This window comes from Kaistia hirudinis, from assembly GCF_014196455.1.
GTDB classification, from domain to species: Bacteria; Pseudomonadota; Alphaproteobacteria; order Rhizobiales; family Kaistiaceae; genus Kaistia; species Kaistia hirudinis.
In genome coordinates this window covers 561,739-617,100 of sequence record NZ_JACIDS010000005.1, presented here as the reverse complement: position 1 = coordinate 617,100, position 55,362 = coordinate 561,739, and the positions used below count along the sequence as shown (strand labels likewise).

The 55,362-nt window shown below is 67.2% G+C and carries 53 protein-coding genes and 1 tRNA gene (2 of these 54 cut by a window edge); 21 read left to right on the top strand and 33 right to left on the bottom strand.

From position 1 onward, the window contains the following. On the top strand, positions 1-617 hold the 3' portion of the coding sequence (locus GGR25_RS21490) for a metal-dependent hydrolase (RefSeq protein ID WP_183400911.1). The gene continues 85 nt to the left of window position 1, outside the view; the window shows 617 of its 702 coding nt (coding positions 86-702); the start codon falls outside the window, past its left edge; its stop codon occupies positions 615-617. A 52-nt stretch (positions 618-669) separates the two neighbouring features. Here the strand turns inward: GGR25_RS21490 and sciP are convergent, their stop codons facing one another. Further along, the gene (gene sciP, locus GGR25_RS21485; protein ID WP_183400910.1) at positions 670-945 is read right to left on the bottom strand and encodes a CtrA inhibitor SciP; all 276 of its coding nucleotides are present in this window, start codon (positions 943-945) and stop codon (positions 670-672) included. Between the two features lie 313 nt (positions 946-1,258). Between sciP and mnmA the strand changes: the two genes are divergently transcribed. The 3 genes from mnmA (at position 1,259) to GGR25_RS21470 (ending at position 3,318) form a co-directional block, all read left to right on the top strand. Continuing rightward, complete coding sequence (mnmA, locus tag GGR25_RS21480; RefSeq protein ID WP_183400909.1) at positions 1,259-2,452, top strand: tRNA 2-thiouridine(34) synthase MnmA; 1,194 nt, start codon at positions 1,259-1,261, stop codon at positions 2,450-2,452. A 9-nt stretch (positions 2,453-2,461) separates the two neighbouring features. Beyond that, entirely contained in the window at positions 2,462-3,148 is a 687-nt protein-coding gene (locus tag GGR25_RS21475) for a class I SAM-dependent methyltransferase (protein WP_183400908.1), read from the top strand. A 93-nt stretch (positions 3,149-3,241) separates the two neighbouring features. After that, positions 3,242-3,318, top strand: a tRNA-Met gene (locus GGR25_RS21470). A 116-nt stretch (positions 3,319-3,434) separates the two neighbouring features. On the opposite strand, the gene GGR25_RS21465 is transcribed toward GGR25_RS21470, so the two are convergent. Both GGR25_RS21465 and GGR25_RS21460 read right to left on the bottom strand, forming a co-directional pair. Beyond that, entirely contained in the window at positions 3,435-4,238 is an 804-nt protein-coding gene (locus GGR25_RS21465) for an oxidoreductase (protein WP_183400907.1), read from the bottom strand. Beyond that, a complete protein-coding gene (locus GGR25_RS21460) occupies positions 4,235-4,564 on the bottom strand; it encodes a nuclear transport factor 2 family protein (protein ID WP_183400906.1) in 330 nt (109 codons plus the stop codon). Before GGR25_RS21460 ends, GGR25_RS21465 begins: the two co-directional genes overlap by 4 nt. An 84-nt stretch (positions 4,565-4,648) precedes the next feature. On the opposite strand from GGR25_RS21460, the gene GGR25_RS21455 reads away from it, so the two are divergent. Beyond that, positions 4,649-5,035, top strand: a complete 387-nt coding sequence (locus GGR25_RS21455) for a winged helix-turn-helix transcriptional regulator (RefSeq protein ID WP_183400905.1) — start codon at positions 4,649-4,651, stop codon at positions 5,033-5,035. 22 nt (positions 5,036-5,057) lie between these two features. Here GGR25_RS21455 and GGR25_RS21450 read toward each other — a convergent pair whose 3' ends face one another. The 10 genes from GGR25_RS21450 to GGR25_RS21405 form a co-directional block, all read right to left on the bottom strand. Then, positions 5,058-6,428, bottom strand: coding sequence for a GGDEF domain-containing protein (locus GGR25_RS21450; RefSeq protein ID WP_183400904.1), 1,371 nt, complete (start codon positions 6,426-6,428; stop codon positions 5,058-5,060). Between the two features lie 119 nt (positions 6,429-6,547). After that, positions 6,548-8,128 (bottom strand): OpgD/OpgG family glucan biosynthesis protein, encoded by a 1,581-nt coding sequence (locus tag GGR25_RS21445; protein ID WP_183400903.1) that lies wholly within the window; start codon positions 8,126-8,128, stop codon positions 6,548-6,550. Between the two features lie 289 nt (positions 8,129-8,417). Next, positions 8,418-8,579 (bottom strand): hypothetical protein, encoded by a 162-nt coding sequence (locus GGR25_RS21440; RefSeq protein WP_183400902.1) that lies wholly within the window; start codon positions 8,577-8,579, stop codon positions 8,418-8,420. A gap of 39 nt (positions 8,580-8,618) precedes the next feature. Then, positions 8,619-10,415 carry a V-type ATP synthase subunit A gene (locus GGR25_RS21435; RefSeq protein WP_183400901.1) on the bottom strand — a complete coding sequence of 599 codons (1,797 nt, stop codon included), beginning with the start codon at positions 10,413-10,415 and terminating at the stop codon, positions 8,619-8,621. Beyond that, positions 10,412-11,101 (bottom strand): DUF2764 family protein, encoded by a 690-nt coding sequence (locus GGR25_RS21430; protein ID WP_183400900.1) that lies wholly within the window; start codon positions 11,099-11,101, stop codon positions 10,412-10,414. The genes GGR25_RS21435 and GGR25_RS21430 overlap by 4 nt, the downstream gene beginning before the upstream one ends. Then, positions 11,098-11,790, bottom strand: coding sequence for a hypothetical protein (locus GGR25_RS21425; RefSeq protein ID WP_183400899.1), 693 nt, complete (start codon positions 11,788-11,790; stop codon positions 11,098-11,100). Before GGR25_RS21425 ends, GGR25_RS21430 begins: the two co-directional genes overlap by 4 nt. Positions 11,791-11,800: 10 nt before the next feature. Further along, positions 11,801-12,247, bottom strand: a complete 447-nt coding sequence (locus GGR25_RS21420; protein ID WP_104217196.1) for an ATP synthase subunit C — start codon at positions 12,245-12,247, stop codon at positions 11,801-11,803. Further along, on the bottom strand, positions 12,244-14,037 hold the full coding sequence (locus tag GGR25_RS21415; protein ID WP_183400898.1) for a V-type ATP synthase subunit I: 1,794 nt from the start codon (positions 14,035-14,037) through the stop codon (positions 12,244-12,246). Before GGR25_RS21415 ends, GGR25_RS21420 begins: the two co-directional genes overlap by 4 nt. Next, positions 14,034-14,642, bottom strand: coding sequence for a V-type ATP synthase subunit D (locus tag GGR25_RS21410; RefSeq protein ID WP_183400897.1), 609 nt, complete (start codon positions 14,640-14,642; stop codon positions 14,034-14,036). The genes GGR25_RS21415 and GGR25_RS21410 overlap by 4 nt, the downstream gene beginning before the upstream one ends. Before the next feature lie 3 nt (positions 14,643-14,645). Further along, the gene (locus GGR25_RS21405; protein ID WP_183400896.1) at positions 14,646-16,013 is read right to left on the bottom strand and encodes a V-type ATP synthase subunit B; all 1,368 of its coding nucleotides are present in this window, start codon (positions 16,011-16,013) and stop codon (positions 14,646-14,648) included. A 293-nt stretch (positions 16,014-16,306) separates the two neighbouring features. Here GGR25_RS21405 and GGR25_RS21400 point away from each other — a divergent pair, with 293 nt between their 5' ends. From GGR25_RS21400 to ppk2, 5 genes are read left to right on the top strand one after another with little or no spacing between them, the layout of a single operon-like run. After that, on the top strand, positions 16,307-17,416 hold the full coding sequence (locus GGR25_RS21400; RefSeq protein WP_183400895.1) for an efflux RND transporter periplasmic adaptor subunit: 1,110 nt from the start codon (positions 16,307-16,309) through the stop codon (positions 17,414-17,416). Beyond that, positions 17,413-20,568: an efflux RND transporter permease subunit gene (locus tag GGR25_RS21395; RefSeq protein WP_183400894.1), complete on the top strand. Its 3,156-nt coding sequence runs from the start codon at positions 17,413-17,415 to the stop codon at positions 20,566-20,568. Before GGR25_RS21400 ends, GGR25_RS21395 begins: the two co-directional genes overlap by 4 nt. Next, entirely contained in the window at positions 20,565-22,391 is a 1,827-nt protein-coding gene (locus tag GGR25_RS21390; protein ID WP_183400893.1) for a SulP family inorganic anion transporter, read from the top strand. The genes GGR25_RS21395 and GGR25_RS21390 overlap by 4 nt, the downstream gene beginning before the upstream one ends. Further along, entirely contained in the window at positions 22,388-22,699 is a 312-nt protein-coding gene (locus tag GGR25_RS21385) for a hypothetical protein (RefSeq protein ID WP_183400892.1), read from the top strand. Before GGR25_RS21390 ends, GGR25_RS21385 begins: the two co-directional genes overlap by 4 nt. Continuing rightward, positions 22,696-23,502, top strand: a complete 807-nt coding sequence (ppk2, locus tag GGR25_RS21380) for a polyphosphate kinase 2 (protein ID WP_183400891.1) — start codon at positions 22,696-22,698, stop codon at positions 23,500-23,502. The genes GGR25_RS21385 and ppk2 overlap by 4 nt, the downstream gene beginning before the upstream one ends. A 23-nt stretch (positions 23,503-23,525) precedes the next feature. Here the strand turns inward: ppk2 and GGR25_RS21375 are convergent, their stop codons facing one another. Genes GGR25_RS21375 through GGR25_RS21350 form a run of 6 tightly spaced genes read right to left on the bottom strand, consistent with a single transcriptional unit; the run spans position 23,526 to position 29,780 of the window. Next, positions 23,526-23,978 carry a GtrA family protein gene (locus tag GGR25_RS21375; protein ID WP_183400890.1) on the bottom strand — a complete coding sequence of 151 codons (453 nt, stop codon included), beginning with the start codon at positions 23,976-23,978 and terminating at the stop codon, positions 23,526-23,528. Beyond that, positions 23,975-25,291 carry an NAD(P)/FAD-dependent oxidoreductase gene (locus GGR25_RS21370; RefSeq protein ID WP_183400889.1) on the bottom strand — a complete coding sequence of 439 codons (1,317 nt, stop codon included), beginning with the start codon at positions 25,289-25,291 and terminating at the stop codon, positions 23,975-23,977. Before GGR25_RS21370 ends, GGR25_RS21375 begins: the two co-directional genes overlap by 4 nt. Before the next feature lie 11 nt (positions 25,292-25,302). Beyond that, positions 25,303-26,229 carry an NAD-dependent epimerase/dehydratase family protein gene (locus tag GGR25_RS21365; protein ID WP_183400888.1) on the bottom strand — a complete coding sequence of 309 codons (927 nt, stop codon included), beginning with the start codon at positions 26,227-26,229 and terminating at the stop codon, positions 25,303-25,305. Further along, complete coding sequence (locus tag GGR25_RS21360) at positions 26,226-26,990, bottom strand: SDR family NAD(P)-dependent oxidoreductase (RefSeq protein ID WP_183400887.1); 765 nt, start codon at positions 26,988-26,990, stop codon at positions 26,226-26,228. Before GGR25_RS21360 ends, GGR25_RS21365 begins: the two co-directional genes overlap by 4 nt. Further along, positions 26,987-28,267 (bottom strand): FAD-binding oxidoreductase, encoded by a 1,281-nt coding sequence (locus GGR25_RS21355; RefSeq protein ID WP_343068132.1) that lies wholly within the window; start codon positions 28,265-28,267, stop codon positions 26,987-26,989. The genes GGR25_RS21360 and GGR25_RS21355 overlap by 4 nt, the downstream gene beginning before the upstream one ends. 46 nt (positions 28,268-28,313) lie before the next feature. Beyond that, complete coding sequence (locus GGR25_RS21350; RefSeq protein WP_183400885.1) at positions 28,314-29,780, bottom strand: UbiA family prenyltransferase; 1,467 nt, start codon at positions 29,778-29,780, stop codon at positions 28,314-28,316. Positions 29,781-29,977: 197 nt separating this feature from the next. Between GGR25_RS21350 and GGR25_RS21345 the strand changes: the two genes are divergently transcribed. Together GGR25_RS21345 and GGR25_RS21340 are read left to right on the top strand one after the other, a co-directional pair. After that, complete coding sequence (locus GGR25_RS21345) at positions 29,978-31,516, top strand: hypothetical protein (RefSeq protein WP_183400884.1); 1,539 nt, start codon at positions 29,978-29,980, stop codon at positions 31,514-31,516. A gap of 227 nt (positions 31,517-31,743) precedes the next feature. Beyond that, the gene (locus tag GGR25_RS21340) at positions 31,744-33,831 is read left to right on the top strand and encodes a hypothetical protein (RefSeq protein WP_183400883.1); all 2,088 of its coding nucleotides are present in this window, start codon (positions 31,744-31,746) and stop codon (positions 33,829-33,831) included. A gap of 95 nt (positions 33,832-33,926) precedes the next feature. On the opposite strand, the gene GGR25_RS21335 is transcribed toward GGR25_RS21340, so the two are convergent. From GGR25_RS21335 to GGR25_RS21310, 6 genes are all read right to left on the bottom strand, one after another. Next, complete coding sequence (locus GGR25_RS21335; RefSeq protein WP_183400882.1) at positions 33,927-34,418, bottom strand: DUF2934 domain-containing protein; 492 nt, start codon at positions 34,416-34,418, stop codon at positions 33,927-33,929. Between the two features lie 145 nt (positions 34,419-34,563). Continuing rightward, entirely contained in the window at positions 34,564-35,340 is a 777-nt protein-coding gene (locus GGR25_RS21330; protein WP_246410087.1) for an ABC transporter permease, read from the bottom strand. Positions 35,341-35,348: 8 nt separating this feature from the next. Then, positions 35,349-36,281 carry an ATP-binding cassette domain-containing protein gene (locus GGR25_RS21325; RefSeq protein ID WP_183400881.1) on the bottom strand — a complete coding sequence of 311 codons (933 nt, stop codon included), beginning with the start codon at positions 36,279-36,281 and terminating at the stop codon, positions 35,349-35,351. After that, positions 36,278-37,480: an ABC transporter permease gene (locus GGR25_RS21320; RefSeq protein ID WP_183400880.1), complete on the bottom strand. Its 1,203-nt coding sequence runs from the start codon at positions 37,478-37,480 to the stop codon at positions 36,278-36,280. The genes GGR25_RS21325 and GGR25_RS21320 overlap by 4 nt, the downstream gene beginning before the upstream one ends. A 10-nt stretch (positions 37,481-37,490) precedes the next feature. Next, positions 37,491-38,432, bottom strand: coding sequence for a glycine betaine ABC transporter substrate-binding protein OsmF (gene osmF, locus GGR25_RS21315; protein ID WP_183400879.1), 942 nt, complete (start codon positions 38,430-38,432; stop codon positions 37,491-37,493). Positions 38,433-38,637: 205 nt separating this feature from the next. Next, positions 38,638-39,417, bottom strand: a complete 780-nt coding sequence (locus GGR25_RS21310) for a cysteine hydrolase family protein (protein WP_183400878.1) — start codon at positions 39,415-39,417, stop codon at positions 38,638-38,640. A 235-nt stretch (positions 39,418-39,652) separates the two neighbouring features. Here GGR25_RS21310 and GGR25_RS21305 point away from each other — a divergent pair, with 235 nt between their 5' ends. Further along, on the top strand, positions 39,653-40,156 hold the full coding sequence (locus tag GGR25_RS21305) for a nucleoside deaminase (RefSeq protein ID WP_183400877.1): 504 nt from the start codon (positions 39,653-39,655) through the stop codon (positions 40,154-40,156). Between the two features lie 85 nt (positions 40,157-40,241). Here GGR25_RS21305 and GGR25_RS21300 read toward each other — a convergent pair whose 3' ends face one another. Next, positions 40,242-41,072 carry a helix-turn-helix transcriptional regulator gene (locus tag GGR25_RS21300; RefSeq protein ID WP_183400876.1) on the bottom strand — a complete coding sequence of 277 codons (831 nt, stop codon included), beginning with the start codon at positions 41,070-41,072 and terminating at the stop codon, positions 40,242-40,244. Between the two features lie 128 nt (positions 41,073-41,200). Here GGR25_RS21300 and GGR25_RS21295 point away from each other — a divergent pair, with 128 nt between their 5' ends. Next, complete coding sequence (locus tag GGR25_RS21295; protein ID WP_183400875.1) at positions 41,201-42,097, top strand: SDR family oxidoreductase; 897 nt, start codon at positions 41,201-41,203, stop codon at positions 42,095-42,097. Between the two features lie 179 nt (positions 42,098-42,276). Here the strand turns inward: GGR25_RS21295 and GGR25_RS21290 are convergent, their stop codons facing one another. Continuing rightward, the gene (locus tag GGR25_RS21290; RefSeq protein ID WP_183400874.1) at positions 42,277-43,089 is read right to left on the bottom strand and encodes an SDR family NAD(P)-dependent oxidoreductase; all 813 of its coding nucleotides are present in this window, start codon (positions 43,087-43,089) and stop codon (positions 42,277-42,279) included. A 103-nt stretch (positions 43,090-43,192) separates the two neighbouring features. Here GGR25_RS21290 and GGR25_RS21285 point away from each other — a divergent pair, with 103 nt between their 5' ends. From GGR25_RS21285 to GGR25_RS21275, 3 genes are all read left to right on the top strand, one after another. Beyond that, complete coding sequence (locus GGR25_RS21285) at positions 43,193-43,618, top strand: winged helix-turn-helix transcriptional regulator (protein ID WP_183400873.1); 426 nt, start codon at positions 43,193-43,195, stop codon at positions 43,616-43,618. A gap of 373 nt (positions 43,619-43,991) precedes the next feature. Beyond that, positions 43,992-46,097 (top strand): ATP-binding protein, encoded by a 2,106-nt coding sequence (locus GGR25_RS21280; RefSeq protein WP_183400872.1) that lies wholly within the window; start codon positions 43,992-43,994, stop codon positions 46,095-46,097. Positions 46,098-46,126: 29 nt separating this feature from the next. Beyond that, entirely contained in the window at positions 46,127-47,764 is a 1,638-nt protein-coding gene (locus GGR25_RS21275) for an FMN-binding glutamate synthase family protein (RefSeq protein WP_343068131.1), read from the top strand. A gap of 68 nt (positions 47,765-47,832) precedes the next feature. Here GGR25_RS21275 and GGR25_RS21270 read toward each other — a convergent pair whose 3' ends face one another. The 3 genes from GGR25_RS21270 to GGR25_RS21260 all read right to left on the bottom strand — a co-directional run bounded on the left by GGR25_RS21270 (position 47,833) and on the right by GGR25_RS21260 (position 50,771). Next, positions 47,833-49,002, bottom strand: a complete 1,170-nt coding sequence (locus GGR25_RS21270) for a cystathionine gamma-synthase (RefSeq protein WP_183400871.1) — start codon at positions 49,000-49,002, stop codon at positions 47,833-47,835. Further along, complete coding sequence (locus tag GGR25_RS21265; RefSeq protein WP_183400870.1) at positions 48,999-50,402, bottom strand: pyridoxal-phosphate dependent enzyme; 1,404 nt, start codon at positions 50,400-50,402, stop codon at positions 48,999-49,001. Before GGR25_RS21265 ends, GGR25_RS21270 begins: the two co-directional genes overlap by 4 nt. A gap of 144 nt (positions 50,403-50,546) precedes the next feature. Continuing rightward, complete coding sequence (locus tag GGR25_RS21260) at positions 50,547-50,771, bottom strand: hypothetical protein (RefSeq protein ID WP_183400869.1); 225 nt, start codon at positions 50,769-50,771, stop codon at positions 50,547-50,549. 204 nt (positions 50,772-50,975) lie between these two features. On the opposite strand from GGR25_RS21260, the gene GGR25_RS21255 reads away from it, so the two are divergent. Further along, entirely contained in the window at positions 50,976-51,170 is a 195-nt protein-coding gene (locus GGR25_RS21255; protein ID WP_183400868.1) for a hypothetical protein, read from the top strand. 78 nt (positions 51,171-51,248) lie between these two features. Next, the gene (locus tag GGR25_RS21250) at positions 51,249-51,608 is read left to right on the top strand and encodes a hypothetical protein (protein ID WP_183400867.1); all 360 of its coding nucleotides are present in this window, start codon (positions 51,249-51,251) and stop codon (positions 51,606-51,608) included. 25 nt (positions 51,609-51,633) lie between these two features. Here the strand turns inward: GGR25_RS21250 and GGR25_RS21245 are convergent, their stop codons facing one another. The 3 genes from GGR25_RS21245 to GGR25_RS21235 are packed head-to-tail and all read right to left on the bottom strand — an operon-like array spanning position 51,634 to position 54,369. After that, on the bottom strand, positions 51,634-52,698 hold the full coding sequence (locus GGR25_RS21245; protein ID WP_183400866.1) for a D-TA family PLP-dependent enzyme: 1,065 nt from the start codon (positions 52,696-52,698) through the stop codon (positions 51,634-51,636). 22 nt (positions 52,699-52,720) lie between these two features. Beyond that, positions 52,721-53,599, bottom strand: coding sequence for a MurR/RpiR family transcriptional regulator (locus tag GGR25_RS21240; RefSeq protein WP_183400865.1), 879 nt, complete (start codon positions 53,597-53,599; stop codon positions 52,721-52,723). 8 nt (positions 53,600-53,607) lie between these two features. Beyond that, positions 53,608-54,369 (bottom strand): SDR family oxidoreductase, encoded by a 762-nt coding sequence (locus tag GGR25_RS21235; protein ID WP_183400864.1) that lies wholly within the window; start codon positions 54,367-54,369, stop codon positions 53,608-53,610. A 135-nt stretch (positions 54,370-54,504) separates the two neighbouring features. Here GGR25_RS21235 and GGR25_RS21230 point away from each other — a divergent pair, with 135 nt between their 5' ends. After that, complete coding sequence (locus tag GGR25_RS21230; protein WP_210300053.1) at positions 54,505-54,873, top strand: RidA family protein; 369 nt, start codon at positions 54,505-54,507, stop codon at positions 54,871-54,873. A gap of 9 nt (positions 54,874-54,882) precedes the next feature. Further along, a protein-coding gene (locus tag GGR25_RS21225; RefSeq protein WP_183400862.1) for a M81 family metallopeptidase crosses the window boundary here: on the top strand, positions 54,883-55,362 show its 5' end (the start). It continues 996 nt past the right edge of the window; the window shows 480 of its 1,476 coding nt (coding positions 1-480); it begins with the start codon at positions 54,883-54,885; the stop codon falls past the right edge of the window.

The window sequence follows — 55,362 nt, the reverse complement described above, 5'->3', positions numbered from 1 at the left end:
ACCCGACCTTCCCCGGTGATACCGAGGCGGCGACGCAGGGCCTCACCCATATCGTGCTGTCCCATGGACATGGCGACCATCTCGGCGACACGCTCGCCATCGCCAAGTCGACCGGCGCGCGCGTCATCGCCGATGCCGATCTCGTCTCCTTTCTCGGCGCGCATGGCGCGGAGAACCTCGATCCGATGAATACGGGCGGCACCACCGACCAGGACGCATTTCGCGTCTCGCTCACAGTGGCGCACCATTCGTCCGGCTATCTCACGCCCGACGGTATCTCTCACGCGGTCGGCCATCCGCATGGCATCGTGATTCGGGCCGAGGGCGAGAAAACGCTCTATCACGCCGGCGACACCGACATTTTTTCCGACATGGCGCTGATCGACGAGATCTACGAGCCGAAGATCGGCATCCTGCCGATCGGCGATCGCTTCACCATGGGCGGCAAGATTGCGGCGCTGGCGGCGAAGCGCTTCTTCCATTTCGAGACGGTGCTGCCGTGCCACTACGGCACGTTCCCGCTGCTCGACCCGACGGCCGATCGCTTCGTCGAGGCGATGGCGGGGTCGCAGACGCGTGTGCTGGTTCCGGCCGCCGGCGAGACGCTGTCACTTTGACAAAGAAAAGGGCCGGTCGAGGCCGGCCCTTTTCTTTGAACCCGAAGTGCAGTTACTGCCGATACTGCTGGATCCGCGTCGTCCTGAGGCCGGCAAGGCCGTGCTGGTCGATGGATTGCTGCCAGGAGATGAACTCCTCGACCGTCAGCGTATAGCGCTGGCAGGCCTCCTCGAGGCTCAGCAGGCCCCCGCGCACGGCGGCCACGACCTCGGCTTTGCGCCGAATGACCCAGCGCTTCGTATCCCGCGGCGGCAGGTCCGCGATCGTCAGCGGACTTCCGTCCGGTCCGATCACGTATTTGACCCGCGGACGAATTTGATCGGTCATTCTACACTCACACTCAACCTGACCTTGTCGTAAGTGAGAGTACGAAGCGGCTCTTAAATTTTGCCTAAGCGCAAACCGACAATTCGCGAGGATATTGAGCGATTTGCTTGGCGGACCCGCTTTGCCGGCATTGGCCGGCCCGCAGACGCGCCGCGCGAGGAATCTCGACGGCTCAACGATTCCGCAGCGCTTTGCCTTGAAGATGGCTCGATCGAGGCTATATTCGCCGCGGTTCCGGCGCTGCGCGTCGGCGTTCCGTCCTGGCCGGCCCCTGTGTGCCGTGACCAAGGCCGAGCAGGCAGGGACAGCAGCCATGTTCAACAGCCTCGACCTTCCGGGTCGCCCCGAAGACAATCGGGTTGTCGTCGCCATGTCGGGCGGGGTCGATTCGTCCGTCGTCGCCGGAATGCTGAAGCGCGAGGGCTATGACGTCGTCGGCATGACGATGCAGCTCTACGATCATGGCGAGGCCACGCACCGGCCGGGCGCCTGCTGCGCGGGCCAGGACATCCATGATGCCCGCCGCGTCGCGGAGCGGCTCGGTATTCCGCACTATGTGCTCGACTACGAGGATCGCTTCCGTACCTCGGTCATCGATCGCTTCGCCGAGAGCTATATGGCGGGCGAGACGCCGATCCCCTGCGTCGCCTGCAATCAGACGGTCAAGTTCTCCGACCTGCTCGCGACGGCGCGTGAACTCGGCGCCGCGGCGCTCGCGACTGGACACTATGTTTCGACCCGCCGCCTGGCCAATGGCCGGCGCGGGCTGTTCCGTCCGGCGGATCTTGCGCGCGACCAGAGCTATTTCCTCTTCGCCACCACCGCTGAGCAGCTCGACTTCATCCGCTTCCCGCTCGGCGGCCTGACCAAGCCGCAGACGCGCGACATCGCCCGTGAGCTCGCGCTCGAGATCGCGGAGAAGCCGGACAGCCAGGACATCTGCTTCGTGCCGGGCGGGCGCTATGCCGACGTTATCGCCAAGCTGAAGCCCGGCGCGGCCGAGGCCGGCGATATCGTGCATGTCGATGGCCGCGTGCTCGGCCGTCACGACGGCATCATCCATTTCACCGTCGGCCAGCGCCGCGGCATCGGCGTTGCCCAGGGCGAGCCGCTCTATGTGGTGCAGCTCGATGCGGATCACCGGCGCGTCGTCGTCGGCCCGCGCGAGGCGCTTCTCGTCCGCCGCCTCGTGCTGCGCGACGTGAACTGGCTCGGCGACACCGCGCTCGACGAGCTTCCCGAGGACGGACTGCCGATCCTCGCGCGCGTGCGCTCGACGCGCCAGCCGCAGCCGGCGCGGCTGCATTGGGTGGCGGGCGAGGTCGCGGTCGATCTGCTCGGCGAAGAGACGGGCGTCGCGCCGGGCCAGGCCTGCGTGTTCTACGCCGATGCGGGGGAGGGTGCCCGCGTCCTCGGCGGCGGCTGGATCCGCCGCAGCGAGCGGGCTGCCGGGACGGAACAGCATCCCGCCACGATCATTGAGCATAAGGCCAGGCTGGCGGTCTGAGGGAGAGAGATGCCGGATTTCTTCGAGGATGTTGCGCGCAAGTGGAAGTCGTTTTCCGGTGCGCAGCGGTCGCCGCGGATCGACGAGGAGGCGGTTCGCTCGACCTATGCGCGCTGGGCCCCGATCTATGACGTCGTCTTCGGCGCCGCGTTCCGCGCCGGACGCCGCGCCGCGGTGGAGACGGTCAACCAGCTTCCGCCGGGCCGTATCCTCGAATGCGGCGTCGGCACGGGCATCTCGCTGCCCTATTACGACAGCGCCCACCGGATCGTCGGTATCGATCTGAGCCCGGAGATGCTCGATATCGCGCGTCGCCGCGTCGAAGAGGCCGGGCTTTCGAATGTCGAGGATCTCGCGGTCGCCGATGCAGGCGACCTGCCCGACCCGTCCGACGCCTATGACGCCGCGGTGGCGATGTTCGTGATGACCGTGGTGCCGGATCCGAAGGCGGTCATGTCCGAACTCATCCGCGTGACGCGGCCGGGTGGCGCGGTGGTGCTGGTCAGCCATTTCCCGGACCAGAAGGGCTGGCGCAAGTGGATCGGCCAGAAGCTCGCGCCGATCTCGGCTTCGATCGGCTGGCATACGGATTTTGCCGTGGAGCGGATCCTCGGCCGCGACGAGCTCCGCCTCGTCGAGCGCCGCCGCGTCGGTCCGCTCGGCTTCTTCACGCTGCTGGTGTTCGAGCGGCTGTGAACGGACCCCTCCGCGCGCATGTCCGCGCTTGACAGGCTTCGCGCGCGATCCCTATAAGCTGGCCAATCTCGCAGAAGCGGGATGGCCTTTCGGGGCGGGGTAGCTCAGCTGGTTAGAGCAGCGGAATCATAATCCGCGTGTCGGGGGTTCAAGTCCCTCTCCCGCTACCAACTTTCTCCTTCCATGTTCTTTTATTTGCAGCGCCCGCCGCTTTCGGCAGTGGGTGAGCTTTGCCGACCGGGGCTGAGCTCCGGCCGGGACGCACAGACGAGGAGCCGGCGGGGGCTTAGACCGTCGGAATGGTGCCGCCGTCGATGACGTATTCGGCGCCATGGATCGATGCGGCGCGGTCAGAGGCGAGGAAGGCGACCAGTTCCGCGACTTCTTCCGGCCATGCCGGCCGGCCGATGGGGATGCCGCCGAGCGCGGCCATGATGCCCTGCCGGGCCGTCGCCTCGTCAGTGCCGCCGCTTTCGGCGAGCCTCTGCACCATATGCTCCGCCGCCGTCGTCATGATCCAGCCCGGCGAGACGGTGTTTACCCGCACGCCCTTCGGCCCGAGTTCCTTCGAGAGTGACTTGCTGTAGCTGGCCAGCGCCGCCTTGGCTGCGGCATAGGCGATGGTCGATTCGTGGAGCGGCAGCCGGCGCTGGATCGAGGCCACGTGGAGGATGACGCCGGTGCCGCGCTCGATCATGGGCGGCGCCAGGAGGCGGTCGAGGCGGACGGCGGCCAGCAGGTTGAGATTCAGCTCCTGCTGCCAGAATGCCTCGGTTGCGGCCGTGAAGCCGCCACCGGGGGTGCTCGATCCGCCGAGGCAGTGGATCAGGATGTCCAAGGTCCCGAAGCGTGCCGTCACGGCATCCGCGGCCGCCGCGACCCCGTCGGGCGTGGCCAGGTCGGCCCGGATGACAAGGTCGGCGTCCTCCGCGGATTCGGGGGCATTGCGGGCGCTTGTCGCCGTCTGCGCGCCGGCGGCCTTCAGGCGGCGCATGATCGCCGCGCCGGCGCCCTTCGTCCCGCCGGTTACGAAGACGCGCTTGCCGGAGAATTCGGTCGGATCGATCCTGAATGACGGGGCGATGGTCACGGCGCGATCTCCAGGCGCGTGATCAGATCGTCGGCGAGCGTGAAGCTGAACCGCAGCCGGATCGGGCTCCCCGGGAAGGTGCCGGAGACAGCGGCGACCACATCCACCCTGTCGTCGGCGGACGAAAAGCTTTCGACCTCGGCGATATCGGCGTATCGCGCAAAGGTCTCCTCCATCCAGGCACGGATCGCGGCGGGACCGCGATAGTCCTGCGCCTCGTCCCGCGCCACCGCCGTGTGGGAAAAGCCGGAGACTGCGCGGGCGAAATCCCGTTCATTCTTGCCGGAGAAGTAGAGTTCGACGGATTTTGGTAGTTCTTGTGTCATCGACGACGTCCTTGTTCGATGGGAACACCTGAGACCCTCTTTGCGGGCCTTGCTCTCGGACGAAGATGGACGTAGGCTGAGTTTATGACAAGAACTGACGAAAAAGTAAGGTACTTACCAAAAAGTAAGGACCTGTACCCCACGCCGAGCGCGGGCGCCGCGGGCGTCGAGAACGTGCTGCGCATCCTCGAAGGGCGCTGGAAGCTGGTCATCCTGTTTCATCTGTTCGGCGGACAGGTGAAGCGCTTCTCCGAGCTGGAGCGGGATATTCCGGCGATCTCGCAGAAGATGCTGATCCAGCAATTGCGCCAGATGGAGACGGACGGAATCGTCCGCCGCATCGTTCATCATCAGGTTCCGCCCAAGGTGGAGTATTGCCTGACCGATTGGGGACAGGCGCTGTGCCCGGCGCTCGACGCGCTCCTTACCTGGGCGGCCGCCCGCCCCGGCGAGGCCGACACGATCGCGTGACGCGGGAGCAGCGCGACGTGCCTCAGGCCGCGCTGTGCACGCGGTTCCGGCCCGCATCCTTGGCGTGATAGAGCGCGTCGTCGGCACGCTCGATCAGGAACTCGGGGTCGGGATGCCCCGCATGCTGCGCGACGCCCGCCGACACCGTTATGTGCGGCTTGCTCTCGCCCGCCTTGAACTCTCTTGCATCGATCGTGGCACGGATCCGCTCGGCGATTGCCGCCGCGCCGGCGCAGTCGACCTCGACCAGGACGATCAGGAATTCCTCGCCGCCATAGCGGAATAGGAAATCACTCGGGCGAACGCTGTCCATCAGCACTTCGGCGACCTGCCGCAGAATCTGGTCGCCGGCCTGATGGCCATAGGTGTCGTTCAGCCGCTTGAAATGGTCGATGTCGAGGATGAGCAGCGACAGCGTCGTATCGTGCGTGTTCGCGTAGCCGATCTCTCGCGACAGGATCGACGACAGGAACCGCCTGTTCAGGACGCGCGTGAGCGGATCGCGGCCATTCTCCATCGCGACGAGGCGTTGGAACATCTCGCCGAGCAAGAAGGCGATCTCGTCGACGGCCGTCTTCAGTTCCTTGAAGAGGCCCGTCCGGACCGCCGGGTCACCGCCGGCGATGCGCGGCAGGATGCGGCCGTCGATCCGCTCCATCGCCTCGGTGATCGACTGGAGTTCGGGCGCATGCTCGAACATGATGCCGGCCCGATGGCGGATCCAGAACCCGAAGGGGGAGCCTGCGAGCGGCTGCAGCGCCGGGACGTCGACGTCATCGAGGAGCTGGAACAGCGTCGCCTGCGCCCATTGCATCAGGCTGGCGCGCTGGCTCTCGCGTTCGAGATTGACGTCCTGGTCGAGCGAAAACAGGCGATAGGCCTCGTCCTGCCGTGCCCGCGTCTCGGTGGCGGCGGCCTGCGAATCGCTCATCAGCGCGAGCGACTGCTCGATCTGCTCGACGGCCGTGGCGAGACGGGTGAACCGCTCCTCGAACGTTCCCGGAGAGGTGCGGATGAGATCGACCAGGCGCGTGCGCAGCACGGCGGCGCCCATGAGGACGAGGCGGAAGGGGATCTTGCTGCGCGCATGGATCGCACCGATCTTGCGCTGCTTCTGCCCATAGGCCTCGCGATCGGCCGGCGCGGCGTCGGAAAAGAGGTCGCGCAGCCAGGCCGCCAGCGACGTCTTCAGCCTGGTCTGGACGATCTCGTGGCTGAGAAACGAACGCGCCTCCTGGTCGTCGAGCAGGGCGGCGTAGAAGGCATCGGCGAGGTGCTCGGCGTTCCGCTCGACCAGTTCCGACAGGGCGTCGCGCGTCGCGCGCTGCTGCGCACGGTCGCCTTCGCGCCAAGCCATGCCCTCGGCCGGGTTCATCATGCCATGCGCGCGCATCTGCGATTCCCATCAGCGGTGTCGACTGCCGGGACGACTCCCGGAAGTCGTTTCAGCTTCTACCGCAACCGGGGGCGCGTGGCATTATCGTCAGAGCGCCTTCCGAGATGCCTTCGGCCTCAAACCGGGCTCTGCGCCGGGAAATACTGGTAGAGCCAGGTCTCGGTGAGCGCCCTGCCATCCTTGCCGCGCACGAAGAGGCGCATATCCAGCGGCTCGTTGCCCTCGACGACCGTGTCGAAGAAGGCGCGGTAGAGGCCGGGCTCGCCGGCGACGACCGGATAGGCGTCGGCGAGCGAGACCTTGCCGCGGGAAAGCGTGATCTCCGGCGTTCCGTCGCCGCGCTTGAGGCTGGCGACCGCCTCGCCGCGGAAATCGATCACGAAGCGCACCGCGCCCGGCGGCCGGGGCTGGCCGGGAATGCCGCCGACACCGACATAGGTTCCAACCACGCGGCCGAGATCCGCCGGGAACGGCTCGTCGGCGCCCCAATAGAGCCGATAGGCGAAATCGAGCTTCGCGCCGGGCGCCACGACCTCGTCCGGCACCCAGTAGACGACGATGTTGTCGTCGATCTCGCGATCGGTCGGGATCTCGACGAGTTGCACCTGGCCCTTGCCCCAGTCGCCCTTCGGCTCGATCCAGACGCTGGCGCGCCGGTCATAGAAGACGCCGTCGTCCTGATAATGCGCGAAGTCGCGGTCGCGCTGCAGCAGGCCGAAGCCGCGAATGCCGGAATCGAGGAACGCATTCGTCGAGACGGACGGCGGATTGTTGAGCGGGCGCCAGATGCGCTCGCCCGTGCCGGTCCACATGGCGAGGCCGTCGGAATCATGCACCTCCGGCCGCCAGTCGATCGCCCGCTTCCGGATCGTCTCGGAGTACCAGTACATCGAGGTGAGCGGTGCGACGCCGAGCCGCTTGATGGGCTTGCGCGGATAGAGCGAGCAGTCGACGTCGATCAGGACCGTCTTGTCCTTCGAGGCGACCATCTTGTACGCGCCGGTGATGCTGGGGCCGTCGAGCAGGCAGTAGATAATGACCTTGTCCTCGACCCCCGCAATGCGCTCCAGCCAGAAATGCGAGAAGCGCGGGAATTCTTCCGTCGCGTCGGGCAGGGCCGTATCGATGGCGATGCCGCGTGCGGAAAGGCCGTATTGGTCCAGCGCGCCGGAGGAGCGGAAATAGGAGGCGCCGAGGAAGGCGAGCCAGTCGGTCTTCTGCGAGGGCGCCTCAACGCGGAAGCCGGAGAAGCCGATATCGTCGGGAAGCTGGTGCGCCGGGTGTTTGGCCGGAAAGTCGAAATAACGCTGCCGGTAGAGGATCTCGCGCGCCTTGCCGTCCTCGACGGCGTAGATCAGGCACGGCTCCTGGAAATACTTGCCGAGATGGAACAGCTGGATCGGCGCGCCGCCCTTGCCGTCGCCCCAGAGCGCGTAGTCCTTATTGAAGACGATCGCCTGGAAATTGTCGTAGTCGATCTTGTCGAGGATCGCGCCATAGGGCGAGCGCGCATTCACCCAGGGCTTGCGGGCATTCTCGGCCGCCATCGCCTTCAGCGTATCGAAGGAGAACGGCTCCGCCGGACCGAAGGCGAGCCCCTTGTCCTCCTCGGCTGCATGGCCGGCGGAGGGAAGGGCGGCCGCGGCCATGGCGGCGAGGATCGTGACCAGAGTGTCGCGGCGCGTGGGGTGGCTCATGGCGTCTCTCGTAAAGGTTGCAATCGGTTGGCCCCGACTGCCGTTGCGCAAGGCAATAGCACGGCCTTACGCGGTTGCGTAGAGCCGGCTAAGGGCGCTTTCGCGGCATGATGATCGCGGGTTGAGGGCGACGATCGCGCCGGCTGGCCGCCATCGTTCCGAGCTAGGTATGGGCGCTACGGCGTCTGCGAACATTCTGCTCCCGAAGCGGGCGCGGACTCGTGGTTTCGCCGCGTATGGGCGTGCGATCAGATCGTGCGACGTGCGGTCAGGTGTGGTGGCCCGACATTCAGCGCCCATGCGAGCATTGCTCGCGGGCCTTGGTGCCGCCGGGGCCGCAGGCGTTGGGTGCCTCCATGGCGCGGAGCGCCGGGGAGTTCGGATCATAGGTGCAACTGGCCAGGCTCGGCAGGGCGATCGACAGGATCAGGATCGCAAAAAGGGCTCTCATCGTTGCCTCCTCTTCATAAGGGCACTCCCGGCCGGCGCGTCAGGGCGCCGACTTGTCGAGTGCCTCCAGATCTGCGATCAGCCGCGCCTCGTCCCCCGAGCCGGGCGCGGCATAGTTGAGGTTCTTGAACAATCCGGCGAGCTTGGTGAAATGCTGGCGCGCCGCTTCCTTGTCGGCGAAGGCGTAGCGCCGTGTCGCGAGGTGATGGACGCGGTCGAACATGGCCTGCTGCCGCTCGATCGGCGCCGCCTGGTCGATATCGTCGAAGGCGTCCTGCTGCAGGAACACCATGTCGAGGAAGCGCGCCGCCTCGGCTGCCACGAAATCCTCGAGGCTGATGCCTTCCTCGCCGGTCACCTGCTCCATCCGCGCGACCTCGTCGCCGCGCTGGAGGAGGGCGGTCATCGCGTCGACCCGCTCGGTCCAGTCGGGCGCCAGGTTCTTCGCGGTCCAAGCGGCGAGCTGGCCGCGATAGCGCGACCAGGACAGCAGCGGATCGATCGCCGGATAGAAGCGCTTGTAGGCGCGGTCATAGGAGAGGCCGAGGAAGCAGGTGACGGCCGCCAGCGTCGACTGCGTCACCGGCTCCTCGAAATTGCCGCCGGCCGGCGAGACGGAGCCGATGATGGTCAGAGCGCCGACCGAGCCGTCATTGGTCTCGACGACGCCGGCGCGCTCGTAGACGCTCTTGATCGAGCTGTCGAGATAGGCGGGGAACGCCTCCTCGCCGGGAATCTCCTCGAGGCGCCCGGAGGTTTCGCGCATCGCCTGCGCCCAGCGCGAGGTTGAATCCGCGATGACGAGCGTGCGGAGCCCCATCTGCCGATAATATTCGCCGATCGCGATGCCGGTGTAGATCGAGGCCTCGCGCGAGGCGACCGGCATGGACGAGGTGTTGCAGATGATGACCGTGCGGTCCATCAGCGAGCCGCCCGTGCGCGGATCCTTGAGGCGCGGAAATTCGGTGATGGTCTCGACGACCTCGCCGGCCCGCTCGCCGCAGGCGACCAGCACCACGACATCGACGTCGGAATGGCGCGCGATCAGGTTGAGCAGCACCGTCTTGCCGGCACCGAACGGGCCGGGAATGCAGGCCGCGCCGCCCTGCGCGATCGGGAAGAAGACGTCGACGATCCGCTGCTTGGTGATCATCGGACTGTCGGGGAAGCGGCGCTGCGAGAAGCCGGCACGGATGATCCGGCGCGGCAGCGGCTCGCGCACCGGCCAGTCCTGCGCGAGACGGATCTCGCGCTCGGCGCCGGAGGCGGCCTTGAGTCGCGCCACCGGCTCGTCGACCGTCACGGCGCCGTCGCGGATCCAGGTGATCTCGAACGTGTCGTCGAGATCGAAGGGCACCATGATCTTGTGGGTGATCGGCCCTTCGGGAACCGTGCCGATCGCGTCGCCGCCGCGCACCTTGTCGCCGGAGCGCCGCGTGGCCGTGAAGGACCATTTGACGGCGGGATCGAGGCCGGGCGCCTCGACGCCGCGCGGCAGGAACACGCCATGACCGACGGCGAGCGCCTCCAGAGGGTTCTGCAGCCCGTCATAGACGCGGCCGAGCAGGCCGGGGCCGAGCTTGACGGAGAGCAGCCGTCCCGATTGCTCGACGCGATCGCCGAGGCCGACGCCGCCCGTGCTCTCGAAGACCTGCGCGTCCGCCTCGTCGCTCTCGACCCGCAGCACCTCCGCCTTCAGCCGCTGGTCCGGCGCCCGCGCCGGAACGATGTAGATGACCTCGTTCTTCACGAGGCGTCCGTTCTGCGCGTCGTCGAGCCGGAGGCGCACGATGTCCTCCTGGACGGCCGTGATCCGTGCGGTGGGGGCTGCGGTCATGCTGCGTCCTCATAGGCTTGCGACTTCGGAAGCGCGGCTTCCAGAAGCTGCGCGAAGCGCGCCGCGGCGGCGTCGGCGTCATAGCGCGCCCAGCGATCGGCCAGCTGCCAGCGCATCAGGTAGAAGACGACGGCCTCGAAATCGAACTCATGGCCGAATTCGTGCCGCCCGGCGGCGCGCCAGGTCGTGTCGAGGATGAGCCGTTCGAGACCGGCGCTGTCGCCGGATTCGAGCTTCTCCCGGGCCGGACCGATCCAGGGCATCTGGTGGCCGAGACCGAAATCGGGCTGGCTCCAGTTACGGCGGATCGTTTCGACCTGGCGGCCGATGCCCCAGAGCGTGCCCTGGGCCGGTGCCGGCTCGCCGGCATGGCGGCGGCGGAGCGCCGCGATCACCGTGCGGATCTCCAGCCTTTCGAGGGCCGCGGCGCGCAGCGTGGCGCTGCGGATCGCGGCAAGCGTGCGCTCCGCACGCGCCATATAGGCCGCATCGTCCTCGCCCGTATCGATGCGGTTCCACGACAGGATCGCGGCGATCGCCTCCAGTTCGGTCCGGTCGTCCGGCTCCAGCAGCTTCAACCGCTCGGCGAGCCGGGCCGGATTGATCGGCAGTTCCTTCTCGCCGAGCAGCCGGATCGAGGGCAGGCTCGCCATCAGCATGACGTAGCGATCGGCGATCGGTCTCATGTGACGACGCCTTCGAGCAGGGCGCGGAAGCGGGGCTGCATGTGCACGAGCAGCGCGTCGGCGACGGCCTTGTCGGTCACGTCGATCGAGATGCCGCGATCGGCCATGACGATGCGGATGCCGCCATCGGGGTCGTCGGCGCGGCCGAAGCGGACGCCGTCGCGCAGCATGTCGGCCGTGAAGGCGGCGACGAAATGGGTGAGCGTGCCGGCGTGCAATTCCTCGGGCTTGCGGCGGAGATCATCGAGGCCGACCACGCTGCGCGGCAGCAGCAGTTCGACATCGGCGGAGGCGTCGACGCCGCTCTCCTCGCGCACGCGGCCAACCAGGGTCAGGATCATGCGCTTCAGCATTTCCTCGTCGCGCATGGCGCCGGCAATGGCCTTGCCGACCTCGTCGGCGAGGCGGCGGGTCAGGCGCTCCTTGAGCTGGAGCGTGACGTCGCGCGCGGCTTGCTTCAGCGCGTCCTCGCCCGCCCGCTGGAAGGCGTCGGCCTGCTTGCGTGCCGCATCGATCTTCGCCTTCGCCTCGGCTTCGGCCTTCTCGATGATCGTTCGCGCTTCGGCTTCCGCGCCCGCGACCAGCCGCTCGGCCTCGGTCTTGCCGGCGGTGACGCCCTGGTCGCGCAGCCGGGCGATCAGCGCCTGGACGCCGGATTCTGTCTTCTGAACGCTGCCGTCGGCGGCCATGTCTGCCTCCTCAGCCCTTGATGTTGCCGGCGAGCACCAGCGCGAAGACGAAGGTGAAGACGGCGAAGCCCTCGACGATCGCCGCCGGGGCGAGCGAGAGGCCGAAGATTTCCGGCTTGCTCTTCGAGGCGGCGATGGCACTGGCGCAGGCCTTGCCCTGCCAGACGGACGCATAGGCGAGGGCGAGCCCGGTCAGGATGCCGATGCCGAACAGGCCGGCGCCGTTTTCCGGCGTGATCGTCCGCTGCAGCGAGAACATGACGACGATGCCGTAGATGACGGTCGAGGAGGGGATCGCCGCCACGCCGACGAAGCGGCCATAGCCGCTGTCGGTCTCCAGCATCGCCCCGATGGCGGCCTGGCCGGCGATGGTGACGCCGATGGCGCTGCCGATCGCGCCGAGGCCGACCGGCGCGAACACGCCCAGCCAGCCGAGAATGACCATGAGCTCGTTCATTCGGGGATCTCCCTCTTGGCGAATGCGCGGAACGGATAGCCCTCTTCCGAGAGGCCCCAGCCGAAGAATTCGATGTAGTTGAGGCGCAGCCCATGGACGACGCCGCCCATGATGCCGATCACGAAGTTGATGGCGTGGCCGAAGGCGAGGATCAGGATCGCCGCGAGCAGGCCGAGGCCCGGCCGCGAGAATTGCAGGCCGCTCGCCATGCCGTTGAAGGTCTCGGCGAGCGAGGCGCTGGCGAGGCCGAGCGCGAACAGGCGCAGATAGCTCAATATGTCGCCGAAGAGCTTGGTGATGCTCGTCAGGCCCATGAAGCCGTCGGCGACGCAGAGCAGCCAGTCGGTGGCCGTTTTGGCCGGCCGCGCGGTGGCTGAGCCGACGAAGACGGAGGCGAGGCCCGCACCGACGAAGGCGCCGCCGCCATGGTTGAGGCTCCCCGCGCCGAGCCACAGCATCAAGCCGCCGAGGATGACGGCGAGCCAGCCGATCGGCACCAGCGCCCTGAGGCTGCTCCGGGCGAGCCAGGCAGTCGCGGCGAGCGCGATGCCGACATGCACGGCGCCGATCACGACGGAGAGCTTCATCATCTCGTCGAAATTGGTGATGTGGACGATGGCGATCTTGGCGAGGAGGCTGCCCGCTCGTGGGGCGACGCCGAAATAGGAGCCCGCCAGCACGCCATAGATGAGCGATGCGCCGGCGATGACCGCCAGCATGACGCGCATGCGCTGTCCGGACGCTGTCTCCCCCATCCTGCGCCAGAACCAGGCGGTGATCAGGCCGATCACGACCGCATAGCCGGCGTCGGCCATGATCATCGCGAAGAAGATCGCGAAGGAGGTGAAGACGACGAAGCTCGGGTCCCAGGCGCCATAGGCGGGCGTCGTGTAGAAATAGGTGAGGTCCGCGCCGCCGCCCAGGCGATCGTCCTTCGGCCGCAGCAGCGTCGGCGGGCGGTCATTCACCGTCGGCGTCTCGACCAGCACCGCGAGCCGCCGCTCCTCCGCCAGCGCTTCGATCGCCGCGGCGCTTTCCGCTGGTGCCCAGCCCTGCACGGCGAACAGCCCGTCCGTGTCGAGCGTGCGGCCGGCGACGTCGCGCCGCTCGTCGGCATCCTCCGCTTCGGCTAGTTCCGCGCCGAGCAGCAGGCGCCAGCGGGTCAGCTCGCCGCGCTCCGCCTTCGCCTTGTCGAGCGCGATCTCCGTCTCTTCGAGTTCGGCCCGGAGCGCGTGCAGCGGCTTGGCGCCGAAATGGGTGCGCGGGACGGGCAGCAGGCTGGCGGGCGGCTCGTCGGGATGGATGACCACGACGAAGAGATGCGTCGTGTCGCGGCCAACGATCGCCCATGGCAGCTCCACCGCGTCGAGCGCCCGGCGCTCCTTGAGCGGCAGCACATAGAACCAGAGCCGTTCGCGGCCGAGCGCATCGATCGGCGGGAAGACGATGTCGCCCCAGATCGCGACATCCGCGATACGGTGGACGAGATCGTCGCGAAGGTCCGAGAGGCGGCGCAGGTGACGGCGGTTCTCGTTGATCTTCGCAACCACGGCGGCGAGGTCGAATGTCCTGCCGGGGCGGTAGTAGCGTCGCTGCTCGGGTGAATCGGCGATATGGCGGAAGGCGGTCCGCGCGCGGTTGCGCTCGGCGGCGTCGGTCGGGGCGAGGGGATCGGCGACCTTGAGCGGGATCAGGTGTAGCACGCCGAGCCGCTGCAGTGCTTCGAGCGTCGCCTCCTTCTCCGGCAGGGGGCCGCAGACGGCGACCCGCTTCATGGGGACGATGCTCATCGCGCGCCTCCCGCAGCCGTGCGGCTGCGCTTGGCGATCTTGCCGGCGACGACGGCGGCACGCTCATTGTCGCCGAGATAGACATTGATGCGGCGGATATTCGCCTCGGCCTCTGGGATCAGCACCTTGTCGAAGAGATTGACGCGCTGCGTGATCGTCGCGACCGCCTTTTCGAGGATCGCGAGGCGCTTCTTGGCGATGTCGACCTCGATCCGGAGGCGGATCGCCTCGGCGAGGCGCGCGACCACCGCATCGACCCAATGCGGGCGCACCATGCGGCCATAGGGCTTCTGGATGATCTCCAGCTGCTCGATGACCGGCAGGCGGATGCCGGCGACGTTCTCGACGCCGAAGCGGACTTCGCCCAGCGTCACCAGCCCGCTGACGTCGATGCGTTCGTCCGCGAGCATGGGCAGCGCGTCGCCTGCGGCCTTCGCCGCGCCGGCGACTTTCGCTTCGGCATCGCCGATCATCCGCGCCGCCCGTACCCGCTCGCTCATCAATTGCTGGCGCTTCAGGTCGAGCGCCGGCAAATAGCGGCGATAGGAGGTGAGGTTGTCCTTCTCCTTGCGCAATTGCGACTTGCTGAGCGGGACGCGGGCCATGGTTCAGGCGGCCTCTGCCTTGCCGGGCTTGGAGACGGCGGGGAAGTATTCGTCGAGGAGCGCCTGGCGCACGAGCAGTTCCTCGGGCGCGAAGCACTCGGCCATAGTCTTCCAGCCGAGATCCAGCGCCTCCTCGAGCGGCATCGAGACGGAAAGATCCATGAAGCGCCGCTCGAACAGGTCGCCGAATTTGAGCGAGCGCTGGTCGAGATCGGAAAGCTCGAAGGCCATGGCCTGCTTGCGCTGCGCGTCGCGGGCGCCGGAATAGAGGCGGATCATGGTGTTCATGACCGCGCTGTGGTCCTCGCGCGTCTCCTTGCCGATGACGTGCTGCTTGAGGCGCGACAGCGAGCCGAAGGGATCGATGCGCCCGCCGCGGAGATAGAACTGCCCCTCCGTGATGTAGCCGGTATTGTCCGGCACCGGGTGGGTGACGTCGCCGCCCGGCATGGTCGTCACCGAGAGGATCGTGACCGAGCCGGCGCCGGGAAAGACCGCGGCCTTCTCGTAGCGGCGGGCGAGCTGCGAATAGAGATCGCCGAGATAGCCGCGGTTGGAGGGCACGCGGTCGAGCGCGATGCCGACCTCCTTCAGCGCGTCGGCAAAGGCGGTCATGTCCGTCAGCAGCACGAGGACGCGCTTCTTCTCCTCGGTCGCAAATTTCTCGGCGACGGCGAGGGCGAGATCCGGCACGAGCAGCCGCTCCAGCACCGGATCGGAGGCCTGGTTCACGAACATGATGGTGCGGCCGAACACGCCGGCATCCTCGAAGGCGGTGCGGAAGCGCCAGTAATCGTCGAACTTCAGCCCGAGGCCGCCGAAGACGACGACATCCGCATCTGCCTGGATGCCGATCCGCGCCAGGAGCGTGTCGTAGGGCTCGCCCGAGGTGGAGAAGATCGGGATCTTCTGGCTTTCGACGAGGCAGTTGAAGACGTCGATCATCGGCACATTGGTGCGGATCATGCGCGAGGCGAGGGCGCGGCGGGCCGGGTTGGCCGAGGGGCCGGCGATCTCGACCTCGGGCTCCTGATCGAGCGAGGGGCCGCCATCGGCGATGGCGCCGGCGCCGGTGAAGACGCGCCCCAGGATATTGGCGGAGAAGGGGACTTGCGGCGGGTGGCCGAGGAACTGCGTCCGCGCCCTCGTCGAGAGGCCGCGGGCGCCGGGGAAGATCTGCAGCGAGGCTTCGCCCTCGGCGATCTTCACGACTTGGGCGAGCCGGGGCGCGGCATCGCCCTCGCGGACCAGCGCCAGATCGCCGAACCGCGGACCCGATGGATCCTCGCGCGTCTCCGGCGGCAATGCGATCCGCAACACGTCGCCGATGATCGATAGAACGCGGTCATAGGTAATCGGCACGACAGCCATCGCCGCTTCATCCCTCATCTTGCGTCGCCGATGGAGATTACTTGCTCAGCCGTGCCACCGGCTTGTTGATGTATATCAATCAGACCGGCTCAATGTCTTCTAGATTCCGAACCGATGAGGTGAGATGGTATCCGGTGACACCGCCGGGCTCTGGTACAGAGAGCCGAGCGACGAATATTTGCGAACCCTGCAGTATTTTTTTGGGATCGGAGCTGATCGTGCGGCAACCTTACCTTAATTTACTCGCTCCGGTGCCGGGTGCGATCATTCGCAACCGCGCCATTGTGCTTGGCTTGACGCTCGCGCTCGGGCTGCTCGCAGCCGGATGCTCCGATAAGGGCGAGAAGGCGGCGGCGCCGCCGCGCCTCGTCTCGGCTTTTCAGGTCGGCATGACCGAGCAGCTCGGCCAGCGCCAGTTTCAAGGTCTCGCCAAGGCCGAGCGGGAGGCGGTGCTCTCCTTCCGCGTGCCCGGACAGATCTTCACGCTACCCGCCCGGGTCGGCCAGAACATCGAAGCCGGCGCGGTGGTCGCGACGCTCGATGCCAGTCCCTATCAGGCCGAGGTCACGCGGCTTTCGGCCGATCTCGACAATGCCCGGGCCGATCTCAAGCTCAAGACGGACCAGTATGACCGGGTGATGCCGCTGGTGAAGAGCGGCACCTATCCGAAGTCGCGCGGGGACGATGCGCTCAGCGCGAAGCAGGGTTCGGAAGCGCGCGTCGCCTCGGTCCAGTCCGCGCTCGACCGGGCGCGGATCGATCTCGACCTCACAGTCCTGAAATCGCCCTTCGCCGGCCGTGTCGTCGCGGTCTATCCCGAGACGTTCGAGGAGGTGCGGACGCAGCAGCAGATCGTCCGCGTCGTCGACATCAATTCGCTCGAAGCCGTGATCGACATACCGGAGACGCTGATCTCGCTCGTGCCCCGTATCGAAACCATGGAGGCGCGCTTCGACGCGTTTCCGGATGTGCCTGTTCAAGGCAAGATCGTCGAGATCGGTTCCGAGGCGTCGGCGGTGACGCGCACCTTCCCGGTGACCGTCGGCATGCAGCAGCCCAAGGATGCCCTGGTGCTGCCGGGCATGGCGGGCAATTTCCGCGTGACGGCCATCAATACGGCCGGTGCGACGGCGGCGATGGTGGTGCCGCCGGCATCGATCCGTCCGCTCGAGCCCGGCAAGGATGCCATGGCGGTCTGGGTCGTCGATCCGGCGTCTGGCAAGGTGGCGCTGCGGCCCGTCATGGTCGGGCGCATCGTGCAGGGCGGCATCGAGATCAAGGACGGGCTGAAGCCCGGCGACTGGGTGGTCTCGGCCGGCGCCAACAGCCTGGCGGATGGCGAGATCGTCCGCCTTCCGAAGGCTCCCGAGGCCGCCAAGGCGCCCGCCGGAGACGCATCATGAAGATCGTCTCCGCCGCGGTCGACAATGCCACCGTCACATGGTTCGGCGCGGCGCTGCTGCTCATTGGCGGCCTCGCGGCCTTCTTCTCGCTCGGCCAGCTCGAGGATCCGGAATTCACGATCAAGACCGCGATCGTGCAGACCAGCTATCCCGGCGCGAGCCCCGAGGAGGTCGAGCAGGAGGTCACGGACAAGATCGAGATCGCGCTGCAGAAGCTGAAGGAGCTCGATTCGCTGGAGAGCTTCTCGCGCGCCGGCTCGTCGCGCATCAAGGTCAACATCAAGGCGTCCTATTCCTCCGAAGAGCTTCCCGGCATCTGGGACAAGGTGCGGGCGCGCGTCGACGAGGCCTCGCGGCAATTGCCTCCCGGTGCCGGCAAGCCCCTGGTGATCGATGATTTCGGCGACGTGTTCGGCCTGCTGCTCGCCGTCACCAGCGACGGCTATTCGCCGAGCGAGCTCAAGAGCTATGCCGACGATCTGAAGCGCGAGCTGAGCCTCGTCGACGGCGTGGCCCGCGTGGACCTCTGGGGCGTGCAGCAGCGGCAGGTCTTCGTCGATGTGCGCCAGAGCCAGCTCGCCCAGCTCGGCATTTCCGAGCAGACCATCGCCCGCAGCCTCGAAACGCAGAATGCCGTCGTCGATGCCGGCCGGCTCTATCTCGACGACAGCCAGCTGCGCATCGCGCCGACCGGCGCATTGTCTGTCGTCGACGAGATCGGCGATGTCGCCTTGCAGCCGACCGCGCTCGATCTGCTGCAATCGGCAAGCCGCCAGTCGCCGGGCGGGGCGAACGAGATCATCCGCATGCGCGATGTCGGCGTGATCCGCGAGGGCTATCAGGATCCGCCGTCGCAGCTGATGTATTTCAACGGCCGGCCCGCCATCGGCCTCGCGATCACCAACCGGCCGGGCGCCAATGTCGTGACGGTCGGCCAGGCGGTCGACAAACGTCTTGCGGAGCTTCAGATCGATCTGCCGATCGGCATCGGCGTCGAGAAGGTGAACTGGCAGTCCGACACGATCGACCAGTCGGTCAGCGGCTTCTTCATCAGCCTGATCGAGGCGATCATCATCGTGCTCGCCGTGCTGACGATCCCGTCCGGCTGGCGCATGGGCATGGTGATCGGCACGGCGCTCGTCCTCACGGTGATGGCGACGTTCCTGATGATGGGGATCTTCGGCATCGACCTGCAGCGCATGTCGCTCGGCGCGCTGGTCATCGCGCTCGGCATGATGGTCGACAACGCGATCGTCATCGCGGACGGCTATCAGGTGCGGATCAATAAAGGCATGGCGCCGCGCGACGCGGCGATCGAATCCGCCAGCCAGCCGGCCATGCCGCTGCTCGGCGCGACGATCATCGCGGTGATGGCCTTCTATCCGATCTTCGCCTCGGAGGAGAGCGCGGGCGAATATTGCGCGACGCTGTTCTCGGTCGTCGCCATCTCGCTGCTGGTGTCGTGGATCCTGTCGGTCACCGTCACGCCGCTCCAATGCATGGGCATGCTGAAGCCGCAGGGCGCGAGCGGCGCCGATCCGTTCGACAACCGTTTCTTCAACGGCTTCCGCGCCCTGCTGCACACTGCGATCCGCTTCCGCTTCGTGTCGATCGGCATCGCCGTCGTCGTGCTGGTCGCCTCTCTCGCCTCGTTCGGGTCCGTCACCAAGCTGTTCTTCCCCGATGCCGCCATGACGAAGTTCATGGTCGACTACTGGATGCCGGAAGGGACGCGGATCGAGCGGACGGCGGCGGATATCGAGAAGATCGATGCGCATCTGCGCGCCGATCCGCGCATCGCGGAGGTCGCCACCTTCGTCGGCGCCGGACCGCCGCGCTTCTATCTTCCCGTCGAGCCGGAGGCCGCCAATCCGGCCTATGGCCAGCTCGTCGTCAATGTCCATGACATGAAGGACATCGACGGCATCATCGCCGACCTCCAGCCCTGGGTGCTGGAGAATTTCCCGACCGCGCTGATCCCGATCCGCAAGTTCACCGTCGGCCCGGGCGATACCTGGAAGTTCGAGCTCCGGATCAGCGGGCCGGGCAATGCCGACCCGACCGTGCTGCGCAATCTCGGCAATGAGGTGCTCGCCATCGTCCGCCAGAGCCCCTATGCGGGGCTGATGCAGACGGACTGGCGCCAGAAGGTTCTGGAGGTTCGTCCCGAATACAATACGGCGCGCGCTAGCTGGGCCGGCATCACCCGCGAGGACATCGCGCGCACCACGCGGCGCACCTATGACGGCTTGCCGATGGGGCTCTTCCGCGATGGCGATGAGCTCGTGCCGATCGTCATGCGCCATGTGAATGACGAGCGCGAACGGCCGGGCGACATCGACGTGCTGCCCGTACGCGGCGCGGCGAGCACGAAGAGCGTGCCGATGGCGCAGGTGGTCGATGGCGTGCCGGTCGCGCCGCAGGAATCGGTGATCGCGCGCTATGATCGGAAGCGCACTCTGACCGTCCAGGCCAATCCGGCGCTCGGCTTCACCTTCCCGACGCTCTATGCCGATGTGAAGGCCAAGATCGAGACGCTCGCGCTCCCGCCGGGCTATTCGGTGGAATGGGGCGGCGAGCAGGAGAACTCGTCCAAGAGCCAGGCGTCGCTGCTGCCGGGCGCGGTGCCGGCGCTGGCGATCACGGTCTTCATCATGATCGCGCTGTTCAACGCGCTGCGCCCGCCGCTGGTGATTGCGATGACGATCCCGTTCGCGCTTTCCGGCGTGATCTTCGGCCTGCTGATCACCGGCGTGCCATTCGGCTTCGTGGCGCTGCTCGCCGCGATGAGCCTTGCCGGCATGATGATCAAGAACGGGCTCGTTCTGCTCGACGAGATCAATGCCGGCCTCGCTAACGGCCTGTCGCGCTATGACGCGACGATCGAGGCGGCCGTCTCGCGCCTCCGACCCGTCCTGCTGGCCGCCGGCACGACCGTGCTCGGCGTCATCCCGCTGCTGCAGGACGTGTTCTGGGTCGGCCTCGCCGTCACGATCATGGCCGGCCTCACCTATGGCACGGTCCTGACCATGGTGCTGGTGCCGGTGCTCTATTCGACCCTCTATCGCCTGAAGCGCGGCCAGCCCGACAGGCCCGCGCGGGGCCTCCTGAGACGCCCCGAGCAGAAGGCAGAGGCGGAGGCTCCCGCATGAGCGCGGCTTCCGGCACGGTGCGGCGCGGCCTGCCGGGACCCGGTGTCCCGGCAACCTCGCTTGATCGCATCGCGCCGGGCCTTGCTGCCCTCATGCGCTATGACCGCGCCAATATCGGCGCGGATGTCCGCGCGGGGCTCGCCGTTGCGGCCGTCGCCATTCCCGTCGGCATCTCCTATGCGGAACTCGCCGGCTTCCGGCCCGAATACGGTCTCTACGCGTCCTTCTTTCCCCTGATCGTCTATGCGCTGCTGGGCAGTTCACCCCAGTTGATCGTCGGGCCGGACGCGGCAACCTGCGCCGTCATCGCGGCCTCGATCGCACCACTCGCCGCCGGCGACACGGTGCTCTACGCCCATCTCGCGGGCATGCTCACGCTGATCGCCGGTCTCATCTGCGTCCTCGCGAGCTTCCTGCGCCTTGGCGCCCTGGCCGATTTCCTGTCGAAGCCGATTCTGGTCGGCCTGCTGAACGGTATCGCGATTACCATTGTGCTCGGTCAGGCCGCCAAGCTGTTGGGCTTTCCGGTCGCGAGCCACGGATTGCTGCCGGTGGTGTTCGAGGTCGCCGGCCGGCTCGGCGAGACCAACCCGGCGACGCTCGCGCTCGGTATCGCGGCCCTGCTGGTGGTCGGGTTCGGCCCGCGCCTCGCCCCGGCCATGCCGGCTGGCATCGTCGCCATGGTGCTCGCGGCGGCAGCGGTGGCTGCGTTCGGGCTGGAGCGGATGGGTGTCGCGACGCTGGGCGCCGTGCCGGGCGGTCTGCCGCTTCCCTCCTTCCCGGCGGTGGATCCGGCCTATCTGCCGAGCCTCATCACGGACGCGGCGAGCGTCGCGCTCGTCAGCTATGCGAGCCTCATCTTCTCTTGCCGTTCCTTCGCCTCGCGCAATAGCTACGAAGTCGATGCCGACCAGGAGTTCGCGGCGCTCGGGGCGGCCAACATCGTCTCCGGGCTGACCCAGGGCTTTGCCGTCAGCGGGGCGGATTCGCGCACCGCCGTCGGCGATGCCAATGGCGGGAGAACGCACGCGACCGGCCTCGTGGCCGCGGCTGTGGTCGGCTTCGTCATCCTGTTCCTGACGGGACCGCTGCGCTTCGTTCCGACCGCTGCGCTCGGCGCCGTGCTGGTGTTCGCAGGACTGTCGCTGTTCGACGCGAAGAGCCTGCGCCTCATTTTCCGGGCCGACCGGGTCGAGGGCGCGATCTCGGTGCTCGCCATGCTCGGCGTCGTCGGCCTGGGCGTCACCCGCGGGGTGCTGCTCGCCGTGATCCTCGCGCTGCTGCGCTTCGTGCAGCTCACCTCGCGGCCGCGCGTCGAGGTGCTCGGCACGGTCGAGGGGCTGCCGGGCTTTCATTCCCTGTCGCGGCACAAATCGGCGCGTCCGCTGCCCGGGCTCGTTGTCGTTCGCTTCAACGGGCCGCTGGTCTTCTTCAATACCGGACATTTCCGCAAGGCGGTCCTTGCCGCGGTGGATGCGCGGGGCGCCGGCGTTGCCCGGGTCGTTCTCGATCTCATCCCGATCACCAAGGTCGATGTGAGCGGCATCCTGGCGCTTCAGGAACTGCGCGATGTCCTCGCCTCTCGGGGCATCCTGCTGGAGGGCGCCGGCAGACGAACCGAGTGGCTGCGGTGGGCCGAGAAGCATGGGTTCGGCGATGAGGCGCCGATGATCTATCCGACGTTGCGTCGTGCGGTGCGGGAAGAACCCGCCTCGACGGACGCCATGGAAGAGCGCAAGGACGGCGAAGATCGCCCTGCGGAGGAGGAGGCGCCGCGTCCGGCAACGGACCGTACCCGGCCCAGAGGAGGAGAAATGCCATGATCGAACCCGGCATCGCGATGATGGCCATCGCGATCGACGCATTGGCGGCAGACGCCCCCAGCGGCGAGAGCCTCGCGGCATCGATCCGTTCCGCCTTTCCCGATGAGCCGGTACGGGCGCTCCGGCGGGCGATCTTCTACGCCGTGACGGATCCGGAGCGACGCGACAGTGTGGTGATCACGCGGCTGCATGATGCGGCGATGGTCCTGGCGCCTGGCGAGGAGGGGCTCCCCTTCGTGCCGGACGCGCCCGCGATGGCCGCCGCGGTGCCGGCCCGGACGACAGCAGCAGCGAGGCAGATGAAATGAGCGAAGCGATCGAGAAGCTCGGACGCAAGGACTATGAGAAGGAGCTGGAGCGGCTGCAGGTCGAACTGGTGCGCTTGCAGCAATGGCTGCAGAAGAGCGGCGGCAAGGTCTGCATCATCTTCGAGGGGCGCGATGCGGCCGGCAAGGGCGGCGTGATCAAGTCGATCATGGAGCGCGTCAGCCCGCGCATCTTCCGCGTGATCGCGCTGCCGCCGCCCACGGAGCGCGAGAGATCGCAGATGTATATCCAGCGTTACATGCCGCATCTGCCAGCGGCCGGCGAGATCGTGATCTTCGACCGCTCCTGGTACAATCGCGCCGGCGTCGAGCGCGTCATGGGCTTCTGCACCGAGGAGCAGTCGGATCGTTTCCTCGCCGTGGTCGGCGCGGTTGAGCGGGCGATCATCGAGTCCGGCGTCATCCTGCTCAAATACTGGCTGGAGGTCAGCCCGGAGGAGCAGACGCGGCGCATCAAGTCGCGCATCGACGATCCCAAGAAGGTCTGGAAGCTCTCGCCGATGGATCTCGAATCCTACAGCCGCTGGTACGACTATTCCCGCGCCCGCGATCTCATGTTCGCGGCCAGCGATACGGAATGGGCGCCCTGGTATGTCGCGCAATCCGACGACAAGAAGCGGGCGCGCCTGTCGATCATCGCGCACATCCTGTCCAAGATCCCGTATGAGAAGATCCCGCGCGAGAAGGTTAAGCTGCCGAAGCGGCAGAAGCCGAACGGCTATGCCGAGCCGCATTATGCCAGCCACCACGTGCCGGCATTCGGCATCCCGCCGGAGACGAGCTGAGGCCGCGCGATCCTATTCGTCGATCAGGCGCCGGCCTCGCGGAACGTCACCATCTTGTGGGCGACGAAATTGACGAAGACCGGCAGGATGATCGCGCAGCCATGCGAGACCGCGCGTGCGAGCCACAGCGGCAGGAAATGCGAGAAGACGTAGTGTTCGAGGCCGAGCGCGGCGAACACCACGACCGGGAAGGCGAGGGCGTTGAACAGGAAGAACCACGCCATCTCCTGATGCAGCGGCTTGCCCGAGGCGGGGAAGACGAAGCGCCGGTTGAGGAAGAAGGCGGTAAGGAAGCCGACGATATAGGCGAGCGCCACGGCCTGCCAGAAGCCGGTGAACGGCTCGAACAGGAAGCGGCTCAGGAAATTGGCGAGGGCCGCGAAACCGCCGGCAATGAGGAACTTGCCGAACTGGCCGGTCAGGTAGAGGCCCGCAAGGCGCTTCAGGCCGCTCTCTCGCGCTGCTGGCTGGCTCATCGGAAGATCGGTTCCCTGCGCGGCTCGTAGTCCGTGCCGATTGCCTTGGCCATCTCGGCCGCAAGGCGCGCGCCTTCGGAAATGCCGCGATCCTCCGGGTAATAATAGCAGGTATCGGCGATCTGCAGCCCGGCGATCTCGGTTCGGATCGGCGGTATGCGCTTCGCAAAGCCCGGCTCGCAGAGCGGCTGGGCATGGCTGAGCCGGCCGACCGTCGAGGCGATGCGGTCGGCGTCCGTCAGCGCTGGATTGACGCGCTTCAGATAGGCGAAGCTCTCGTTCACGAAGCTCTCGTCGCTGGCCGACCATTTCGCCTGCGTGGTCGGCATGTAATAGGGCACATAGACGATCGTCGCATCGACCGGCCGCAGGTTGGAGAATTCGATGAAGCCGGGGATCGCCATCGTCTCGTCGACGACATTGACCCAGAAATGCGGCGTCACCGATTTCCTGAGCTTGTGCAGCACGCAGACGACGCCGATGTTGCGGATCGCGTCATAGGCCGCCTTGGTCGCGTCCGAGAAATCCGGAACGAGACGGGAGACATAGGGCGTCGGCACGGTCGAGATGACCGCATCGGCCGCGATGAAATCGCCGCCGGCCAGGACGCCGGTGACGCGCCCGCCTTCGGTCACCACCTTTTCCGCCGGGCTTGCGAGGCGAATGCGTCCGCCGAGCCGCTCGATCGCGGCCACCAGCGCCTTCACCAGCGTCTCCGAGCCGCCCTCGATATAGCCGAGCTCCTCCTGGAACATCGACCGGCGCGAGGAGCCGATCCGCTTCACGCGGGTCGCGATCCAGGCGGCCGAGACATTGTCGGCATATTCGTAGAATTTGAGCTCCATGAGGCGGCGCCACATGCGCTCATAGACCTTCGGTCCGGCGCCCTTCTCGATCCATTCGCGCGCCGAGACGTTCTCGAGATCGTCGAAGCTCTTGCGCTTGGTCGTCAGGAAGGCCTGCGCGCCGTAGCGGATCTTGCTGACGAGATCGAGATGGGGAAAGCGCAGCAGCGCGATCGGGTCGCCCCAGTCGTGCAGGGCGCCGTCGGTCCAGTAGCCCATCGATGTCGGGCGCCAGCGCATCTTGTCGCCGATGCCGAGCTCGTCGAGCAGGGCGAAGGTCGGCCGGTCCGGCTTGCAGACGAAATGGTAGAAGCGCTCGATCGAAAGGCCGTCGAAATCGAAATGCGCGGCCATGCCGCCCGCGATGCGGTCGGCCTCGACCACGTCCACCTCATGGCCGGCCTTCAGCGCATGATAGGCCGCCGCGAGGCCCATGGCGCCGGCACCGATGACGACTGTCTTGACCATGGGTCCTCGCTTCAGAAGGAGAGCGTGATCTCGGCGTAGCGCTCGTCGAGATAGGTTTCCTCGATCGCCTTGCGCAGCGGCGTCTCCGGAACGGCGAAGATGCCGGGCCAGTCGATCACGGGAAAGGTCTCCGGAATCACCAGCGCCTCGAGCTGGCGCGTCGTGAACGGCGGATTGCTGTTCACCTTCGCATAGGCCCATAGCAGCAGCCAGAACAGCCGGTAGGGGATATGGACGATGCGGGCCCGGGCCTTGGTCACGTCCTTGATCAGGCGGATCAGGTCGCCATAGTCGATCGGCGTCAGCCCGGAAATGTCATAGGTGCCGGTGATGCGCGTCTCGATCGCCGAGGCGATGATCGCGGCAAAATCGCCGGCATAGAGCGGCTGCCGGACGAAGCGGCCATCGCCGGGGATCGGGAAAACGGGCACGCGGTCCATGAAGCGGCGCAGCCAGCCGAGGTGCTTGCGGTCGAACCAGCCGAACATCAGCGTCGGGCGCAGCACGACATGCGGGATATCGACCGCGGCGAACAGCTTCTCCTGCGCCGTCTTGGTGCGGGTGTAGAAATCGTCGGCGCGCGAGTTCACCACCGACGAGGAGATCTGGACGACATAGCCGATGGCATGGCTACGGGCGGCGGCGATCAGGTGCTCCGTCGCCGTCACGTTGTTGCGCACGAATTCGGCCTCGTCGAGGCCGCCGATCTGGGCCTGCAGGATGACGAGCGTGTCGACGCCCGCGAGCCGGTCCGCCCACGCGCCCGGCCGCGCGAGATCCGCTTCCACCACTTCGATGTCGGGATGGAGTTCGCGCAGGATCTGCGTGTTCTCGGGATGCTTGTCGAAGGCGACGATCGAATAGCCGCGCGCTTTCAGGCGCGGGACGAGGTTCTGGCCGACGAGACCCGCCGCGCCGGTGATGGCGATACGCTTCATAGCTTCGTCTTGTGGAAGATCGGGGCGGGCACGAGGCGGATGATCAGCAGGATGAAGCGCCAGAACCAGGGCGCATAGACGATGGGCCCGCTTCCCGCCGCAGCCTTGCGGATGACGGCGGCGACCTGATCGGGGCTCGCCCAGAGCGGGCCGCCCTTCTTGAGCCCGTCGGTCATCGGCGTATCGACGAAGCCCGGCTTGACCACCACGGCGTGGAGCCCCTTGCGGCCCGTCAGCGCGAAGCGATGCGCAATGCCCTGGACCAGGGTGGCGAGACCCGCCTTCGCGGCGCCATAGATATAGTTGGATTGCCGACCGCGGTCGCCGGCGACCGAGCCGACGACGACGAGGGCGCCGCTGCCCTGCGCCTCCAGCCGCTTCGCTGCCGCGAGCGACCAGAGCGCGGCCGAGGTGAAGTCGACGTCGAGGATCGCCCGCGCCGCTGCGAGGTCGCGTTCGGCGTCCTTCTGCTCGCCGAGAACGCCGTAGAAGAGCAGTACGTGGTCGATCCCGCCGAGCTCGGCGACGATGGCGTCGAAGGCGGCCTCGAGGCCGTCCATTGCGGCGAGATCGCGCGCGAGGATCGGCACCGATCCCGCGCCGCGCGCGGTCAGGTCGGCCGCGATCGCCGCCAGCCGTGTGCCGTCACGGGCCGCGAGCGCGATGGAAGCGCCTTCGGCCGCATAGAGCCGCGCCGTCGCTTCCGCGATCGCCGAAGTCGCCCCCAGAATGAGGACGCGCAGAGGTTTCCTGTCCGTCACGGAGCGACGCGCCTCCAGAAGGCCGATGAGAAATGCGGATCGACATGGGCGGTGAACGCCTCCAGCCGAGGATAGCCGCTTTGGAACATGCGTGCACTCATCCGTCCATCCTTGGCGGGATAGAGACGGCCGTCGGCCTCGAACACGACCGCGTCGAGCCGTGCCAGCAGCTCCAGGGTCTGTGGCCCGCGATTGCGGAAGTCGAGCGCCAGCGTCGTGCCCTCGCGTGGGAAGGAGAGCAGCCCCGGTGAGGCGTTGCTGCCGAATGTCTTCAGCACGGCGAGGAAGGAGCCTTCGCCGCTGGCCGCGATGATCTTGAGCAGTTCTGCCGTTGCGTCGAGCGAGGCGCCGGGCGGCACGACGCATTGATACTGGAACATTCCGTCGCGGCCATAGAGCCGGTTCCAGTGCATGATGCCGTCGAGGGGGAAGAAGAATGGCGCGTAGTGCACCTTCGAGCGTCCGGCGCGCAGGCGGCCGAAGCGATAATAGGCCTCGTTGAAGAGGCTGAGCGTCAGCGGGTTCAGCGCGAAACGCGGCAGTTCGAGCGGCATGCCGAGGCGGGGACGCGCGGCGTGGGGCGGCCGATCCGGATCAGCCGAGCAATTGCCGCGCATGAACAGGCCGCGCATCTTCGTCCCGTCAATCCGCGTGCAATCGATCCACGACACCGTGTGTTCATGCGTCGTGATGCTTTCGTCCGCCAGGGCGAAGAACTCTTCCAGCGATTCGAAGGGGATCGTCTCCGCGTCAATCATCGCGCCCGGTATGGCGCGCAGGGCGATCTCGACCCATTCGATCAGGCCGGTGAGGCCGAGACCGCCGATCGTCGCGGCGAACAGGCCGCTTTCGTCATCGGGCCCGAGTTCGATCCGCCGGCCATCCGAGCGCATCAGCGAAAGGCGTCGCACATGATTGCCGAATGTGCCGAAGCGATGGTGGTTCTTGCCGTGGATGTCATTGCCCACCGCGCCGCCGAGCGTGACGAACCGCGTCCCCGGAACGACGGCGGGGAAGAGCCCGTGCGGCAGGACGGTTCGGATCAGGCTGTCGAGCGAAAGGCCCGCATCGGCCCGCAGCACGTGGCTCGCCGGATCAAAATGGTGGATCCGGTCGAGCCCCGTCATGCGGATGACGGACCCATCGGGATTGAGGTTGCTGTCGCCGTAGGACCGCATCAGGCCGACGCCGAGCCTTGTGTCGCCTGCGCCTGCGACGAGCGACGGCAGTTCGTCAGCGAAATGCGGCGAAGCGACGTTCTGGCTGGGGCGCGTCACCCGTCCCCAAGATTGCAGCCGATCCGTCGCGACAAAGCCTGCCATGCTAGATGGCCAAGACGAAGGCGAGCAGCACGATGGCGCCGAGGCCGATGCTGAGCCTGTCCTTGAGCGCGAAGATCACGGGATCGTCGGTCATCAGGCCGCGATGGGACAGCAGCCAGACGCGGCTGATCCACAGGAAGATGACGGCCGGCACCGCCCAGAGGAAGACCGGGCTCGCATAGACGTCGCGTGTAAACACCTCGTCCATCAGATAGTTGACCATGATCAGGATCGAGGCGAGTGCCGAGGCGATGCCGAAGGCGAGCGTCACCTCGCGATCCTCGACATGATAGCCGCGGCCGCCGATCTTACCCGTCGCCTTCTCGGCCGCGCGCAGGATCTCCGTGTGCCGCTTGGCGATCGCGAGCGAGAAGAAGAAGAACATCGAGAAGGTCAGCAGCCAGGGCGACGGTGGCAGGTTGGCTGCCTCGGTGCCGATCAGGAGGCGCAGCGTGAACAGCGCCGCGATCACGAAGGTGTCGAGAATGGGCACCCGCTTGAGGCCGAAGGAATAGGCCAGCGTGATGACGACATAGGCGAGCAGGCCGAGACCGACGCCGCCGGAAATGAGCGTGCCCGCGACGAGCAGCAGCGGGATGCCGAGCGCCGCCGCGACCATGCCGTCCCGGACCGGCAGCCGGCCGGATGCGAAGGGGCGCTTGCGCTTCGACCAGTGCCGGCGGTCGGCGGCAAGATCGGCGATGTCGTTGACGCAATAGGTGAGCGACGCGATGGCGCAGAGCAGGATCGCCGCGAGCAGGGTCGACAGCACGTCGCCGTGCTCGATCTGCGTCCAGCCGAGCGCCAGCGGGATGAAGACGAGGGCATTCTTGGCCCATTGATGCGGTCGGAGCGCCTTCCACCAGGCGGCGACGCGCTGCTGGCGCTCGGGGAAGACGCGCTCGATCGGCGTGCCGAGCTTCTCGACCCGTCCGGGCAGGCCTTCGCCACGATCCACGACGAGCGCGGCCTTGGCGCCCGACCAGACCGGCAGGTCGACGGTGCCGTCCCCGACATAGGCATAGCCGTCCGGGAAGCGTTCCGCGAGCCGCGCCGCCTTGCGTGCACCCTTGAGATTGACCCCGGCGTCGCTGGCGTCGAAGCCGTCGAAAAAGGCGTATTCGGAAGCGACGCGCTCAGCGATACGCTCGTCCGCCGCGGTGGCGAGGTGGACCTGGCGACCGGCCGCGTGTTCCTCGCGGATGAAATCGAGCAGATCCTCGCGCACCGGCAGCGTTTCGGCTTCCGGTATCGCGATCCCCGCGAGCGTCGACTTGAAGTGCGCGATGCCGGCCGGGATCTTGCGCAAGGCGGCGATGGCCTGCAGCGGACGGCTGAAGATCGCTGCCGCGAAGGATTCGTAGAGCGTGTCGACCTTGAGAAAGGTGCCATCCATATCGACCACCAGCGGCCAAGCTGTCTTGGCCGCTGCCTGATCGGACTGCTCGAATTCTGACCGTTCCCGCATGGATGCTGTCTATGCCAGGGCGATGCAACAAGCAATTGTCAGACGCCGGTGCCAACATCGTTCTCGAAGGACGATGTGCTGCCACGCACAGGTGCGGCATTGCTGCTGGCCCGCTCGGAAATCGTGATCGGCATACTTGAAAAGCGTGCCGAAGCACCGCCTTATCCAGGCATCCTTCGATCTGCCGGGATTCTTCGATGCCGTTCGCCACCCCAGCCGCGTTGCAGCGTCCGATTGTCATGCTGCTCGGCGCCCTGGTCCTGGCGCTCGTCGCCTATGATCTCTACTGGCTTCTGGCCGGGCTGACGCACCCCCCGCTCGGCAGCCACTCCTTCCGGCAGTCGCAGACCGCCATTTCCGCCTATTGGCTGCTCAAGGGCGGGCCACTGATCGCCTATGAGACGCCGATACTCGGCGCGCCCTGGTCGATCCCGTTCGAGTTTCCACTCTACCAGTGGTTTGTGGCCGCCCTGGCATGGACAGGCCTGTCGATCGACGTCTCCGGCCGCCTGGTGGCTTCGGCCTTCTTCCTCGGCTGTCTGTGGCCGATGCGAATGCTGTGCCGTCAGTACCGCTTGCCGGAGACGACGTTCCTGATCGCTGCCGCGCTCTTTCTCGCCGCGCCGATCTACGTCTTCTGGTCGCGGACCATCATGATCGAGACGACGGCGCTGTTCTTCGGCCTCGTCTGGCTCGCCTTCTTCGCCCGCCTGCAAGAGCGTCCCTCCCTCGTCGCGGCGCTCGTCACATTCCTGGCCGGCACCGCCTGCGTCCTTGCCAAGTCGACCACGTTTCCGGCCTTCGTCGTGATCGGCTTCCTCATCTTCGCCACGGCGTTCATCGCGGATCTGCGACGCCGCGCTTTCGGGGCCGCCCTTGTCCGATGCATCATCGCCAGCATCGTAACGCTCGGGCCGCTCGCCATCGGCGCGGTCTGGGTTCGCTATAGCGACATCGTGAAACTGCGCAGCGAGGGCGGTTCGCTGCTCACCTCCGCCGTGCTGACGGAGTGGAATTTCGGCGAATGGCCGGCGCGCTTTGCTGCCAAGCTCTGGGTCGACACCATCGCCGATCGCGTGGCCAAGGACACGTTCGGGCGGCTCGCTTGGCTGGCCGCGCTGCTGGCGCTGTTCGCATTGACGCAGCGCCGCTACCGCATGCCCGCGCTGCTCTGCGTCATCGGCTTCATGGTGCCGTTCCTGGTCTTCACCAATCTGCACACGACCCATAATTACTATCAGGTCGCCAATGCCGTCTTCGCGATCGGCGCGGCGGCGATCGGCATCCAGGCTCTTCTCGATCGCGTCTGGCTCGGCGGCCTCGCCGCCCTGGCCGCTCTTCTCGTCGCGCAGATCTCATTCTTCCTGAGCGGCTTCGGTCAGGAGATCCGGCAGGATTTCACGCAGGAGCCGACCTATCGCGCGGCGGAGATCGTCAAGCGCGTGACGCCGGAGAATTCTGTCGTCGTTGTGTTCGGCCAGGACTGGTCGTCGCTCGTGCCCTATCTCGCCGAACGCCGCGGCGCGGTCATGTCGACCTGGTTCCCGCGCTCGATGTTCGAAAGCCTGTTCCAGCACCCCGACGCCTTTCTCGGCGGGCTTCCTGTGGGCGCCATCGTCGATTGCGGCACGACCGGCTATGACAGCGCGAGTGATCTGATCCAGGCCTATCTCTCCGACCGGGCCGTCATCGGAGAGGCCGGAAGCTGCCGCGTTCTGGCTGCGGCGAAATCTTGATGAGCGGGGCGGGGCAGGCCATGAAGGAGCGAGTCGAAGGCAGTCGATCCGATGGCGTCCGTCTAGGGTCGCTTGGCGGCGCCATCGTCCGAGGCGTGATTGTGGTCGCCGCGCTGGTCTGGATCGCTGTCGGCCTATGGTCGCTTCTCCCCGGATCGAGCGCCCCGCGGGTGCTGGTCGCTCCCAACGGATGGACGACCAGCGGGGACTTCAAGCTCGATTCCGGGATGTCGGATCCGCTCGCCATCCCGCATGCGTTCTGGAGCGATCCGTCGTTTCGCTTCTGGCAGGCGATCGGAACGCCGGAACGGCGCCCCCATGGCTCCGTCCAGTCGGCGCCGTTCGATCCGCCGCCCTACATCGCCGTTCCCTATGCGGGGTTTCCCGACGAGGTTCCGGGCAATCGCATCGAGATCCGTTGTGTGGATAGCGGCGCGACCTATCCGGTTTCGCGCTTCCGCATGAATGATCGGCGTGCCACCAGCTTCATCGCCCTGCCGGACGATTTCTGCGCCGGCCAGGTGCGCGTCGAGGCCGCGGTCGACGGCAAGGAGTTCATCTCGCTCGGCACGCCGTTCGCCGTTTCATGGGCCATGTATCAGGCGCAGACCGGCATGTTCGCGCGGGCCCTCGCCATTGTCGCGAGCTGGTCGCTCTTTCTGCCGCTCTGGCTGGTCTCGGCCTTCGCCGTGTCGCGGATCCGTCCCGGGACAGGCCCTGTCGCGGCCGGCATGGTCGGCACCGCCGTCTTCGGCATGGCGGTGCTCACGGCCTTCACCGTCGGCGCCGCTCCCGGCATCGTGTTCACGCAGGTGGCGGGCGCGGCGGTGCTGCTCGGCGCGCTCGGCATCGTCTTCCGCGCCAGGAACTGGACGGCCGACTTCCTGCGCGCCATCGCGTTGCCGGCCGGCCTCTGGCTCGCGGTTGCGCTGTTCTACGCTGGTGTCGTGACGGCCGGCGACAATGGCGGTGGCAGCTGGTGGATCAACGGCCTCTTCACGCCGGTACGCTGGTCCAGCGACAACCAGGTGCCCTTCCTGTTTTCCGAGGCGCTGTTCGGGGGCGCCGAACTCCAGAAGATCACGTGGGGGCCGTGGCTCGCCACCGACCGTGTCCCGCTCATGAGTGCGCTGCTCGCCGCGCTGCGCGTCCTCGTGCTGCCCCCGTTCAAGAATGGCTTTGGCGAGATCTTCCTTCCCACGGCCTATATGATGGCGGCGATCGTGCTGCTGACGACATGGGTCGCCGTCCTCGTCGAGATCGTCCGCCGGCTCGATCCTGCGCGGCTTCCTGTCGTTTTCCTCCTCGCCGGGACGACGCCGTTCCTGTTCTTCAACTCGGTCTTCGCCTGGCCGAAGCTGCTCGGCGCGACCTATGTCCTGATCGCCTTCGATCTGCTCTTCGGTCTTTCCGTCGAGCGACGTCGGGATGGGGTGGTGCTGGCGCTTGCGGGGCTCGCGGCGATGGCCGGCGTGCTGACGCATTCGAGCAATCTCTTCGCCTGCGTCCCCATCGCCGTCATCTTCGCACGGACCTTGCTGCGGCAGGGCGTGGGGGCACTGGCGCGCGCGACGCTCCTGGCGCTGGTCCTTGCCTCGCCGTGGTTCTATTGGCAGGCGGTGATTCAGCCCGGCGGGAACGCCCTGCTGCGCTTCGCGCTGGCATTCGATTTCGACGCGGGCAACCGCACGCGTCCGCTGCTGTCCGCGATCGCCGACGCCTATCGCAATATGACCTTCGACGACTGGCTCCGCGGCAAATGGGCCAGCATTGCGCTGTCTCTGGGGTTTGCCGCGCCGGATTTCGGCATGCCGGAAATGGCGTCGCATTCGCCTGCGGCCGGCTGGCTCGGAACGGCGCGGATCTACGGCTTTCTCTCCGTCGCCCATGCGCTGGCGGTCGCCGGGCTCGGACTTCTCCTTGTGCCCCTGTTGCCGCTCCTGCGCAGGCGCGACGCCACCTATCGCAGCTTCGCGATCTGGGCTGCCGTTGCGGGTCTCTCCGGTGTCGTCCTCGGTCTTCTCACCATGCTGCCGCCCGCCATCACGCACCAGCAGCCCTATGGCTCGCTGCTGCTGATCCTCGTCGCGGGCGCGCTGGCGATCGCGGCGCTGCCCGTCTGGATCGGCGCCGTCGTTGCGATCGTCTCGCTCGGCTGGTTCGGGATGGTCTGGGTCTGGCATCCGATCGCGAACGCCGTCGCCATCCATGGATCGGCGCTCGCGCTCATGGCGTGGGTCGCCGCGGCGATCGCATGGATGCTCCTTGCGCGCGATCAAGGCAGGCTCGCGGATGCCGGGCGCGCCACGCCATAATCGCGGCGCGATCCCTCCATCCGGCTACGACATCTGGCGACGAAGCGTGACAGCCAGCGCCTTCGTCGAGTCCTTCGAAGACTCGACGCCGCGCCTCAGCCGCCTGTCTTGGTGGGAGGGGCCGGTGTTTCGGCCTCGACGGGGAGGGGGGGAGAGGCGGGGGCGGCCGGCGTCTTGGCGGCGGGTTTCGCCTTGGCATCAGCCTTCGCCTTGGTTGCAGGCTTCGCGGCGGTCGTCTTCGGCACCTTCGCGTCGGGCTTCGCCTTCGTAGCCGGCTTGGCCTCGGTCGCGGCAGCCTCTGTCTTCGCGGGCTCTGTCTTTGCGGGCTCTGTCTTGGCGGCCGGCTTGGCCTTCGCCTCCGCCTTCGGGGTGGCCTTGGCCTTGGCTGGCTTCTTCGCCACGCGCTCGGCGTCGGCCACGGCCTCGGTCTTCACGGCCCGTGCCTTCTTCGGCTTCGGCTCCACGGTGAATTCCAACTCCGCGCGCGCGGCCAGCCAATGGTCGTGGTCGCGGCCATGCGGGCGCCCTTCGGCGACCCAGATTTCATAGGCGCGAAGACGGATCTGTTCTTCGGTCGGTCCCGGCATTCTCGATCTCCTTCATCAACCGCAAAGTGAGGCGGATGGCCAACGCCGTGGACGCCGGTGGGGTTGCGTGACGCCCGCCCAAACCATACTGCCATCGCTTGGCCGGCCAAAGAAAGCCCCGATGGCGGATAGGGTTGGCGCAACGTTAGGCAGAATCGCGCTTCCAGCGATCGAGGCGGCGGCCGAGCCGCTCGAAGGCCAGATCGGTGAAGACCGCGAGCGCCCCGACGACCAGCGCGCCCTGCAGCACATAGGCCGTGTTGAAGCCGGAGAGGCCGACGATGATCGGCAGGCCGAGCGTCTTGGCGCCGACGGTCGAGGCGATCGCGGCCGTGCCGATATTGATGATCACCGAGGTGCGCACGCCGGCCAGCGCCACGGGCGCAGCGAGCGGAAGCTCCACATGCAGCAGCCTGCCGCGCGCCGACATGCCGATGCCGCGTGCGGCTTCCCGCACGCCCACCGGCACGGATTCGATGCCGGCGACGACGGCCTCGGTGATCGGCAGCAGGCCGTAGATCGCGAGCGCGATCAGCGCCGGGGCCGCCCCGAAGCCGAGCAGGGGAACGGCGACGGCGAGCACCGCGACCGGCGGGAAGGTCTGCCCCGTCGCGACGATCGTCTCGACCAGCGGGCGGAATTCCCGCCCGGCGCGCCGCGTGACGAAGACACCGGCGAGAACCCCGATCACGAGCGAAATCGCGCTGGATGCTCCGACGAGGACGACATGCGCGATGGTCAGGTTCAGGAAGCTGTCCTGCTCATAAAGCGGCCGGTCCAGCCCGGGAAAGAGCGCCGCGAAGACGGGCTTCAGCAGCGGCATGCCAAAGACGAGGCCGGCCAGCACAAGGCCCGACAGGATGAGGGGATCGGCGAGAAGGCCGATGCCGCGCCGTGCGCCCGCGTTCATGGTCCCGCTCATGGGCGGTCTCATGGGCGGCCGACCGTCAGGTCGGCGAGATGGATGACGCCGGCCGGCGCGCCGTCCGCGCCCGTGACAGGCAGGCGGTCCGCCGCGCGCGAAACGAGCAGCGAGAGTGCATGACGGAGTGTGGCGCTCGCCGCGATCGGCTCGCCCGCCGCCTCCTCGCCGGGCCGCATGCGCTCGCCCACCGTTTCGATCGAGAGCAGGCGGAGACCCATCTCGTCGCGGCCGATGAAATCGGCGACGAAGTCGCTCGCGGGCCGCGTCAGGATCTCGCGCGGGGACCCCGCCTGGGCAATGCGGCCCTGGTCGAGGATGACGATGCGCGAACCGAGCCGGATCGCCTCGTCCATGTCGTGGGTGACCAGCACGATGGTCGTGCCGGACGCCGCGTGGACGCGGAGCATCTCTGCCTGCAGCGCGTCGCGCGTGACCGGATCGAGCGCGCCGAAGGGTTCGTCCATCAGCAGCACCTGCGGCTCGGCCGCGAGCGCGCGGGCGACGCCGACGCGCTGCTGCTGCCCGCCGGAGAGGTGCTGCGGATAGCGTCCGCGATAGGTGGTGGCGTCGAGCCCGACGAGGCCGAGCAGCTCGGTGACGCGGTCGCGGATCTTCGCCTTGGACCAGCCCAGCAGTTTCGGCACCGCCGCGATGTTTTCCTCGACCGTCCAGTGCGGGAACAGGCCGATCGACTGGATGGCATAGCCCATGCGCCGGCGCAGCGCCTCCGGCGCGAAGGAGCGGATCTCGGCGCCGTCGAACAGGATCCGGCCGCTGTCATGCTCGATCAGGCGGTTGATCATGCGCAGCGTCGTGGTCTTGCCGGAGCCGGACGGGCCGATCAGGACGCAGAATTCGCCGGCCTTGATCGAGAGCGACAGGTCGCTGACCACCTCGCTCGTCCCATAGCGCTTGCCGACATGCTCGAACTGGATCACGCCCGGTTCCTCCCCAGCATCGAGACGGCGAGCTTCAGCAGCACGTCGGCGGCGATCGCCAGCGCAACCAGCGGGACGACGCCGAGCAGGACGAGGTCGATCGCGCTCGCGGCGAGGCCCTGGAAGATCAGCGCGCCGAGTCCGCCGGCGCCGATCAGCGCCGCCACGGCCGTCATGCCGATGGTCTGCACGAGCGTGACGCGCAATCCGGCGACGAGGACCGGAAAGGCGAGCGGCGCCTCGACCCGGCGGAAGACCTGGCCGCGCGTCATGCCCATGCCGGTCGCTGCGTCGATCGCCGCCGCCGGCACCTGCTCGAGCCCCGCCGCCGTGCTGCGGGCGATCGGCAGCAGCGCATAGAGCGTCAGCGCGATGATCGCCGGCGTCACGCCGATGCCCGAAAGGCCGATCGATCCGAGCGCAGGCAGGAGCGCGACGAGCCCGGAGAGCGGGGCGATCAGCAGGCCGAACAGCGCGATCGACGGGATGGTCTGGATCACGTTCAGAACGGAGAAGAGCGGGCCGCGGAGCGCCGGGCGGCGAAAGGCGGCGATGCCGAGCGGAATGCCGATCAGCAGCGTCGGCACGAGCGTCCCGCCCACGATCTCGATATGGCGCGTCAGCGCATTGGCGAAGACGTCGCGGCGATTGGCATATTCCTTGAGGATCGAGAGGCTGTCCGCTGCGCCGGAGAAGAGGACGAGGAGCAGGGGAACCGCCAGCAGGGCCCCGAGCGCGAGCCGTGCGGCCGGCGACATGCCAGAGCGCTGCAGCGCGTCGGCCGCCGCCAGCGCGAACACCGCTTCGAGTACCCAGAAGGCGCCGCCGAAGGAGATGCGGGCGGCCGGTGCCGCCGGGTCGGCGAGGCGAAGCGCCGCGTCGCCGGCGAGCCAAAGCAGCGCGGCCGCGAGCAGCGCCGCAGCGGCCGCGACGAGAAACTGGATACCGCGCCGACGCGGAAAGGCGATGCCGCCGACGAGAATGAGCGCCGGCAGCATGACCAGGGCGCGGCCGCCTTCGATGACAGCGCTCCAAGGCACCGGCTGGCCCGCGAGCAGGCGGTTCGGCGCGCGCGTCAACGGATAAAGGCTCGCCGCGCCGGCGATGCCGGCGACGACGAGCAGCAGCAGGACGGGATTGAAGGGGGCGGCGTCGGGGGCCGCGGCCGCCTCGCCTCCCGCCGAAAGCGCCGCCGACATCGGCGGGGTCCTATTTCAGCAGGCCCTTGGACTTCAGATAGTCCGTGGCGACCTGCTTGGGGTCGAGGCCGTCGACGGCAATCTTCGCGTTGAGGGCCTGCAGCGTCGGGCCGTCGAGGCTCTCGAAGGCCGGCTTCAGCAGCTCGGCGATCTGCGGATAGTCCTTGAGCACGGCCTCGCGGATGATCGGCGCCGGCGCATAGACCGGCTGCACGCCCTTGTCGTCGGTGAGCGCGACCAGCCCGAGCGCCGCCAGAGCGCCGTCGGTGCCATAGGCGAGCGAGCCGTTGACGCCCGAGGTCTGCTCGGCCGCGGCCTTGATGAAGGTCGTCGTATCGCCGCCGGCCAGCACCACGATCTGGTCAGGCTTCAGTGCGAAGCCATAGGCCGACTGGAACGCGGGCAGCGCCGCCGGGCTCTCGACGAATTCGGCCGAGGCGGCGATCTTGAACGTGCCGCCGCCATTGATCCACTTCGCGAAATCCTCGAGGCTCGCGAGCTTGTTGGTGTCGGCGACATCCTTGCGCACGGCGATGACCCAGGTGTTGTCGGCCGGGGCCGGGGTCAGCCAGACGATCTTGTTGGCGTCATAGTCGAGCTGCTTGACCTTCTCGTAGCCTTCCTTGGCGTTCTTCCAGACCGGATCGCTGTCGATCGAGAAGAAGAAGGCGCCGTTGCCGGTATATTCGGGATAGAGGTCGATCTCGCCGGCCGTGATCGCGCCGCGCACGATCTTGGTGTTGCCGAGCGACACCTTGTTCACCGTCGGGATGCCGTTGGCGTCCAGGATGGCGATGATGATGTTGCCGAGGAGCGAGCCCTCGGTATCGATCTTGGAGCCGACCTTGACCGGTTCGGCGGCAAAGGCGGCCGGGCCATGGGCGAGCGGCAGGCCGGCGGCCAGCACGATTGCGGCCGCGATGAGCGAGCGGCGGCTGATGATGGGCGACATCGCGTTGTCTCCAGTGGGGCGGCGAAAGCCGGGTCGGACGACGGTTACGGGATTGCAACGCCGGAGGACCGAACATCGATCCGATGACCTACACTAACCTCCCGGGCGCCTAAAATCATCGGTCGATCGACGAATGTTCTTTCTTTGTTCCTTTAAGGCGGAGAATGACGTTCCCCTCTGGTCGCCCCGGCGGAATGGGAATCCGCTAGCGCGCCGCGGCCATGCCTTCGAGCAACTCCGTCGATTGCGTCACGAAGCCGAAGCACTGGCGCACATTGTAGACGGTCGCCTGCATGCAGAAGTCCGGTGATGTGGTCGCCGAGCAGTCTTCGAGCAGGAACGTGTCATAGCCCTGGAAATTGGCGTCCATCAGCGTCGCGAGCACGCATTGGTCGGCGTTGACGCCGGCGAAGAAGAGCGTCGTCAGGTCGAGATTGCGCAGGATGCTGTCAAGCGGCGTGTCGACGAAGCCGGACATGCGGTATTTCGCGACATGGATGTCGCCCTCGGCCGGCGCGAGCTCGTCGACGACCGCGGCGGCCCAGCTGCCGAGTTCGAGGACGAGCGATCCGTTGCCGGGGAGCGGATCGCCGAGACCGACGCCGGCACCGCTCGGGTTATAGACGTGCAGCAGCGCCGGGCTCAGATTGAGGCGGTCCGGCCGGTTGCCCCAGTTGAGCCAGATCACCGGCACGCCGGCCGCGCGCAGTTCCGGCAGCAGCGCAGCGAGCGGCGCGATCGGTGCCCGCGCGGGCGTCACGTCGACGCCGATATGGGCGAGCCAGCCATCCGGGTGGCAGAAATCGTTCTGCATGTCGATCACGATGATGCCGGTGCGGGCGAGGTCGATGGTGACGCGCTTCGGCGGCGCTTCGAGGCTGACCGGCCGGGGCACGCGCGGCGCGCGCACGAGATCGGCGCTCGTCTCGTCGACCCGCCAGGCATTGCGCCCACCCGTTCCCAGCATCCGCATCGGCTTGTTCATGTTCGTCGACCTTCCAGGGCGCACGGCGCCGCGCGCGGCGGCCGTTTCATTCCATCAACCGCCGCGGCCGAGCCGGGCCGCAACGACGCATATTTGTGCAGCGCGAGGCCCGTTGGGCCGCACTCCGCACGAACCCTGCATCGAAGCAAGAATTGCGCCGCTTGCCGGATCGCCGACATGGCTTGCGCGCGCCGCCAATCGCCGCTTCGATGGGGCATTGCCATCGGAGCACGACATGACCATGACGGCCATCCCCGCCGACCGGACAGAGCGGGACGCGCATTTCCTTCGCCTTGCCTTCAAGGTCGCCGAGCGTTCGCTCGCGTCGGGCCAGCATCCCTTCGGCGCGATCCTGGTCGATGCGGAGGGCACTGTGCTGATGGAGCAGGAAAACGGCTTCATGCCAGACCATGACATGACCGGCCATGCCGAGCGCGTGCTGATGACGCGGGCCGGCATCGCCTATGGTCCGGAGCGCCTCGCGGGCTGCACCATGTACACATCGGCGGAACCCTGCGCCATGTGCGCCGGCGCCGCCTATTGGGTCGGCCTCGGGCGCCTCGTCTATGGGCTCAGCGAGAAGCGGCTGAAGACGATCACCGGCAATCATCCGGAGAACCCGACGCTGGACCTGCCCTGCGAGACGGTCTTCGCCGCCGGCCAGCGCCGGATCGAGGTGGCCGGCCCGATGCTGGAGGACGAGGCAGCGATCGTCCATGAGACGTTCTGGGCTGCCTAGAGCGTTTTCGAGCGAAGTGGGCACCGGTTCGCGTGAAGAAAACGCGACCAAGGACAGGATAGAGCCGTTCAGGGACCGAACGGCTCTAAGCCGGCACCAGTGCCGTGGCGACGAGGCGGGAGAGCTTCGCGCGGTCCTCGTCCGTCGCCGGGTTGAAGATCACCATGGCGAGATCCGGCCGCCCCTCGACGGCGAAGGTCGAATATTCGAGCTTGAGCGGCCCGGCGAGGGGGTGGCGCAGATGCTTGATGCCCTCGCCATGCACATTGACTTCCTGCTCGGCCCAGAAGGCGCGGAAGCTGGCGCTCTCGCGCGACAGCTCCTCGATCAGCGCCTCGGATTCGGGCGCCGAGCCCGTCCGTGCCATGTCGCGGCGGACATTGGCGACCACGAGGCGCGCGACGCTCTCCCAGTCATGCAGCCGGTCGCGGCCGTGCGGACCGAACAAGAGGCGCAGGATGTTGCGATCCCGCTCCGCGAGGCGGGGATAATCGGCGAGCACTGCGATGGCGGCGCGGTTCCAGGCGACCACCGTCCAGTCGGGGGTCTTCACCACGGCGGGCGTATCGACCATCGCATCGAGCACGCGCTGCAATTGCGGCGAGACGGCCGACCGGATCGCAGCCTCGGCCCGCGGCGGCCGATCCTGCGCGAGGAGATAAAGGTGCTCGCGTTCGGCGTCGGTCAGGGCGAGCGCACGGGCGAGGCGCTCGATGACATCGGCCGAGGGCGCGCCGCCGCGCCCCTGCTCGAGCCAGGTGTACCAGGTGGTGCTGACATGGGCGAGCTGCGCCACTTCCTCACGGCGCAGCCCCGGCGTGCGGCGCCTTTCCGGCGGAAAGCCGAACGCCGCGGGATCGAGCCGCGCGCGGCGGTCCTTCAGGAAAATGCCGAGTGCCTTGTCTCTGCCATTCATGGCGGAGCTCCCTTCCGGCGACGCGCGGACCCAGCCTGTTAGTCGCCATACCGGTATGATGTCCCGTCTTTTTCGTGCGACGCGGCCGGCTATGTCTCGTGCCATCAGACAGCACGAAAGGAAAGCCCATGCGTGTCTTCATTACGGGCGGCAGTGGTTTCGTCGGTTCCGGCGTGGTGCGGCAGCTCATCGCCGCCGGTCATGAGGTAACGGGGCTGGCTCGCTCCGAGGCTTCGGCCGCGGCGCTGCGAGCGGCCGGCGCGAAGGTCCTGACCGGCGAACTCACGGATCTCGATCGCCTCGCCGCCGGGGCCGATGCGGCCGATGGCGTGATCCATTGCGGTTTCATCCATGACTTCGCCAATTTCGGCCATTCGGTGGAGGTCGACCGCCGCGCCATCGCGGCGTTCGGCGATGCGCTCGCCGGCTCTGACCGCCCGCTGCTCGTGACGTCGGGCGTCGCCGGCCTCAGTTTCGGCCGGCCGACGACCGAGGAGGACGAGCCGGACCCCAGTGTCTATGAAAGCGTGCCGCGCGTCTCCGAGCAGACCGGCCTCGCCTTGGCGGCGAGAGGCATCAAGGCGGGCGTCGTTCGCCTTCCTCCCAGCGTGCACGGCGCCGGCGATCATGGCTTCGTGCCCATCCTGATCGCGATCGCCCGGCAGAAGGGCGTCTCGGCCTATATCGACGCCGGCGACAATCGGTGGCCGGCCGTGCATCGCGACGATGCGGCGGCGCTCTACCGCCTGGCGCTCGAACAGGGCGCCGCCGGCCAGCGTCACCACGCGATCGGCGACGAGGGCGTCGCCTTCCGCGACATCGCCTCCGTCATCGGCCGGCAGCTCGGCGTGCCGGTCGCATCGATCCCGCTCAGCGCGGCCGTCGAACATTTCGGATGGTTCGGCCGCTTCGCCGCGATGGACGTGCCTGCATCCGCCGCGCTGACCCGTGCCCGGCTCGGCTGGGCGCCGACCGGTCCCGGTCTGATCGAGGAACTGGAGCAGGACATCTACTTCGCAGCCTGAGAGGGTCGGGGCGCAGGCTGGGCCGGCCGGCCTGCACCCCGAACTTGATCCGGGATCCATGCAGCCGGAGCATTGGGAGCTCAGATAGCGAGCCGCACGGCTGGATGGATCCCGGCGTTCGCCAGGATGACGGCTGCGTTGGGGGCTCGGTCTGCGCTTCTATCAACGCATGCGCCGTCCTAGCTGCCGACCCGATAGCGCGCTGCCGGTCGTCCATCGAACATCGATTGGAGCAGCCTGCCGGTGAGGCCTTCATAGTCCCTGAGACTCGCGTCGTCGTGGAGCGACGGCGCCGTGACGCGCTCGCCCTGGTCCAGCCCCGCAAGGGCGGCATCGACGCAATCCTCGGTCGTCATCACGATGCTCTCGGGCAGGGGATCGAGGTCCGCGCCGCCCGCGACATCCCAGCCTTCCGAGACGACGGCGCCCGGCAGGACCAACTGCACGCGCACGGCCGTGCCCTCGACCTCGCCCTGCAGGCTCTGGGTGAACAGATAGACATACGCTTTGGTCGATCCATAGACGGGGATGCCGGGATAGGGCGCGAAGCCGGCCCCGGAACCGATATTGACGAGCGTCCCGGCATTGCGCTGCTTGAATGCGGCGAGCGCCGCCTTCGACAGCAATGTCAGCGCCGTGACGTTGAGGCCGATCATGTCGGTGATGACCGGATCCGGCGTGTTGGTCAGCGGCTTCAGGGCGGAAAATCCGGCATTGTTGACCAGCAGCGAAACCGAAGCGTCGCGCGACAGGCGATCGGCGACGGCCGCCGTTCCGTCCGGTCGCGACAGGTCGGCAACCAGAACGTCGGCATTCACGCCGTAGCGCTGCCGCAGATCCGCGGCGATGTCCTTGAGGCGCTCTTCGCGCCGCGCGACTAGGACGAGGTCATAGCCGCGCGCGGCGAGCCGGTCGGCATAGACCTTGCCGATGCCGGATGAGGCGCCGGTCACGATCGCGGTGCCGGGCTTGGTCGAATGGGAATGGGTCAAGGCTGTCTCCTCAGTGGAATTGGGCCGACCAGATAGGTATATTTCATGTACTAGGTGTCAATTAGGCACTATAGTTAGCCTAGGTCTATTCGAGGAGACCCCGATGCCCTACACCGAGGAGCAGGTCGTCGCGACGATCCCGATCGTGCGGCCCGTGCTCGAGCAGATCGCCCATAAATGGTCGATCCTGATCCTCACCTTCCTGTGCGAGGAGCCGAAGCGGTTCAACGCGCTCCGGCGGCGGCTGGACGGGATCACGCAGAAGGCGCTGACGGAGACGCTGCGCCGGCTGGAGCGAAACGGCCTGGTGGAGCGCCATGTCGTCACGGCATCGCCGATCGCCGTGGTCTATTCGATCACGCCGCTCGGGCGCACGCTGCAGGCGCCCTTCCTGGCGCTTTATGACTGGGCGCTGGATCACCAGGACGATCTGAGCGCGGCGCAGCGGCGCTTCGATGCCGGTGATGCATCAGCGGAGCGGGGCCGTGATGAACATGGGCACCCGCGCGAAGCGGTGGTGTCCCGGTAGGGGCCGCTCCAGCACGTCGATCCTGCTGCCGAGGCTGCGTTTCGGAGAGCGGCCTCGGGCGGCGCGCGAAGATGGGAACGCCAGATGGGTGCGGCGCGTCGAACCTGCGGCCGCCGGAGCGTTCAATGCCCCCTGAACCCGGGACATGGCGGCGAGATCCGATGGGGCCGGAGTCGCGATGCGGGACCTTCGGCCCGTATACCGGCTCGCCTGCCCTGAGGTCTTGGCACAGCCCCCGCGGTCCATATAGGGTCGTGCGCTAGCGGCGGGGGCCGTGACCGTCTGGGGCGAATGGGTGTTATCCAATCTGAGGCGTCTCGGGGCGCGATTTGGTGTCGCGTGGCTTGTCGCCGCGATCGGTCTTCTTGGAATCATGCTGACGATCGCCGGCACGGTTACGGTCGCGCGAACGGAATATCAGCGTCGCTTCGACGATGCGAACGCCGAGCTGAAGACAGAAGCCTTCTTCCTTTCGGATCACGCCAGCCGTCTGTTCGAGGTCGCCGAGGTTGCGCTCAGCGGCGCCTCAGTCCTGGTCCATGGACTGTCGTGGGACGAGATTGCCGGCTCCGACGCGCTCCATCGCCAGCTCTCGGGATTGGTGGAGGGTATACCTCACATCGAGGATGTCTGGCTCAACGACCAGGATGGAGAGCTCAGGGCAACGAGCTTCGCCTTTCCGGCGCCGAAATCGAACGCCACCGATCGCGAGAACTTCAAGGCAGCGCGGATGCCGGTCGACGAGCTCTTCATCGGCCCGCGTATCGTCGGAAAGGTGACACACCGTCCGACCTTCCTGCTTTCCAAGCGCATGGAAAACGCCGATCACAGCCTTCGCGGGATGGCGTCGGTCACGGCGGGAATCGACTATTTCAGCAACTATTGGGGCGGGCTCGCGCTGCCCTATGACGCGCGGGTAACGCTGTCGCGCGTGCCGACGAACGAGGTCCTCGCTCAGATCCCGGATACCGGCCTGGCGCAGCCGGCCGGCCTTGCCAGCCGGCTCGTCGACCTTCCGCGCGACGGCTCGTTCTCGGGCGGCGAGGCGGGAGACGAGCGCTTCGGCAGCTTCCGTCGCGTCGGCTCCTATCCGATCTTTCTCTCTGTCGACGTCTCCAAGGGCGCCGTCACAGAGGGCTGGAGGGGCTGGCTGTTCGGCATGCTGCCCTTGCCCGGCTTCGCGATCATCCTGCTCGCCCTGCTCACGGTGCTGGCGATCCGCGATGCGCGGCGCGAGCAGGCGGCGCGCCGTTCGCTGGCGCGCGCCAATGACGAACTCACGGCGGAGATGCAGCGGCGCGAGCGGGCCGAGGATCAGGTCCGCCAGTTGCAGAAGATCGAAGCGATCGGCCAGCTGACCGGCGGAATAGCCCATGATTTCAACAATATGCTGGCGGTCATCGTCGGCAGCCTCAATCTGATCGAGCGCCGCCTGCAGCGTGGGGATACCGATGTCGGCCGCCACGTCGCCGCCGCGCAGGAGGGCGCGCAGCGGGCAGCGGCTCTGACGCAGCGTCTGCTTGCCTTCGCGCGCAAGCAGCCGCTTTCGCCGCGCGTGCTGGACCCCGGACAGTTCGTCACCAGCATGTCGGAGATGCTGCAGCGCACGCTGACCGAGGCGATCGAAATCCGCGCGGCCATCGGTCCGGACCTTTGGACGACTCATGCGGATCCGGCGCAGCTCGAGAACGCGCTGCTCAATCTCGCCGTCAATGCGCGCGATGCCATGCCCGATGGCGGCAGGCTGATCATCGAGACGGCCAATGCCGATCTCTCCGACGCGGACGCGGCACAGCGTGCCAGCGTGCCCATGGGCGACTATGTCACGATCGCGGTCACGGATACCGGGACGGGCATGAGCGCGGATGTCGTGAAGCGCGTGTTCGAGCCGTTCTTCACCACCAAGGGCGTCGGCAAGGGCAGCGGGCTCGGCCTGTCCCAGGTCTATGGCTTCGTGCGCCAGTCGGGCGGCCATGTGAGGATCGACAGCGAGCCAGGCGTCGGAACCTCGGTGCGGATTTACCTGCCGCGCTATGCCGGCAGCGACGCTGCCGCAGGCCAACGCCGTCTCTCGTCCCGGGAGGCGGTGCCGGTCGCGCGACCCAGCGAGGTCGTGCTGCTCGTGGAGGACGAGGCGGAGGTGCGTCGGCTCAGCCTCGAATCCCTGCAGGAGCTCGGCTACACGGTCGTCGCCGTCGACCGGGCGTCGGCAGCGCTGGATATCGTCGCATCGGAGCAGCGCATCGACATCCTCGTCACCGACATCGTCATGCCCGGCATGAACGGGCGCCAACTCGCCGACAAGGCGCGGGTCCTGCGGCCGAACCTCAAAGTGCTCTATATGACGGGCTATACGCGGGACGCGGTCGCCCAGGGCGGCTTCCTCGGACCGGATATCAGGCTGATCGGCAAGCCGTTCACGATCGAGCAACTGGCCGCGGGCATCCGCGCCGCGCTGGACGAGGATGACCCCCGCTGAACGGCCGCGTTTCTTCGGGAGGGCCGACCGTGCCGGTTTTTCGACGCTTGCCGCTGTCGCTGTTCAGCCGCTACGCGGTCTTCGTCCTGTGCTGGGTGGTGGCCCTGCTCACGCTCCTACGCGTCGCCGAGACGGGGCGGCCGCTCGTCCTGTTCGTGACCGCCTTCGCCTTGGGCGTTCTCGGCATCTACGACCTTGTCCAGAAGCGGCATGCGCTGCTGCGCAATTATCCGGTCGTCGGGCATCTGCGCTGGATCTTCGAAGCCATGCGGCCGGAGCTGCGGCAATATCTGTTCGAGACCGACAGCGAGAAGGTGCCGTTTTCGCGCACCGAGCGATCGCTGGTCTATCAGCGCGCCAAGAACGAGATCGACCAGCGCCCCTTCGGCACGCTGCAGGATGTCTATCGGCGCGGCCATGAGTTCATCGGCCATTCCGTGCGCCCGGTGCCGGTGCCCGACCCGGCGAGCTTTCGCGTCGTGATCGGCAATGATCAATGCGCGCAGCCCTATGCGGCGTCGGTGATGAACATCTCGGCGATGAGCTTCGGCTCGCTCTCGGCCAACGCCATCCGCGCGCTCAATCGCGGTGCCCGGCTCGGCGGCTTCCATCACGATACCGGCGAGGGTGGCGTCAGCCCGTATCACCTCGAAGGCGGCGGCGACCTCGTCTGGCAGATCGCGAGCGGCTATTTCGGCTGCCGCACCGACGACGGGCGCTTCGATCCGGAGAAATTCGCGGAGAAGGCCGCGAACCCGCAGATCCGCATGATCGAACTGAAGCTCAGCCAGGGGGCGAAGCCCGGCCATGGCGGCATCCTGCCCGGCCACAAGGTGACGCGGGAGATCGCCGAGGCACGCGGCGTCCCGGAAGGGCGCGACTGCATCTCGCCGGCGCGCCATTCGAGCTTCGATACGCCCACCGAGATGATGCACTTCCTCGCCGAGCTCCGCCGTCTCTCCGGCGGCAAGCCGGTCGGCTTCAAGCTCGCCGTCGGTCACCCCTGGGAGTTCATGAGCATCGTGAAGGCGATGCTGGCGACCGGCATCGTACCGGACTTCGTGGTGGTCGACGGCGCGGAAGGCGGCACCGGCGCGGCGCCGGTCGAATTCGCCGACCATATCGGCGTGCCGCTGCGCGAAGGGCTGCTCTTCGTCCACAACACGCTGGTCGGGGCGGGGCTGCGCGGGCGGATCCGGATCGGCGCGAGCGGCAAGATCATTTCCGCCTTCGATATGGCCGAGATTTTCGCCATTGGCGGCGATTGGGCGAATTTGGCGCGCGGCTTCATGTTCGCGATCGGCTGCATCCAGTCGCTGCACTGCCACACCAATCGCTGCCCGACCGGCGTCGCGACTCAGGACCCGCTACGCCAGCGCTCCATCGTGGTTCCCGACAAGGCGGAGCGCGTCGCCTCGTTCCATCGCCACTCGCTGCATGCGCTGGCCGAGATGCTCGCCGCCGCCGGCCTCGACCATCCCTCGAAGCTCGGTCCGCATCATCTGGCCCAGCGGGTCTCGACCTCGGAGATCCGCCTGCTGTCGCAGCTGCACGTCTTCCTGAAGCCGGGCGAACTGTTGAACCCGCCGGCCGGCGCGGTCGAGAGCTTCTACCACCACAGCTGGGCGATCGCGCAAGCCGAATCCTTCGATGCGCTTCCGAGCTGAAGGTCGTCTCTAGAATCAAATGATATCAATGGGTTGAGGGGCGCGCTGTGACGGCGCGCCCGTCTTGATCAAGCGAGCGCCTGCTCGATGTCGGCGATGAGATCCTCGGCCGCCTCGATGCCGGCCGACAGGCGCACCAGCGAATCCGAGATGCCCAGCGCCGCCCGCTGTTCCGGCGGGATCGAGGCGTGCGTCATCACCGCCGGATGCTCGATGAGGCTCTCGACGCCGCCGAGGCTCTCGGCGAGCGTGAAGATCTGCACCCGCTCCAGGAAGCGCCGCGTGCCGGCGAGATCCCGATCGAGCTCGACCGTGATCATGCCGCCGAAGGCATGCATCTGCCGCTTCGCCAGCGCATGCTGCGGATGACTCTCGAGGCCCGGATAGATCACGCGGCGCACGTCGGAGCGCTTCTCGAGCCAGCGGGCGATCGCAAGCCCGTTCTCGCAATGGCGCTGCATGCGGATCGCCAGCGTCTTCAGACCGCGCAGCGCCAGGAAGCTGTCGAAAGGTCCCGAAATCGCGCCGATCGCGTTCTGCAGGAAGCGCATCTGGGCGACGAGATCCGGATTGTCGCCGACGACCGCAACGCCGCCGATCATGTCCGAATGGCCGTTCAGATATTTGGTCGTCGAATGGACGACGATGTCGACGCCGAGTTCGAGCGGGCGCTGGATATAGGGGCTGGCAAAGGTGTTGTCGGCCACCACCAGGACGCCACGCCGCTTGGCGAGCGCCGCGACGGCCTCGAGATCGACGATGCGCAGCATCGGATTGGTCGGCGTCTCGACCCAGAGCAGCTTGGTCTCGGGCCGGATCGCCGCCTCGATCTTCGCGAGGTCCGTGAAATCGGCGAAATCGATCTTGAGGCCGGCGGAGCGCTTGCGCACCCGTTCCAGCAGGCGGAACGTGCCGCCATAGAGATCATCGCTGGCGACGATGTGATCGCCCGAGGACAGCAACTCGAGCGTCGTCGAGATCGCGGCGAGGCCGGAGGCGAAGGCGAAGGCGGCGCTGCCGCTTTCGAGATCGGCCATGGCGCGCTCGAAGGCGAACCGCGTGGGGTTCTGCGAGCGGCCATATTCGAAGCCCTTGTGAACGCCCGGGCTTTCCTGCGCGAAGGTCGAGGTCGCATAGATCGGCACCATGACGGCGCCGGTCAGCGGATCGTGGCTCTGGCCGCCATGGATGGCCCGCGTCGCGAAGGCGAGGCGGTTCGGTCGTTCGGTGCTGGTCACGGTGCGAGCCTCAGATGGTTGATCAGGTCCATGCGCGTGATGAGACCGATGAAATCGTCGCCTTCCGTCACGATGGCGACTTCGTTGCGCTCGAACACCGGCAGCAAGGCCTCGACCGGCGCGCTGGGCGGCAGCGTATTGAGCTTTGTCACCATGGCGTCGGCCACCATGGCCGAGAAGCTCGGCCGATCGCCCTTGCGCGCCAGATGAAGCGCGTTCAGCACATCGCTCTCGTCGAGGATGCCGACGAGGCGGCCCTGGTCGAGCACCGGGAGCTGCGAGACATCGGCCGAGCGCATGCGGGCATAGGCCGTCGACAGCGTATCGCCCGGCGAGACGGTGACCGCCGCACCCGCCGCGACCGAGCGCGCGACCAGATCGCGCAGATTGCCGTGCCGGACGCGGTCGGTGAGGCCCTGTTCGGCCACCCAGACGTCGTCGAACACCTTGGAGAGATACTTGTTGCCGCTGTCGCAGACGAGCGTGACGACGTTCTTCGGCACCGTCTGTTCGCGGCAATAGCGCAGCGCTGCCGCAAGCAGCGTTCCGGACGAGGACCCCGCCAGGATGCCTTCACGGGCCAGAAGCTCGCGCGCGGCGGTGATGCTCTGCGCATCGGTGATCGTGAAGGCGCGCGACACCAGCGACAGATCCGCGTTCGGCGGAACGAAGTCCTCGCCGATGCCCTCGACCGCCCAACTGCCGGGCTCGATCGTCTCGCCGGTCTGGATCAGCGGCGCCAGGATCGATCCCTTCGGATCGGCGAGCACCATCTCGGTCGTGGGAGAGACGCGCTTGAAATAACGGCCGATGCCGCTCAACGTCCCGCCGGAGCCGACGCCGACCACGATCGCATCGACCTTGCCTTCGAGCTGCTCGTAGATTTCCGGCGCCGTCGTCGTCTCATGCGCCTCAGGATTGGCAGGATTTCCGAACTGGTTGACGTAGAAGCCACCCGTTTCGGCCGCGATGCGCTCGGCCATATCCTGGTAATATTCGGGATGACCCTTGCCGACATCGGAGCGCGTCGTGCGGACTTCTGCGCCGATGGCCCGCAGATGCTGCACCTTCTCGCGCGACATCTTGTCCGGCACGACGAGGATCAGGCGATAGCCTTTGGGCAGGCCGACCTGGGCGAGGCCGAGGCCGGTATTGCCCGCGGTCGCCTCGACGATGGTGCCGCCCGGCTTCAGGCGGCCGTCGCGTTCGGCGGCGGCGATCATGGACAGGGCCACGCGATCCTTGATCGAACCGCCTGGATTCTGGCTCTCCAGCTTCGCAAAGAGCCGGCAAGGGCCGGTGTCGAATCTCGAAAGCTCGAGCATCGGCGTCTTGCCGATGAGGTCGAGGCTCGAATGGACAAGGCGCGGCACCGGCCGCGGCGTGGTCTCGTTTGTCATGCCGTCGTCTCCTGCCGCTCCTCGCGGCGATCGAATACGGCATGACCTCTAGTCGTACGCGCCCACCGGCTCAAGCCGGATGGACGCGCTGCGCACCGTCGCTGGGGGTATGTTATTCGGCGATCAGGGGAAAAAGCGGAATATCTATCGTGCGGATGCCCGGGCCGGCTCATGCGAGCGGTAGAGCGTGACCTGCTCGATCTTGGGAATCAGCTTTTCCTCGTAGAAATTCCGCTGGTTCTCGTCGAGAACGGCGACGCCGTCCTCGATCACCATCTTCATCACGCGAAACGCATTCGACCGGCGCCGGATCTCGCCTTCTTCGATGAGCCGATCGAGTGCGGCCGTCAGAAACATGCGGCGCATCATGGCGAATCTCCCATCGCGTTGATTCGATAGGGAAAGAATCGGCCAATGCCCGCCGGTGGGTCAAGTGTTTACGAAACGTTGACCTCCCGAGGGGCAATCCTTCCCCAGGATCGTGCGAAGCGTTCCGAGCGCCGCCGGAGTTTACGGCATTGCTGCGTGCGGCAACGGTCCTATAATGCGCGCCGGTTCAGGAGTACCGAATTCATGCATAAGAAGCTCACCGTCCTGCGGAGCCGGCTCGTCGAGCAGCAGCAGAAGCTGATCAGTCAAGCGGCTATGGCGGACGGGCTGCCGACCGAGAGCGCTATCCGGAAGATATCGGACCTCGAAAATACGATCGTGGCAGTGGAGCATATGATCGAGGATCTCGGACCCGCCGGTCACGGCAAGTCCCGCTAGATCCGACGCCCGGGGCAGGGGTCGGCCTGAGGCCGCCCTTCCTTCCGTTGGGCGATACAGAGCGTAGGGGGCATTGGCGTGCTTTTTCCACGATTCCGATCCAGGGAACGCGATCTTCGCAGCGACGTGGAGCGGCTTTCGATCGTCGAGCAGGCCGTCAACCGCGCCATCGCCGATGCGGAAAGCGAGCTTATCGGCCTCGGGAAGCGGCTCGAGGATGCGCGGGCGCGCGCCGCGTTTCTCTATGGCGATGTCATCGACGGCGAGACCGAGCGTGATCGCGAGAGCAACGAGCTCGTCGACTCGGCAGAGCGCTTCCTCGTGCGCGGCGAGCGCCGCCGCGAGGAGCTGAAGAGCCATTTCGAAGTGCTGTATGACCTGAGGCGCCGCGTCTCCGACGCCATGAAGGGCCTCGCGGCCGATGGCGCCGAGGACTGAGCCCCGGCGCCGTCTGCCTCGCGCGTCAGTCCACGCGGCCGCGCGCCGCGACCACTTCCGTCCGCACGACCCGGCCCTTGGAGACCAGGTGAACCCGATCGAAGAGGTTCACGACCGGGCAGACATGGTTCGGCAGGATGTGGACCCGCTCGCCGATGGCGGGCTTTTCCTTGGATGCCGACAGATCGATCGTGCCGTGCTCCTCGCTGAGCCCCGCGATCACGGCCTCGGGATAGCCGAGCAACTGGCCGTAGCCGGACATGCCGAGCAGATCGCTGGTCAGCGACTTCGAGCCAGCATCGACGATGGCGCGATTGTCGTTCGGCCGGCTCACTACCGTGGTCAGCACCGTCAGTGCGCAATCATCGATCGTGCCGACGCCCTTCTCAACCTGGAACCGGTCGAGATAGATATAGGTGCCCGGCCGATACTCCGTGGCGGCGGCCGTCTCGTGCGCATGCCAAAGATCCGGCGTGCCGCCGGTCGAGACGATGCGCGGCGGCAGGCCGGCGGCGGTGAGCGCCGCGACGGCCGTATCCAGCCAGATGCGGGCTTCGGCCGCCTTGCCCGTTGCCGGGTAGGTCATGATGCCGCCGAAGGTGAGGCCCGGCGTGGCGTCGATCCGGCGGGCGAGCGTGACGGCTTCTTCCGGCGTCTGCACGCCGGCGCGTCCCATGCCGGTGTCGCATTCGACCAGGACTACGAGCGGGAGCGAGCTGTCCGCGAAAGCCCGACCATAGCCGTCGATGACGAAGGCGCTGTCCGCGGTCACGGCGAGCTTCACCCGCTCGGCCAGCCGGCGCAGGCGATGCAGCTTCTCCACGCCGATCAGGTTGTAGGGCAGGAAGATGTCCTCGATGCCGGCATCGGCCATCACTTCGGCTTCGCCGAGCTTCTGGCAGGTGATGCCGATCGCGCCGAGCTCGACCTGGCGCCGGGCGAAGGAGGGCAGCTTGTGCGTCTTGATGTGCGGGCGCAGATGCACGCCGTTCGCATCCGCATAGTCCTGCGCGCGCTTCAGGTTCGCCTCCGCCTTGTCGAGATCGACGATGATGCAGGGAGTTTCGAGCGCGTCGATGGACTGGGACATGGGTATTCTCCTTGCGTGGCTCTCAGTCGCCGATCGGCAGACCGGGATCGTTGTGCTTCAGCGTGTTGATGTTCTGCTTGATGCGGCGCAGCCGTTCCAGCACCTGCGGGCCCATGGCCTCGGCGGTGGCCAGCGCCAGCATGTCGACGCAGCCGATCAGCGCATAGCGTGTCGGCGACGGGCGGAGCAGGGCGACGTCGTCCTCGCCGATCGAGAAGGGAACGACGATCTCGCCAGCCTCGGCGAGCGGCGAGGCGGGCGCCGTGACGACGATGGTCGAGGCGCCATACTGGCGCGCGATCGTCACCGCTTCCACGATCGGCCGTACATGGCCCGATATCGAAAAGGCGACGATGGCCGTGTCACGCCCGGCCGCGGATGCGGTCATGCGCTGCAGTTCGCCGTCCGAATAGGCGGCGACGGCAATGCCGAGGCGGAAGAGGCGATGCTGCATTTCGCTCGCCGCGATCGACGACGAGCCGCCCGAGCCATAGGCGAGCACGGCGCGCGCGCTCGCTAGCCGCTCCGCCGCCGCCTCGATGCGTTCGGGGTCGGCGCTGGCGCGCATCGCCTCGATCGCGCCGATCGCGGCATCGGCAATGGTATCGACGATCCGCCGCCCCTCGGCTGCCGGCGGACGCGGCACGAGGAACGCGCCGCCGATCGCCAGCGCCTGGGCGAGGCGGAACTTGAAGTCGCGGATGCCGTCGGTGCCGAGCGTGCGGCAGAAGCGCGTCACGGTCGGCTCGCTCACGCCCGCCCGGGCGGCGAGATCGTCGATCGAGGCCTTGGACGCGAAGTCGAGATCGCCGAGGACCACGGTCGCGAGGCGTCGATCGGAGCGGCTGCCATCCGCCTCGATTTCCCGCAGCCTCGCGATCAGGTCGACGATCGACGCCATGGCTGGACCTAGGCGCCGATGATCTCGCGCACGAAACGCAGATTGCCGGCCATCAGCCCGGCATCGACGGGGAGCGCGACGCCCGTGATGCCGCCGGACAGGGGCGAACCGAGGAAGACGACCGCCTGGGCGACTTCCTGCGGCGTCACGATGCGGCCGAGCGGATAGAATTTCGACACTTCGTCCATCAGCCCCGGATCCTTGTCGAGGCGATGGGCCCAGGCCGGCGTGCGCACGGAGCCGGGGCAGACCACATTGGCGCGAATGCCGTCGCGGCCGCATTCGACGGCGAGCGAGCGGGCATAGCCGATGAGGCCGGCCTTCGCGGCCGAATAGGCGGGGTTGCCGTAATGGGCGAGACCATTGACCGAGGAGATGAAGACGATCGCGGCGCCGCCGGCCGCCTTGATCGCCGGCAGGAACGGGTGAACGAGATTATAGCCGCCGGTCAGATTGACCGCGATCTCGGAATCCCAGACCTCGGGCGTGACGCTCGCCATACCTTCGGCGCGCGTGAAGCCGGCATTGCCGACGATGACGTCCGGCGCGCCCGAGCGGGCGAGGATCGCCTCGGCCGCCTTCGTCGCAGCCGCATGGTCGGTCAGCTCGAAGCACTCCGTGTCGACGCCTTCGAGCGCCGCCAGCAGGGCGCTGTCGCGATCGACCGCGGTGATGCGCGCGCCGGCGCTCTTGAAAGCGTCCACGAGGGCACGGCCGATCCCGCCGCCCGCGCCGCTGATGACTACGTGCTTGTCTTCCAGTCCGAACATTTGCCACCTCCGAGAGGCGCCAGATTTCGCCCGATTCTGAAAAAAAGCAACATCGCTTGCGCCGGAAATTCAGCCTTGACGGCGCGATATGTCGGGAATTTACATGTGCGCCTGTCTTTCCAGGAGATGAACGTGATGAAGAAGATCACCTATGGCGGCTCGCATGTACCGCTTTCGCCGGCCGTGCGCGCCGGGGACTTCGTCTATGTGTCCGGTCAGGTTCCGACCGATGCCAATGGCGTCGTCGTGCCGGGCGGCATCGAGGCGCAGACGCGCCAGACGCTCGAGAACGTCAAGGCCGCGCTGGCGCTCGCCGGCTGCACGATGGACCAGGTGGTCAAGACCTTCGCGATCATCTCGGATGCGCGCGATTTCGGCGCGTTCAACAAGGTCTATGCGACCTATTTCCCGACGGAGCCGCCGGCCCGTACGACCGTCGAGGCGCGGCTGATGATCGACATCCGCGTCGAGATCGAGGCCGTCGCCTACGCCCCCAAGGGCTGAGACGGAACCATGCGCATCTTCGCCGCCTCGCTCGCCACGGAGACGAACACCTTCGCTCCGATCCCCACGGATCGCGCGAGTTTCGAGGCGGCGTTCTACGCCGCGCCCGGCCACCACCCCGAGACGCCGACGCTCTGCTCCTCGCCGATCGTCGCGCTCAGGAAGCGCGCTGCCGCCGACGGCATCGATCTCATCGAAGGCACGGCCACTTGGGCGGAGCCGGGCGGTCTCGTGCAGCGCCAGACCTATGAGGCGCTGCGCGACGAGATCCTCGACCAACTGCGCGCGGCGCTGCCGGTCGACGCCGTCGTGCTCGGCCTGCACGGCGCCATGGTCGCGCAGGGCTATGACGATTGCGAGGGCGACCTTCTCGCCAATATCCGCGCGATCGTCGGCCCCGACGTGCTCGTCGCCGCGGAGCTCGATCCGCACAGCCATCTGACGGCGAAGCGTGTCGAGAATTCGAACATTCTCGCCGCCTTCCTCGAA

Excerpts from the sequence above, each read along its gene's own strand:
- sciP (WP_183400910.1), bottom strand. The coding sequence starts at position 945 with ATGACCGATCAAATTCGTCCGCGGGTCAAATACGTGATCGGACCGGAC.
- mnmA (WP_183400909.1), top strand. The coding sequence starts at position 1,259 with ATGTTCAACAGCCTCGACCTTCCGGGTCGCCCCGAAGACAATCGGGTT.
- GGR25_RS21475 (WP_183400908.1), top strand. The coding sequence starts at position 2,462 with ATGCCGGATTTCTTCGAGGATGTTGCGCGCAAGTGGAAGTCGTTTTCC.
- GGR25_RS21460 (WP_183400906.1), bottom strand. The coding sequence starts at position 4,564 with ATGACACAAGAACTACCAAAATCCGTCGAACTCTACTTCTCCGGCAAG.
- GGR25_RS21455 (WP_183400905.1), top strand. The coding sequence starts at position 4,649 with ATGACAAGAACTGACGAAAAAGTAAGGTACTTACCAAAAAGTAAGGAC.
- GGR25_RS21450 (WP_183400904.1), bottom strand. The coding sequence starts at position 6,428 with ATGCGCGCGCATGGCATGATGAACCCGGCCGAGGGCATGGCTTGGCGC.
- GGR25_RS21445 (WP_183400903.1), bottom strand. The coding sequence starts at position 8,128 with ATGAGCCACCCCACGCGCCGCGACACTCTGGTCACGATCCTCGCCGCC.
- GGR25_RS21440 (WP_183400902.1), bottom strand. The coding sequence starts at position 8,579 with ATGAGAGCCCTTTTTGCGATCCTGATCCTGTCGATCGCCCTGCCGAGC.
- GGR25_RS21435 (WP_183400901.1), bottom strand. The coding sequence starts at position 10,415 with ATGACCGCAGCCCCCACCGCACGGATCACGGCCGTCCAGGAGGACATC.
- GGR25_RS21430 (WP_183400900.1), bottom strand. The coding sequence starts at position 11,101 with ATGAGACCGATCGCCGATCGCTACGTCATGCTGATGGCGAGCCTGCCC.
- GGR25_RS21425 (WP_183400899.1), bottom strand. The coding sequence starts at position 11,790 with ATGGCCGCCGACGGCAGCGTTCAGAAGACAGAATCCGGCGTCCAGGCG.
- GGR25_RS21420 (WP_104217196.1), bottom strand. The coding sequence starts at position 12,247 with ATGAACGAGCTCATGGTCATTCTCGGCTGGCTGGGCGTGTTCGCGCCG.
- GGR25_RS21415 (WP_183400898.1), bottom strand. The coding sequence starts at position 14,037 with ATGAGCATCGTCCCCATGAAGCGGGTCGCCGTCTGCGGCCCCCTGCCG.
- GGR25_RS21410 (WP_183400897.1), bottom strand. The coding sequence starts at position 14,642 with ATGGCCCGCGTCCCGCTCAGCAAGTCGCAATTGCGCAAGGAGAAGGAC.
- GGR25_RS21405 (WP_183400896.1), bottom strand. The coding sequence starts at position 16,013 with ATGGCTGTCGTGCCGATTACCTATGACCGCGTTCTATCGATCATCGGC.
- GGR25_RS21395 (WP_183400894.1), top strand. The coding sequence starts at position 17,413 with ATGAAGATCGTCTCCGCCGCGGTCGACAATGCCACCGTCACATGGTTC.
- GGR25_RS21390 (WP_183400893.1), top strand. The coding sequence starts at position 20,565 with ATGAGCGCGGCTTCCGGCACGGTGCGGCGCGGCCTGCCGGGACCCGGT.
- GGR25_RS21385 (WP_183400892.1), top strand. The coding sequence starts at position 22,388 with ATGATCGAACCCGGCATCGCGATGATGGCCATCGCGATCGACGCATTG.
- ppk2 (WP_183400891.1), top strand. The coding sequence starts at position 22,696 with ATGAGCGAAGCGATCGAGAAGCTCGGACGCAAGGACTATGAGAAGGAG.
- GGR25_RS21375 (WP_183400890.1), bottom strand. The coding sequence starts at position 23,978 with ATGAGCCAGCCAGCAGCGCGAGAGAGCGGCCTGAAGCGCCTTGCGGGC.
- GGR25_RS21370 (WP_183400889.1), bottom strand. The coding sequence starts at position 25,291 with ATGGTCAAGACAGTCGTCATCGGTGCCGGCGCCATGGGCCTCGCGGCG.
- GGR25_RS21365 (WP_183400888.1), bottom strand. The coding sequence starts at position 26,229 with ATGAAGCGTATCGCCATCACCGGCGCGGCGGGTCTCGTCGGCCAGAAC.
- GGR25_RS21350 (WP_183400885.1), bottom strand. The coding sequence starts at position 29,780 with ATGCGGGAACGGTCAGAATTCGAGCAGTCCGATCAGGCAGCGGCCAAG.
- GGR25_RS21345 (WP_183400884.1), top strand. The coding sequence starts at position 29,978 with ATGCCGTTCGCCACCCCAGCCGCGTTGCAGCGTCCGATTGTCATGCTG.
- GGR25_RS21340 (WP_183400883.1), top strand. The coding sequence starts at position 31,744 with ATGTCGGATCCGCTCGCCATCCCGCATGCGTTCTGGAGCGATCCGTCG.
- GGR25_RS21335 (WP_183400882.1), bottom strand. The coding sequence starts at position 34,418 with ATGCCGGGACCGACCGAAGAACAGATCCGTCTTCGCGCCTATGAAATC.
- GGR25_RS21330 (WP_246410087.1), bottom strand. The coding sequence starts at position 35,340 with ATGAGCGGGACCATGAACGCGGGCGCACGGCGCGGCATCGGCCTTCTC.
- GGR25_RS21320 (WP_183400880.1), bottom strand. The coding sequence starts at position 37,480 with ATGTCGGCGGCGCTTTCGGCGGGAGGCGAGGCGGCCGCGGCCCCCGAC.
- osmF (WP_183400879.1), bottom strand. The coding sequence starts at position 38,432 with ATGTCGCCCATCATCAGCCGCCGCTCGCTCATCGCGGCCGCAATCGTG.
- GGR25_RS21310 (WP_183400878.1), bottom strand. The coding sequence starts at position 39,417 with ATGAACAAGCCGATGCGGATGCTGGGAACGGGTGGGCGCAATGCCTGG.
- GGR25_RS21305 (WP_183400877.1), top strand. The coding sequence starts at position 39,653 with ATGACCATGACGGCCATCCCCGCCGACCGGACAGAGCGGGACGCGCAT.
- GGR25_RS21300 (WP_183400876.1), bottom strand. The coding sequence starts at position 41,072 with ATGAATGGCAGAGACAAGGCACTCGGCATTTTCCTGAAGGACCGCCGC.
- GGR25_RS21295 (WP_183400875.1), top strand. The coding sequence starts at position 41,201 with ATGCGTGTCTTCATTACGGGCGGCAGTGGTTTCGTCGGTTCCGGCGTG.
- GGR25_RS21285 (WP_183400873.1), top strand. The coding sequence starts at position 43,193 with ATGCCCTACACCGAGGAGCAGGTCGTCGCGACGATCCCGATCGTGCGG.
- GGR25_RS21280 (WP_183400872.1), top strand. The coding sequence starts at position 43,992 with ATGCTGACGATCGCCGGCACGGTTACGGTCGCGCGAACGGAATATCAG.
- GGR25_RS21265 (WP_183400870.1), bottom strand. The coding sequence starts at position 50,402 with ATGACAAACGAGACCACGCCGCGGCCGGTGCCGCGCCTTGTCCATTCG.
- GGR25_RS21260 (WP_183400869.1), bottom strand. The coding sequence starts at position 50,771 with ATGATGCGCCGCATGTTTCTGACGGCCGCACTCGATCGGCTCATCGAA.
- GGR25_RS21255 (WP_183400868.1), top strand. The coding sequence starts at position 50,976 with ATGCATAAGAAGCTCACCGTCCTGCGGAGCCGGCTCGTCGAGCAGCAG.
- GGR25_RS21245 (WP_183400866.1), bottom strand. The coding sequence starts at position 52,698 with ATGTCCCAGTCCATCGACGCGCTCGAAACTCCCTGCATCATCGTCGAT.
- GGR25_RS21240 (WP_183400865.1), bottom strand. The coding sequence starts at position 53,599 with ATGGCGTCGATCGTCGACCTGATCGCGAGGCTGCGGGAAATCGAGGCG.
- GGR25_RS21235 (WP_183400864.1), bottom strand. The coding sequence starts at position 54,369 with ATGTTCGGACTGGAAGACAAGCACGTAGTCATCAGCGGCGCGGGCGGC.
- GGR25_RS21230 (WP_210300053.1), top strand. The coding sequence starts at position 54,505 with ATGAAGAAGATCACCTATGGCGGCTCGCATGTACCGCTTTCGCCGGCC.